The organism is Actinophytocola gossypii (assembly GCF_025165815.1).
GTDB classification, from domain to species: Bacteria; Actinomycetota; Actinomycetes; order Mycobacteriales; family Pseudonocardiaceae; genus Actinophytocola; species Actinophytocola gossypii.
Genome location: NZ_JAFFZE010000023.1, coordinates 169907 through 224653, shown reverse-complemented (window position 1 = coordinate 224653; position 54747 = coordinate 169907). Strand labels below are relative to the sequence as shown.

General features: G+C 71.4%; 61 protein-coding genes, 1 tRNA gene and 1 pseudogene (2 of these 63 only partly in view). 41 read left to right on the top strand and 22 right to left on the bottom strand.

Features of this window, described 5'->3' with window-relative positions:
• Positions 1–104, top strand: partial view of a hypothetical protein gene (locus tag JT362_RS29320; RefSeq protein ID WP_260195079.1) — the 3' end only. It extends 196 nt beyond the left edge of the window; only the last 104 of its 300 coding nucleotides appear in the window; its start codon lies beyond the left edge, outside the window; it ends in the stop codon at positions 102–104.
• Positions 105–110: 6 nt separating this feature from the next.
• Here the strand turns inward: JT362_RS29320 and JT362_RS29315 are convergent, their stop codons facing one another.
• The 3 genes from JT362_RS29315 to JT362_RS29305 are packed head-to-tail and all read right to left on the bottom strand — an operon-like array spanning position 111 to position 2361.
• On the bottom strand, positions 111–557 hold the full coding sequence (locus tag JT362_RS29315) for an SRPBCC family protein (protein WP_260195078.1): 447 nt from the start codon (positions 555–557) through the stop codon (positions 111–113).
• Complete coding sequence (locus JT362_RS29310) at positions 554–1699, bottom strand: sensor histidine kinase (RefSeq protein ID WP_260195077.1); 1146 nt, start codon at positions 1697–1699, stop codon at positions 554–556. Before JT362_RS29310 ends, JT362_RS29315 begins: the two co-directional genes overlap by 4 nt.
• The gene (locus JT362_RS29305) at positions 1693–2361 is read right to left on the bottom strand and encodes a response regulator transcription factor (protein WP_260195076.1); all 669 of its coding nucleotides are present in this window, start codon (positions 2359–2361) and stop codon (positions 1693–1695) included. Before JT362_RS29305 ends, JT362_RS29310 begins: the two co-directional genes overlap by 7 nt.
• Positions 2362–2479: 118 nt before the next feature.
• On the opposite strand from JT362_RS29305, the gene JT362_RS29300 reads away from it, so the two are divergent.
• Together JT362_RS29300 and JT362_RS29295 are read left to right on the top strand one after the other, a co-directional pair.
• Positions 2480–4189: an alpha/beta fold hydrolase gene (locus JT362_RS29300; RefSeq protein ID WP_260195075.1), complete on the top strand. Its 1710-nt coding sequence runs from the start codon at positions 2480–2482 to the stop codon at positions 4187–4189.
• A gap of 148 nt (positions 4190–4337) precedes the next feature.
• Positions 4338–4673: a hypothetical protein gene (locus JT362_RS29295; protein ID WP_260195074.1), complete on the top strand. Its 336-nt coding sequence runs from the start codon at positions 4338–4340 to the stop codon at positions 4671–4673.
• A gap of 58 nt (positions 4674–4731) precedes the next feature.
• Here JT362_RS29295 and JT362_RS29290 read toward each other — a convergent pair whose 3' ends face one another.
• Complete coding sequence (locus JT362_RS29290; protein ID WP_260195073.1) at positions 4732–5244, bottom strand: GNAT family N-acetyltransferase; 513 nt, start codon at positions 5242–5244, stop codon at positions 4732–4734.
• Between the two features lie 55 nt (positions 5245–5299).
• Here JT362_RS29290 and JT362_RS29285 point away from each other — a divergent pair, with 55 nt between their 5' ends.
• From JT362_RS29285 to JT362_RS29270, 4 genes are read left to right on the top strand one after another with little or no spacing between them, the layout of a single operon-like run.
• On the top strand, positions 5300–5548 hold the full coding sequence (locus JT362_RS29285; RefSeq protein ID WP_260195072.1) for a phosphopantetheine-binding protein: 249 nt from the start codon (positions 5300–5302) through the stop codon (positions 5546–5548).
• Complete coding sequence (locus JT362_RS29280; RefSeq protein WP_260195071.1) at positions 5545–6756, top strand: AMP-binding protein; 1212 nt, start codon at positions 5545–5547, stop codon at positions 6754–6756. The genes JT362_RS29285 and JT362_RS29280 overlap by 4 nt, the downstream gene beginning before the upstream one ends.
• Positions 6749–7498 carry an SDR family NAD(P)-dependent oxidoreductase gene (locus JT362_RS29275; RefSeq protein ID WP_260195070.1) on the top strand — a complete coding sequence of 250 codons (750 nt, stop codon included), beginning with the start codon at positions 6749–6751 and terminating at the stop codon, positions 7496–7498. The genes JT362_RS29280 and JT362_RS29275 overlap by 8 nt, the downstream gene beginning before the upstream one ends.
• Positions 7482–7835, top strand: coding sequence for a hypothetical protein (locus JT362_RS29270; protein WP_260195069.1), 354 nt, complete (start codon positions 7482–7484; stop codon positions 7833–7835). The genes JT362_RS29275 and JT362_RS29270 overlap by 17 nt, the downstream gene beginning before the upstream one ends.
• Before the next feature lie 10 nt (positions 7836–7845).
• Here JT362_RS29270 and JT362_RS29265 read toward each other — a convergent pair whose 3' ends face one another.
• Entirely contained in the window at positions 7846–8622 is a 777-nt protein-coding gene (locus JT362_RS29265) for a TetR/AcrR family transcriptional regulator (protein WP_260195068.1), read from the bottom strand.
• 89 nt (positions 8623–8711) lie between these two features.
• Here JT362_RS29265 and JT362_RS29260 point away from each other — a divergent pair, with 89 nt between their 5' ends.
• From JT362_RS29260 to JT362_RS29250, 3 genes and pseudogenes are all read left to right on the top strand, one after another.
• Complete coding sequence (locus tag JT362_RS29260) at positions 8712–9674, top strand: ATP-binding cassette domain-containing protein (RefSeq protein WP_260195067.1); 963 nt, start codon at positions 8712–8714, stop codon at positions 9672–9674.
• Between the two features lie 141 nt (positions 9675–9815).
• Positions 9816–10514, top strand: a pseudogene (locus JT362_RS29255) (ABC transporter permease); the annotation flags it as partial.
• 71 nt (positions 10515–10585) lie between these two features.
• A complete protein-coding gene (locus JT362_RS29250; RefSeq protein WP_260195066.1) occupies positions 10586–12469 on the top strand; it encodes a chondroitinase-B domain-containing protein in 1884 nt (627 codons plus the stop codon).
• On the opposite strand, the gene JT362_RS29245 is transcribed toward JT362_RS29250, so the two are convergent.
• Together JT362_RS29245 and JT362_RS29240 are read right to left on the bottom strand one after the other, a co-directional pair.
• Complete coding sequence (locus JT362_RS29245) at positions 12448–13452, bottom strand: 1-aminocyclopropane-1-carboxylate deaminase (RefSeq protein ID WP_260195065.1); 1005 nt, start codon at positions 13450–13452, stop codon at positions 12448–12450. The two genes, JT362_RS29250 and JT362_RS29245, sit on opposite strands and share 22 nt — an antisense overlap.
• Positions 13449–14096 carry a GntR family transcriptional regulator gene (locus tag JT362_RS29240; RefSeq protein WP_375546575.1) on the bottom strand — a complete coding sequence of 216 codons (648 nt, stop codon included), beginning with the start codon at positions 14094–14096 and terminating at the stop codon, positions 13449–13451. The genes JT362_RS29245 and JT362_RS29240 overlap by 4 nt, the downstream gene beginning before the upstream one ends.
• Before the next feature lie 50 nt (positions 14097–14146).
• Between JT362_RS29240 and JT362_RS29235 the strand changes: the two genes are divergently transcribed.
• The gene (locus JT362_RS29235) at positions 14147–14539 is read left to right on the top strand and encodes a contact-dependent growth inhibition system immunity protein (protein WP_260195063.1); all 393 of its coding nucleotides are present in this window, start codon (positions 14147–14149) and stop codon (positions 14537–14539) included.
• On the opposite strand, the gene JT362_RS29230 is transcribed toward JT362_RS29235, so the two are convergent.
• The gene (locus JT362_RS29230) at positions 14504–15343 is read right to left on the bottom strand and encodes a helix-turn-helix transcriptional regulator (RefSeq protein WP_260195062.1); all 840 of its coding nucleotides are present in this window, start codon (positions 15341–15343) and stop codon (positions 14504–14506) included. The genes JT362_RS29235 and JT362_RS29230 overlap by 36 nt on opposite strands.
• 82 nt (positions 15344–15425) lie before the next feature.
• On the opposite strand from JT362_RS29230, the gene JT362_RS29225 reads away from it, so the two are divergent.
• Entirely contained in the window at positions 15426–16451 is a 1026-nt protein-coding gene (locus tag JT362_RS29225) for an SDR family oxidoreductase (protein WP_260195061.1), read from the top strand.
• Positions 16452–16492: 41 nt separating this feature from the next.
• On the opposite strand, the gene JT362_RS29220 is transcribed toward JT362_RS29225, so the two are convergent.
• Positions 16493–17167, bottom strand: coding sequence for a TetR/AcrR family transcriptional regulator (locus tag JT362_RS29220; RefSeq protein ID WP_260195060.1), 675 nt, complete (start codon positions 17165–17167; stop codon positions 16493–16495).
• A gap of 87 nt (positions 17168–17254) precedes the next feature.
• Here JT362_RS29220 and JT362_RS29215 point away from each other — a divergent pair, with 87 nt between their 5' ends.
• The 3 genes from JT362_RS29215 to JT362_RS29205 all read left to right on the top strand — a co-directional run bounded on the left by JT362_RS29215 (position 17255) and on the right by JT362_RS29205 (position 19864).
• On the top strand, positions 17255–17710 hold the full coding sequence (locus JT362_RS29215; protein ID WP_260195059.1) for a hemerythrin domain-containing protein: 456 nt from the start codon (positions 17255–17257) through the stop codon (positions 17708–17710).
• A gap of 50 nt (positions 17711–17760) precedes the next feature.
• On the top strand, positions 17761–19371 hold the full coding sequence (locus JT362_RS29210; RefSeq protein ID WP_260195058.1) for a peptide chain release factor 3: 1611 nt from the start codon (positions 17761–17763) through the stop codon (positions 19369–19371).
• 91 nt (positions 19372–19462) lie between these two features.
• The gene (locus tag JT362_RS29205; protein ID WP_260195057.1) at positions 19463–19864 is read left to right on the top strand and encodes a MerR family transcriptional regulator; all 402 of its coding nucleotides are present in this window, start codon (positions 19463–19465) and stop codon (positions 19862–19864) included.
• 10 nt (positions 19865–19874) lie between these two features.
• On the opposite strand, the gene JT362_RS29200 is transcribed toward JT362_RS29205, so the two are convergent.
• Genes JT362_RS29200 through hemG form a run of 4 tightly spaced genes read right to left on the bottom strand, consistent with a single transcriptional unit; the run spans position 19875 to position 24149 of the window.
• A complete protein-coding gene (locus JT362_RS29200) occupies positions 19875–21026 on the bottom strand; it encodes an MFS transporter (RefSeq protein WP_260195056.1) in 1152 nt (383 codons plus the stop codon).
• A gap of 59 nt (positions 21027–21085) precedes the next feature.
• Positions 21086–21835, bottom strand: coding sequence for an ABC transporter permease (locus JT362_RS29195; RefSeq protein ID WP_260195055.1), 750 nt, complete (start codon positions 21833–21835; stop codon positions 21086–21088).
• On the bottom strand, positions 21832–22737 hold the full coding sequence (locus JT362_RS29190) for an ABC transporter ATP-binding protein (protein ID WP_260195054.1): 906 nt from the start codon (positions 22735–22737) through the stop codon (positions 21832–21834). Before JT362_RS29190 ends, JT362_RS29195 begins: the two co-directional genes overlap by 4 nt.
• Positions 22734–24149, bottom strand: coding sequence for a protoporphyrinogen oxidase (gene hemG / locus JT362_RS29185; RefSeq protein WP_260195053.1), 1416 nt, complete (start codon positions 24147–24149; stop codon positions 22734–22736). The genes JT362_RS29190 and hemG overlap by 4 nt, the downstream gene beginning before the upstream one ends.
• Positions 24150–24297: 148 nt before the next feature.
• On the opposite strand from hemG, the gene hemA reads away from it, so the two are divergent.
• From hemA to ccsB, 17 genes are all read left to right on the top strand, one after another.
• Positions 24298–25611, top strand: a complete 1314-nt coding sequence (hemA, locus tag JT362_RS29180; protein ID WP_260195052.1) for a glutamyl-tRNA reductase — start codon at positions 24298–24300, stop codon at positions 25609–25611.
• Positions 25608–26558 (top strand): hydroxymethylbilane synthase, encoded by a 951-nt coding sequence (hemC, locus tag JT362_RS29175; protein ID WP_260195051.1) that lies wholly within the window; start codon positions 25608–25610, stop codon positions 26556–26558. The genes hemA and hemC overlap by 4 nt, the downstream gene beginning before the upstream one ends.
• Before the next feature lie 26 nt (positions 26559–26584).
• Positions 26585–27568, top strand: a complete 984-nt coding sequence (hemB, locus tag JT362_RS29170; protein ID WP_260195050.1) for a porphobilinogen synthase — start codon at positions 26585–26587, stop codon at positions 27566–27568.
• Positions 27565–28596, top strand: a complete 1032-nt coding sequence (gene hemE, locus JT362_RS29165; protein ID WP_260195049.1) for a uroporphyrinogen decarboxylase — start codon at positions 27565–27567, stop codon at positions 28594–28596. Before hemB ends, hemE begins: the two co-directional genes overlap by 4 nt.
• A complete protein-coding gene (hemF, locus tag JT362_RS29160; protein WP_260195048.1) occupies positions 28593–29495 on the top strand; it encodes an oxygen-dependent coproporphyrinogen oxidase in 903 nt (300 codons plus the stop codon). The genes hemE and hemF overlap by 4 nt, the downstream gene beginning before the upstream one ends.
• Positions 29492–30814 (top strand): glutamate-1-semialdehyde 2,1-aminomutase, encoded by a 1323-nt coding sequence (gene hemL, locus JT362_RS29155; protein WP_260195047.1) that lies wholly within the window; start codon positions 29492–29494, stop codon positions 30812–30814. Before hemF ends, hemL begins: the two co-directional genes overlap by 4 nt.
• Complete coding sequence (locus tag JT362_RS29150; RefSeq protein WP_260195046.1) at positions 30811–31788, top strand: metal ABC transporter substrate-binding protein; 978 nt, start codon at positions 30811–30813, stop codon at positions 31786–31788. The genes hemL and JT362_RS29150 overlap by 4 nt, the downstream gene beginning before the upstream one ends.
• Positions 31769–32542: a metal ABC transporter ATP-binding protein gene (locus JT362_RS29145; protein WP_260195045.1), complete on the top strand. Its 774-nt coding sequence runs from the start codon at positions 31769–31771 to the stop codon at positions 32540–32542. Before JT362_RS29150 ends, JT362_RS29145 begins: the two co-directional genes overlap by 20 nt.
• Positions 32539–33369: a metal ABC transporter permease gene (locus JT362_RS29140; RefSeq protein ID WP_260195044.1), complete on the top strand. Its 831-nt coding sequence runs from the start codon at positions 32539–32541 to the stop codon at positions 33367–33369. Before JT362_RS29145 ends, JT362_RS29140 begins: the two co-directional genes overlap by 4 nt.
• A 120-nt stretch (positions 33370–33489) precedes the next feature.
• Positions 33490–34857 carry an IS701 family transposase gene (locus JT362_RS29135; RefSeq protein ID WP_311202762.1) on the top strand — a complete coding sequence of 456 codons (1368 nt, stop codon included), beginning with the start codon at positions 33490–33492 and terminating at the stop codon, positions 34855–34857.
• Positions 34752–35171, top strand: coding sequence for a hypothetical protein (locus JT362_RS29130; protein WP_260195042.1), 420 nt, complete (start codon positions 34752–34754; stop codon positions 35169–35171). Before JT362_RS29135 ends, JT362_RS29130 begins: the two co-directional genes overlap by 106 nt.
• Positions 35168–35716, top strand: a complete 549-nt coding sequence (locus JT362_RS29125) for a hypothetical protein (protein ID WP_260195041.1) — start codon at positions 35168–35170, stop codon at positions 35714–35716. The genes JT362_RS29130 and JT362_RS29125 overlap by 4 nt, the downstream gene beginning before the upstream one ends.
• Before the next feature lie 93 nt (positions 35717–35809).
• Entirely contained in the window at positions 35810–36181 is a 372-nt protein-coding gene (locus tag JT362_RS29120) for a BlaI/MecI/CopY family transcriptional regulator (protein ID WP_260195040.1), read from the top strand.
• The gene (locus tag JT362_RS29115; RefSeq protein ID WP_260195039.1) at positions 36178–37074 is read left to right on the top strand and encodes a M56 family metallopeptidase; all 897 of its coding nucleotides are present in this window, start codon (positions 36178–36180) and stop codon (positions 37072–37074) included. Before JT362_RS29120 ends, JT362_RS29115 begins: the two co-directional genes overlap by 4 nt.
• Before the next feature lie 86 nt (positions 37075–37160).
• Complete coding sequence (locus tag JT362_RS29110; RefSeq protein ID WP_260195038.1) at positions 37161–38075, top strand: ABC transporter ATP-binding protein; 915 nt, start codon at positions 37161–37163, stop codon at positions 38073–38075.
• Complete coding sequence (locus tag JT362_RS29105) at positions 38065–38823, top strand: ABC transporter permease (protein ID WP_260195037.1); 759 nt, start codon at positions 38065–38067, stop codon at positions 38821–38823. The genes JT362_RS29110 and JT362_RS29105 overlap by 11 nt, the downstream gene beginning before the upstream one ends.
• 63 nt (positions 38824–38886) lie before the next feature.
• On the top strand, positions 38887–39906 hold the full coding sequence (gene ccsB / locus JT362_RS29100; protein ID WP_260195036.1) for a c-type cytochrome biogenesis protein CcsB: 1020 nt from the start codon (positions 38887–38889) through the stop codon (positions 39904–39906).
• Here ccsB and JT362_RS29095 read toward each other — a convergent pair.
• Genes JT362_RS29095 through JT362_RS29080 form a run of 4 tightly spaced genes read right to left on the bottom strand, consistent with a single transcriptional unit; the run spans position 39891 to position 42225 of the window.
• Positions 39891–40304, bottom strand: coding sequence for a hypothetical protein (locus JT362_RS29095; protein ID WP_260195035.1), 414 nt, complete (start codon positions 40302–40304; stop codon positions 39891–39893). The two genes, ccsB and JT362_RS29095, sit on opposite strands and share 16 nt — an antisense overlap.
• Positions 40297–40677, bottom strand: coding sequence for a hypothetical protein (locus JT362_RS29090; RefSeq protein ID WP_260195034.1), 381 nt, complete (start codon positions 40675–40677; stop codon positions 40297–40299). Before JT362_RS29090 ends, JT362_RS29095 begins: the two co-directional genes overlap by 8 nt.
• Positions 40678–40714: 37 nt before the next feature.
• Positions 40715–41539, bottom strand: coding sequence for a sensor histidine kinase (locus JT362_RS29085; RefSeq protein WP_260195033.1), 825 nt, complete (start codon positions 41537–41539; stop codon positions 40715–40717).
• Positions 41536–42225: a response regulator transcription factor gene (locus JT362_RS29080; protein ID WP_260195032.1), complete on the bottom strand. Its 690-nt coding sequence runs from the start codon at positions 42223–42225 to the stop codon at positions 41536–41538. Before JT362_RS29080 ends, JT362_RS29085 begins: the two co-directional genes overlap by 4 nt.
• Before the next feature lie 166 nt (positions 42226–42391).
• On the opposite strand from JT362_RS29080, the gene JT362_RS29075 reads away from it, so the two are divergent.
• Positions 42392–43996 (top strand): FAD-binding oxidoreductase, encoded by a 1605-nt coding sequence (locus tag JT362_RS29075; protein WP_260195031.1) that lies wholly within the window; start codon positions 42392–42394, stop codon positions 43994–43996.
• A gap of 20 nt (positions 43997–44016) precedes the next feature.
• Here JT362_RS29075 and JT362_RS29070 read toward each other — a convergent pair whose 3' ends face one another.
• The gene (locus JT362_RS29070) at positions 44017–44601 is read right to left on the bottom strand and encodes a CGNR zinc finger domain-containing protein (protein WP_260195030.1); all 585 of its coding nucleotides are present in this window, start codon (positions 44599–44601) and stop codon (positions 44017–44019) included.
• Between the two features lie 99 nt (positions 44602–44700).
• Here JT362_RS29070 and JT362_RS29065 point away from each other — a divergent pair, with 99 nt between their 5' ends.
• Positions 44701–45816 carry an MFS transporter gene (locus tag JT362_RS29065; RefSeq protein WP_260195029.1) on the top strand — a complete coding sequence of 372 codons (1116 nt, stop codon included), beginning with the start codon at positions 44701–44703 and terminating at the stop codon, positions 45814–45816.
• A gap of 44 nt (positions 45817–45860) precedes the next feature.
• Here JT362_RS29065 and JT362_RS29060 read toward each other — a convergent pair.
• A tRNA-Leu gene (locus JT362_RS29060) sits at positions 45861–45934 on the bottom strand.
• Positions 45935–46119: 185 nt separating this feature from the next.
• Here JT362_RS29060 and JT362_RS29055 point away from each other — a divergent pair.
• The 7 genes from JT362_RS29055 (at position 46120) to JT362_RS29025 (ending at position 53101) form a co-directional block, all read left to right on the top strand.
• Complete coding sequence (locus tag JT362_RS29055) at positions 46120–46728, top strand: ANTAR domain-containing response regulator (RefSeq protein WP_260195028.1); 609 nt, start codon at positions 46120–46122, stop codon at positions 46726–46728.
• Between the two features lie 257 nt (positions 46729–46985).
• Complete coding sequence (locus JT362_RS29050) at positions 46986–48176, top strand: branched-chain amino acid ABC transporter substrate-binding protein (protein ID WP_260195027.1); 1191 nt, start codon at positions 46986–46988, stop codon at positions 48174–48176.
• Positions 48177–48283: 107 nt separating this feature from the next.
• Positions 48284–49246 (top strand): branched-chain amino acid ABC transporter permease, encoded by a 963-nt coding sequence (locus JT362_RS29045; RefSeq protein ID WP_260195026.1) that lies wholly within the window; start codon positions 48284–48286, stop codon positions 49244–49246.
• Positions 49243–50391, top strand: coding sequence for a branched-chain amino acid ABC transporter permease (locus JT362_RS29040; RefSeq protein ID WP_260195025.1), 1149 nt, complete (start codon positions 49243–49245; stop codon positions 50389–50391). Before JT362_RS29045 ends, JT362_RS29040 begins: the two co-directional genes overlap by 4 nt.
• A gap of 47 nt (positions 50392–50438) precedes the next feature.
• Positions 50439–51179: an ABC transporter ATP-binding protein gene (locus JT362_RS29035; RefSeq protein ID WP_260195096.1), complete on the top strand. Its 741-nt coding sequence runs from the start codon at positions 50439–50441 to the stop codon at positions 51177–51179.
• Positions 51169–51885, top strand: a complete 717-nt coding sequence (locus JT362_RS29030; protein WP_260195024.1) for an ABC transporter ATP-binding protein — start codon at positions 51169–51171, stop codon at positions 51883–51885. The genes JT362_RS29035 and JT362_RS29030 overlap by 11 nt, the downstream gene beginning before the upstream one ends.
• Positions 51878–53101, top strand: a complete 1224-nt coding sequence (locus JT362_RS29025) for a branched-chain amino acid ABC transporter substrate-binding protein (RefSeq protein WP_260195023.1) — start codon at positions 51878–51880, stop codon at positions 53099–53101. Before JT362_RS29030 ends, JT362_RS29025 begins: the two co-directional genes overlap by 8 nt.
• 7 nt (positions 53102–53108) lie before the next feature.
• Here JT362_RS29025 and JT362_RS29020 read toward each other — a convergent pair whose 3' ends face one another.
• The 3 genes in view from JT362_RS29020 to JT362_RS29010 are tightly spaced (at most 18 nt apart) and all read right to left on the bottom strand, a layout consistent with a single transcriptional unit that may run on beyond the window.
• On the bottom strand, positions 53109–53666 hold the full coding sequence (locus JT362_RS29020; RefSeq protein WP_260195022.1) for a DUF4352 domain-containing protein: 558 nt from the start codon (positions 53664–53666) through the stop codon (positions 53109–53111).
• Positions 53667–53684: 18 nt separating this feature from the next.
• Positions 53685–54557: an LLM class flavin-dependent oxidoreductase gene (locus JT362_RS29015; RefSeq protein WP_260195021.1), complete on the bottom strand. Its 873-nt coding sequence runs from the start codon at positions 54555–54557 to the stop codon at positions 53685–53687.
• Positions 54554–54747: the 3' portion of a PaaI family thioesterase gene (locus JT362_RS29010; RefSeq protein ID WP_375546577.1), read on the bottom strand. It continues 163 nt past the right edge of the window; only the last 194 of its 357 coding nucleotides appear in the window; its start codon lies off the right edge, out of view — the gene reads right to left on this strand; its stop codon occupies positions 54554–54556. Before JT362_RS29010 ends, JT362_RS29015 begins: the two co-directional genes overlap by 4 nt.

Here is a 54747-nt window from a genome sequence, read left to right as displayed (position 1 = left end):
CGGAGGCGATCGAGCTGCTCACGCCCGGCAGCCCCCGCTACGTCCTCGACGACCCCGGCTACTACCTCGTGCACCCGACGATCCTCGCCACCGGCCGCCGCTGACGCCGCTCAGCGCTCCTCGCTCCGCACGACCCGGCCGAGCCGCTCCAGAGTCGCCTCGATGCCCTTCCGGTTGCGCTCCGGGAAGCCCAGCAGCTCGATACCACGCGGGAACCGGGCGGTCGACCAGTCGAACGTCTCGGTCACCTCGGTACGGCCGTCGCCGAGGTCACGCAGCCGCCAGCGCCACCGGTGCCCGGAGAAGTGCCGCCAGGCGATCAGCCTGCCCTCCTCGAACTCGACCACCGTGTTGAGGATCCTGTACGGCAGCCCGATCCGCATGTCCATGCCGAACCGGGAGCCGAGCTCCAGCCGTCTCGGCCCGGTGCTCCGCGACCCGCGCACCGTGCCGGAGCCGTCGATCAGCGGGTGTTTCGCCGGATCGGCGAGGAGGTCGAAGATCCGTTCGGCCGGCGCGTCGACCACGCGCGTCGCCGAAATCCGCCGCTCGCTCATGCGTCCACAGTAGATACCGGCTCCGCCGGCCCGCGCGTCCACTCCGGTGTGTCACCCGGCGGGATCCACACCTCGACGACGAGACCGCCGCCGGGCCGCGGCCGCGCGTCCACCGCACCGCCGTGCGCGAGCGCGATCGCGCGCACGATCGACAGCCCGAGTCCCGCCCCGGTCCGGCCCGTCCGCACCACACCCCGGTGGAACGGCTCGAACAGCCGGTCCACCTCGCCCACCTCCGGCCCGGTGTTGGCGACCGTCAGGTTCCCCACGGTGTCCAGCTCCACGAGCACCTCACCGCCGGGCACGTTGTAGCGCGTCGCGTTGTCGACGAGGTTGCCCACCAGTTGGGCGAGCAGTACCGGATCGCCGAGCACCCGGCACGTGGCGGGCGCGTCGACGCGCAGGCGCGGGTCCCCGTCCGGCTCCGCCGTTAGGCCGCGAAGCACGTCGGCGAGGTCCACGGGCTCCCGCCGGTGCGCGCCCTGTTCCCCTCTGGCCAGCGTGAGCAGGCCGTCGATCAACGCGACACAGCGATCGTTGTTGCGCAACAGTTCCGCCCGCACCCGGGCGACCCGCTCCGGGTCACCGCCGGCCAGCCCGACCTGCAGTGTCGTGCGCGCCACCGCGAGCGGGGTGCGCAGCTCGTGCGAGGCGTTGGCGATGAACCGGGACTGCGCGTCGAACGCGTTCTCGAGCCGGGTGAGCAGGTCGTCGAACGTGTCGGCCAGCTCCTTGAGCTCGTCGCCCGGGCCCCGCAGCGCGATCCGCTCGTGCAGGTTCGCGGTGGAGATGCCTCTGGCCTGGTTCGTCATCCGCCGGACCCGGGTCAGCACCCGGCCGGTGACCCACCAGGCCAGCAGCCCGGCGAGCACGGTCACCGCGGCCAGCGCGACGATCCACTGCGTCAGCAGGCTCCCCAACGCCTCGTTCCGCTGGATGGCGATCGCCTCGGTCGGCTCCCCCTCCCGCCCGGTCGCCCGGCCGGTGGACCCCATCGGGCCCGCCTCGCCGGACACGTCGATGTTCATGATGATCACCCGGTTCTGCAGGTAGACCAGCACGACCACGACGGCGGCCGCGACCACGAACACGGCGGTGTGCAGCAGCGTGAGCCGCCAGCGCAGCGTGAGCCGGCTCAGCACCCCGGGCCGCCCATCCGGTAGCCGACCCCGGGCAGGGTGTCGATCACCCCTGGCTCGCCGAGCTTCGCGCGCAGCCGGCACATCGTCACCCGTACCGCGTTGGTGAACGGGTCGGCGTGCTCGTCCCACACGACGCGCAGCAGCTCCTCCGCGCTGACGATCGCCCCGGACGCTGCCATCAGAGTGGACAGCACGCCGAACTCCTTGTTGGACAGGGCGATCGGCCGCCCGTCGCGGCGCACCTCGCGGTGTGCCGAGTCGAGCGTGACGCCGTGCCGGCGTAGCACCGGCGGCACCGCCGGGCGGGTCCGGCGACCGAGCGCGTCGAGCCGGGCGACGAGCTCGTCGAAGTCGAACGGCTTGCCCAGGTAGTCGTCGGCACCCAGGCGCAGGCCGGCGACCCGGTCGGCGACGTCGGCGAGCGCGGTGAGCATCAGCACCCGGGTGTGTCCGCCGCGGTCGACCAGGTGCCGGCAGATCTCGTCGCCCGGGACGCCGGGCAGGTCCCGGTCCAGCACCACCACGTCGTAGCTCTCGGTGCCGAGCTTGTCCAACGCGCTGGTGCCGTCGTGCGCGACGTCGACCGCCATCGACCGGTCCCGCAGGCCCTCCGCGATGTACCCGGCGAGCGTCTCCTCGTCCTCCGCGACCAGCACCCGCATGCCGGCACGCTAACGACGCCGGTGTTTCACCGGCATAACGCCCGGCGGCGAAATGGCCGTGAAACACCACCGTCCATACCGTCCGGTCACCGAGATCGAGCAGGGAGGAGCACGAACGGTGAACAGAGCACGGCGCAAGGCCCTCGCGGGGGCCGTACTCGTGGCCGGGGTGACGGCGGGGTTGGTGACCGTGGTGACCCCGACCGGCGCCGCCGCGGACGGGCTGGCGGAGTTCTACGACCAGCCGGTCGAGTGGCAGCGGTGTCCGGAACCGCCACCGCCGGATCCCTCGGAGGAATGGGAGGACGGCATCATCATCGATCCGTGGAAGGGCCAGTGGGGCCTCATGGAGTGCGCGATGGTGACCGTGCCGCTGGACTACCGGGCACCCGAGGACGGCAGCCTGGAGATCCAGATCAGCCGGATCAGGGCCGGTGAGCAAGAGGACCGCAAGGGGGTGCTGCTGCTGAACCCCGGTGGTCCCGGCGGCGGCGGCCTGTCCATGCCGCTGGGCGCCAGGGATTTCGGAATCGCCGAGCACTTCGACCTGATCGGCTTCGACCCGAGGGGCGTCGGCCGTTCCTCGCGGCTGTACTGCGAACACGTCCCGGACCCCAGGCCCCGCGACACCCGGCCGAGCGACGACGAGTTCGCCGCCTACGCCGCCTACGCCAGGGCGCGTGAGGACGCCTGCCGGCGCGCGGGCGGCGGCATGCGGCCGCACGTCAACACGGCCAACACCGCCAGGGACATGGACGTCATCCGCGCCGTCCTCGGCGAGCGGAAGATCAACTACCTGGGCTACTCCTACGGCACCTACCTGGGCGCGGTCTACGGCAGCCTGTTCCCCGAAGGCCTGAACCGCAGCGTCCTCGACTCGTCGATCCACCCCGACTGGCTCTGGCGCGAACAGGCCCTCCAGCAGTCCGTGGGGGTCCGGTTCAACGTCGAGCAGTGGGCCGCGTGGGTCGCCGAACGCGAGGACACCTACCACCTGGGCACCACCCGCGACGAGGTGCTCGCCACCGCCGAGGCCCTGGCCGCCGAACTCGCCGACCGGGCGGTCCCGCTGGACCGCGAGCGGCCCGACGACTGGCCCGGCTTCTGGCCGAAGGAGTTCGACCGCGGCGCACTGGACCGGTTCCTGGCCATGGCCACCCAGTCCCGGCCGGTCTGGGACGTCACCGCCGAGGTGGTGGCGGAGGTCCGGCGGGCGGCGTCGGAGGGCACCGCGCTGTCCGAGGACACCAGCACCGCGATCGGGATGCTGTACGAGGACGGAATCCGCGAGGTCGACCCCGGCGTGTACGACACGGTCACCTGCGAGGCGGACTGGCCGACCGACCTGGAGACCTACTACGAGGACATGCGCCGGTACCGCGACCGCTACCCGTACGCGGACAACAACGGCAGCGGCGTGATCGGTGCCGCGCCGACCAACTGCACGTTCCGGTCCTTCACCCCGCCGGAGCCGCTGGTGTCGCTGGAGCGCGACGGCTACCCGACCGGCGTCGTGATCCAGGGCGACGGCGACCCGGCCACCCAGTACGACGGCGGCCCCGCGATGGCTGCGGAGCTGGGGAACCAGCTGATCTCCGTCCGCGACAGCGGCATGCACGGCCACTACGGCGCCAACACCTGCGTGACCGACAAGATCGACAAGTACCTGATCGACGGCGTGCTCCCGCCGTCCAGGTCGGAGTGCGCCGCCGCCCCGCCGCCCCCGGTGCCGCCCGACGACGCGCCCACGCACGCCGGGAACTCCCCGTCGGACAGCAAGGAGGCCCGCCTCACCGACGCCTTCGCGCACCGCTCCCTCTGGCACTGACCGGGGCGCGGCCACCGCGGTGCTGTCCGGTGTTCGCCTGACAGCACCGCGGTCGTCCCGTTCCTACGCTGACCACGAGGCCGGGGGGGGACCGTCACTTGTGGTCGCCCCGGGGGAGATCGTTCCGACGAACCAAGGGGGTTGGCGAATGAAAGCACGCATCGGGGCCGTGTTGGCCGTGACCGTGACCATGCTCGGTCTGATGGCCGTCCCGGCGCATGCCTACGGCGTGGAGATCACCCGCGTCTGCGACGGGAAGAAGACCACCTACATGGCGTACACCGCGAACAACGGGGACTACGCCTACACCCGCAAGAGCGGTAGCTCCTGTGCGGGCCACGCCTGGCTCCGGGTGAAGTCCGGCGGGAAGTGGGGCTCCTGGCAACACGACCCGTCCAAGATCACGATCGACCCCGCCAAGGGCATCGAGGTGGCCCACCACAAGGGCTGCGCCGACTGCACCGTGTGGATCACCTCGCCGTAGGTTCGGGCGGCCACGGGCGACGCGGGACCCCGCTGAGCCCTCGGGCCGGAGCGCGGCATCACCGCCGCCGGCGGTCCTCGCGACGCAGGCTGATCGGGATGACCGTGATGGTCCGCCCGTCCGCCTCGCGCGCCTCGGGATCACCTTCGGTGAACCGGAACCGGCGGTTCATCACCCGCACCGCCTCGTTGTCGGCAAGCACCTCGCCGCGCAGCACGTCGACCCCGAGCTCGGTGAACGCGTAGTCCGTGGCCTCCCGCATCACCGCCATCCAGGCCAGCATCGCGGTGCCCTCGGCGGTGGTGGTCTCGTTGTCCAGGAAGAAACCCCAGTGCGCGGAGCCGGCGTCGATGTCGATGTCGATGTCGAAGAAGTTCACCACGCCCAGCGGGCGGCCGTCGTACTCGAAGACGAGAACCCGCCGGGTCCGGTCCGACCGCACCCGCTCCCACCACGCCCGGTGCTCGGCCGCGCCGATCACGTGCGAGTTGATGCTGACCTCGCGGTTGGCATCCTGGTTGCGCCACGCACGCATGGCCTCCACGTCGCGCTCCTCGGCGGGACGCAGCATGCCTGCCTCCTGGTGGGTCGGATGACCGTTCCGCCGCAACGCTAGTCTGCGGGCCATGCACGTGTCCCGAGATCGCGTCCGGACGCTGATGGGCGAGGTCCTCGGCGCCCAGGGGAAGTCCCTACCCGACGACGACACCGTCGCGCTGGCCGACCTCGGGTTCCGGTCGCTTGACTTCTCCGAGCTGGTCCTGCGGGTCGAGGACGAGGTCGACGACGAGCTGAACTTCGACGCCGCCGGACTGCGCCAGATCAGGACCGTGGGCGACGTGCTGAACCTGATGACGGAGATCGCGGACCAGTGAACCCGGCCGGAGCGGGCAACCTCCTCGTCGACGTCCGGACCGGCACCCGGACGACCTGGGCGGACCTCCCGCACGTCGACCTCCCCGCACCGGCCGTGGTCGCCGTGCACTCCTCCTTCGACGCGCTCGCGCCCGTGCTGGCACACGCCCGGACCGGGGCCGAGCTGCTGGTCGTCGCCGCCGGGCGGCTCGGGTCGGACCTGCTGGACGAACTCCGCGCGGACGGCTTCACCGTGGCCGGGACGAGCGGTGCCCCAGCACGGGCCCCGGAGGACGGGCGCCTGTGGCTCCTCACCTCCGGCTCGACCGGCAGGCCCAAGCGGATCGGCCACACCCTGTCGTCGCTGACCACGGTCTCCGGCCCGCTGCCGGCACGACGCTGGCTGTGCCCGTACTCGCCAGGGACCTACGCCTGGTGGCAGGTGGTCACGCTGGCCCTGGGCACCCCCGGCCAGGACCTCGTCGTGGTCGACCCGGCCGACCTGGACGGCTGGGTCGACGCCGGCGTCGAGTACGGCGTCACCGCCGCCTCGGGCACGCCGACGTTCTGGCGGCGGACGATCATGGCCGACCGGGAACGGCTCGCCGAGGTGCCGCTCGAGCAGATCACCGTCGGCGGGGAGCCGGTCGACCAGGCCGTGCTGGACCAGCTCCGCGACGTCTTCCCCGAGGCGCGGATCTCCTGGATCTACGCGTCCTCCGAGGTGGGCGCCTCGATCGTGGTGCACGACGGCCGCGCCGGCTTCCCGGTCGAGTGGCTGGAGCGCCGCGTCGAGGGCAGGCCGGTCCTCGGCGTCGAGGACGGCGAGCTGGTCGTCTCCTCCCCGCACCACGGCGCGGGCCTCGCCGGCGCGGTGCGTACCGGCGACGCGGTCGTGATCGAGGACGGCCGGGTGCTCATCACCGGCCGCCTCGACTCGGACGAGATCAACGTCGGCGGCGCGAAGGTCTCGGCCGGCGTGGTCCGCGACGTCCTGCACAGCCACCCGAAGGTCGCCTGGGCGCACGTCCGCGGTCGCCGGTCCCCGCTGGTCGGCAGCCTCGTCGTGGCCGACGTGGTGCTCGACTCGGGCGCCGTCGACGACCCGGCGACGGAGGCCGAGCTCGGCCGGTGGTGCCGGGAGCGCCTGCCCGAACCCGGCGTTCCCCGCAGGATCAGGTTGCTGGCGGCCATCCCGGCGAAGGAGACCCTGAAGAGCGATGTCTGACGAGCTCACCCCGGTGCCGCCGGCGACCGTCGCGCTGGTCTCCGGTGCCTCGCGCGGCCTCGGCCTGGCCATGGTCGCCGATCTCCTCGAGCGCGGGGTGCGGGTGGCCGCGTTCGCCCGCACGGTCACCCCCGAGCTCGTCGACCTCTCCGCCCGCTTCCCCGAGACCTCCCACGTCGGTTCGGTGGACATCACCGACGCCGCCGCCGGCCAGGCCTTCGTCCGGGAGGTCGAGGCGAAGCTCGGCGTGGTGGACGCCCTGGTCAACAACGCCGCGATCGGCCAGGACTCGCTGCACGTGCACACCTCGGCTGACCGGATCGAGCGGATCGTCGAGACGAACCTGACCGCGCCGCTCCTGCTCACCCGGTTCTGGCTGCGCCGCCTGCTCGGCAAGGGCGGGCGCGGCCGGCTGGTCAACGTGACGTCGATCTGCGGACAGCGCGGGTACCCCGGACTGGTGGCCTACTCCGCGACCAAGGGCGGCCTGGACGCCGCGACCCGGTCGCTCGCCAGGGAGTTCTCCGGCCGGGTCCTGGCGAACGCGGTGGCTCCTGGCTTCTTCGCCTCCGAGATGTCCGCGGTGCTCGGCCAGAACCAGCTCGACGCGATCCTGCGGCGGACCCCGTCCGGGCGGCTGACCACGCCGGAGGAGGTCGTGCCCGTCGTGCGCATGCTGTTGCTGGAGGACACCAACATCAACGGCCAGACGATCGTGATCGACGGTGCCGGCTCCGTCTGACGCGAAGCGCCACCTCCGCATCGGCGGCTCGCTGCCCGACGCCGTCACCCGCTCCCACCTCGCCGACGGCCGCGTGGTCGGCTGGTACGGCCCGCCCGGGGCGGTCATCGACGCCGAACTCGCCGACCAGCGCGTCCCGCCCGCACTGGCCGCCCGGTACGGCGCCTCCCCCGAGGAGTTCTGGCCCCGCTGGACCCGCACCGAGTGCGCCGCGAAGCTCGCCGACGTCCCGATCACCCTGTGGCTCGCCGAACACGGCCTCGACCCGGGACCACTCGACGTCGTCACGACGGTGATCGACGAGGTCGTGGTGTCGGTGGCGTTCCCCGGCACCTGAGGCCCGACGGTCAGCCGCCCCGGCGGGACTCGAGCTGGCGCTCGATCCCGTCCAACAGGGCGTTCACCCCGAACAGCATCGACTCCAGACCGTCCGCGGCGAACGCGTCCTCGTCGGTCAGCTCGGCGAGCCGCGGGAACATGCCGGTCGACAGCGCCTTCTCCAGGTAGGGCAGCTGGACGTGCCAGAACTCGTCCTCGGAGAGCCGGGTGTGCTGGGCGGACTGCTCGCGGAGGAGGTGTGCGTGCGCCACGCCGGTGACGTGGTGCTCGACCGCGCTGAAGATGGCGGTCTTCTCCCGGTCCGTCAGCTCGGTCCCGCTGAACGCGCCGAGCGCGAAGTCGAGGCCCGCCACCGTGTTGGGGCCGAGCACGGTGCGCGACCTGCCCACCTGGAGCAGCCACGGGTGCTCGCTGTAGAGCTGCCAGATGCTGCGCGCGGTGTACAGCATGATCGTGCGCCAGTCCTCGTCCCGGTGGGCCTTCAGCTCGTCGGCGGGGCCGTTGAGGTGGTCGATCATGAGGTCGATCAGCTCGGCCTTGCTCGGCACGTAGCGGTAGAGGCCCATCACACCGACGTTCAGCTCGGCGGCCACGTTGCGCATCGACAGCGCGTCGAGGCCGCCGGTGTCGGCGAGCCGCACGGCCGTCGTGACGATCCGCTCGATGCTCAGCCTGCGCTTCGGCCCCGGTTTGGTCGGCCCGCCGGTCTCCGGCTCGCCGACGCCGCTCCACAACAGCTCCAGGGTGCGGCCGACATCGCCCGCGCCCGCCCACTCCTTCGTCATGCCACGAGATCCCGCCTTGCTATCTGAGTACAAAGTACTCTAATATCCACGTACAGCGTACTCAGTCATCCTAGTTCACCTGGGGTCCCATGAGTTCCCGTGAGTACTCGATCCTCGCCGAGGGCCTGCACAAGCGGTACGGCAGGCGCGTCGCGCTGCACGGGCTCGACCTCGCGGTCCGGCCCGGCACCGTGCACGGCCTGCTCGGGCCGAACGGCGCGGGCAAGACCACCGCCGTGCGCATCCTGTGCACGCTGTTGGCCTTCGACGGCGGCGAAGCCCGGGTCTGCGGCCTCGACGTCCGCAGGCAGGCGCGGGCCGTGCGCGGGCGCATCGGCCTCACCGGGCAGAACACCGCGATCGACGACCGGATCAGCGCGCGCGGCAACCTGGTGCTGTTCGGCAGGTTGTTCCACCTCACGACCCGGCGGGCCAAGCGCCGCGCCGACGAGCTGCTGGAGCGGTTCGGCCTGTCCGACGTCGCCACCGTCGCGCCCAGGAGGTTCAGCGGCGGCATGCGCAGGCGGTTGGACCTCGCGGCCAGCATGATCCTGGCGCCCGACGTGCTGTTCCTCGACGAGCCGACCACGGGCCTCGACCCGCGCGGCCGGATGGAGGTGTGGGCCGCGGTGCGCGAGCTGACCGCCGGCGGCACCACCGTGCTGCTCACCACCCACTACCTGGACGAGGCCGACCGGCTCTCGGACCGGATCTCGGTCGTCGACCGGGGCCGCAAGGTCATCGACGACACCCCGGCCGGGATCAAGCGGACCCTGGGCGGCGACCGCATCGAGGTCGTCGCGATGCGGCCGGACGACCTCACCCGGACGGCCGAGACCGTGGCGCGCGTGACGTCCGAACAGCCGGTCGTCGACGCCGCCGCGCTGCGGGTGCACGCACCCGTGGACGACCGGGTCGCCGCGCTCACCGCGGTGGCGACCCTGTTGCAGGAGAGCGGCATCGAGGTCGAGGACATCGGGTTGCGCCGACCCACCCTCGACGAGGCGTTCGTGAAGCTGACCGGGCACGGCGCCGAGGAGGTGCCGGCGTGAGTGTCCCGGCCGGCTCGGTCGTGTCGACGGAGGACGAGCCGGAGCGCAGGCTCTACTGGGCCGTCGTCGACTGCTGGACGGTGGCCCGGCAGGAACTGCTGAACCTGGTCAGGGAGCCGGCGATCCTCGTGTGGGGCCGTCGTCTTCCCGGTCGTCATGGTGCTGATGTTCGTGTACGTCTTCGGCAGCGCCATGAACATCGACGGCACCGGCAGCCACGAGCAGTACGTGCGGTTCGCGATGCCGGGCCTGTTCACGATGGTCATGTCGTTCGGGTGCATGAGCACCGCGTGGGCGATGGCGTTCAACAAGGAACGCGGCTTCATCGACCGGTTCCGCTCGATGCCGATGGCCCCGTCCGCGGTGGTCACCGGGCGCGGCGTGTCCGACACCGTGCAGTCGCTGCTGGACCTCACGGTGATCGTGGTCGTCGCCCACGTCGTCGGCTGGCGCGCGGAGACCGTGCCGGCGGCGATCGGCGCGTTCGGGCTCTTGCTGTTGCTGCGCTTCGCCCTGATCTGGGTCGGCGTGTTCCTCGGCCTGCTGATGAAGAGCGCCGAGACCGCGATCCTGATGTTCGCGCTGGTATTCCCGTTCACGATGATCTCCAGCGTGTTCACCCCGCCGTCGCTGATGCCCGGTTGGCTGGGCGCGGTGGCCATGTGGAACCCGATCTCCTCCACCGCCAACGCGACCCGCGACCTGTTCGGCAACCCGCTCCCGGTTGGCGACGCGTGGATCGAGAACAACGCCCTCCTGATGTCCCTGCTGTGGCCGGCCGGCATCACCGTGGTGTTTCTGACCCTGTCGGTCTGGCGATACCAGCGCCTCGGCCGCTGACCGCCATCCCGACTGGCAGGAAGGTGACACGGGGTGACGACGAGACCGCGATCGGTACCACTGTGAGGTCCATGAAGCGGACCCTGTTCGGCCGGCTGGTTCCGGCGTGTGTCGCCGCGACCGTCCTGGCCACGTTCACCGTCTCCGGCAGCGCGGGCGCGGCCGCCGACGAGATCCGTGTCGGCGACTCCGACGAGCTGGCCGCGGCTCTGGCCGGCGCCGTGGCGGGCGACCGGATCGTGCTGGCCGACGGCGACTACGAGATCGGCGAGGTGAGCGACCGGCACGGCACCGAGTCCGCGCCGATCGTCGTCGTCGCCGAGAACCGGGGCGAGGCGGTCGTCTCCGACGGCCAGCTGGAGGTTCTCGACTCGTCGTACGTGACGTTCGAGGGTCTGCAGTGGACCAACAGCGACACGCTCAAGATCACCGGGTCGAACCACGTCCGCCTGACCAGGAACCACTTCCGGCTCACCGAGGAGGAGTCGCTGAAGTGGGTGATCATCCAGGGTGAGAACAGCCATCACAACCGGATCGACCACAACCTGTTCGAGGACAAGCACGAGCTCGGCAACTTCATCACGATCGACGGGTCCGAGACCGAGCAGTCCCAGTACGACCGGATCGACCACAACCACTTCCGCGACATCGGTCCGCGCGCGGAGAACGAGATGGAGGCGATCCGGGTCGGGCAGAGCGCCATCTCGGAGTCCGACGGGCACACGATCATCGAGTCGAACCTGTTCGAGAACTGCGACGGCGACCCGGAGATCGTCTCGGTCAAGAGCAACGACAACGTGGTGCGGTACAACACCTTCCTCACCTCGCAGGGCACGCTGACCCAGCGGCACGGCAACCGCGGCCGGTTCTACGGCAACTTCTTCCTCGGCGGCGGCAAGGAGGGAACCGGCGGCATCCGCCTGTACGGCCAGGACCACCTGGTCTACAACAACCACTTCGAGGGCCTGACCGGTTCCGGCTACGACGCCGCCCTCCAGGTCGACGGCGGCGACGTGGACACCGACGGCGCGCTGTCCGCGCACTTCCGCGTCTACCGGGCCACGATCGTGCACAACACGTTCGTGGACAACGTGTCGAACATCGAGATCGGCGCCAACTACGACCTCGCCCCGGTCGACTCGGTCATCGCGGACAACGTGGTGACCGGCGGCGAGGGGAAGCTGTTCAACGAGCTGATGACGCCGGAGAACATGACCTATGCCGGCAACATCGCCTGGCCCACCGGCTCGGCCACCGTCGGCGACGTACCGTCCGACGGCGTCGAGGTGGCCGATCCACTGCTCGTCCAGGACGACCCGGTACACCGGATCGGCGCCGACAGCCCGGCGGTCGACGCCGGCACCGGCGACCACGACGTCGTCACCGACGACATGGACGGCCAGGCCAGGACCGGCACCCCCGACACCGGCGCCGACGAGCACTCCACCGCCCCGGTCACCCGCGGCCCGCTCACCGCCGCCGACGTCGGCCCGGACGCGGGGGAGTCCGACGACCCCGAAGACCCCGACGAGCCCGACGACCCGGAGACCCCCGTCCTACCGGTGACGGACGTGACCGCCAGCGGTGACGACGGCAACGTCCCGGAGAACGCCGTCGACGGCGACCTGTCCACCCGCTGGTCCGACGAGGGCGACGGGGTGTGGATCCGGTTCGACCTCGGCTCGGTGCACACCGTCGACACCCTCGACGTGGCCTGGCACCAGGGCGACACCCGCGTCCAGACCTTCGACGTCGAACTCTCCTCGGACGGCACCGACTGGACGATCGCGCTGGCCGACCACCGCAGCGGCGGAACCACCAGTGCGATGGAGACCTACGACCTCGGCGGCGCCGCCGCCCGCTACGTGCGGATCGTCGGTTACGGCAACACGTACAACGACTGGACCAGCGTCAGCGAGGTCGCCCTGTACGGTCAGCCGAGCACGCTGGAGTAGGCGTTGATCGCGGGTTGCCCGCCGAGGTGGGCGTAGAGCACGTTCGAGCCGGCCGGGATCTCGCCGCGACGCACCAGGTCGATCAGCCCGGCCATCGACTTCCCCTCGTACACCGGATCGGTGATCATGCCCTCCAGCCGCGCGACCGTGCGGATAGCGTCCAGAGTGGACTCGTCCGGGATGCCGTAGACGCCGGCGTGGTAGCGCTCGTCCAGCAGCACCTCCGCGTCCTCGATCGCCCGCGCCCCGACCAACTCCGCCGTGGCCCTGGCGATCCGGGTGATCTGCTCCCGCGTCTCGGCCGGCTTTGCCGACGCGTCGATGCCCAGGATCCGGCGCGGCCGCCCGCTCGACGCGACCCCGGCGAGCATCCCGGCCTGGGTGCTTCCCGTGACCGAGCACACCACGACCGTGTCGAAGTGGACGCCGAGCTCCCGCTCCTGGCGCTCCACCTCGGCGACCCAGTTCGTGAACCCGAGCCCGCCGAGCGGGTGGTCGGAGGCGCCGGCGGGGATCGCGTACGGTGTGCCGCCGCGATCCTCGACCTGCCGCAGCGCCTGCTCCCAGCTCTCCTTGAAGCCGATGCCGAATCCCGCGTCGACCAGTCGCACGTCGGCGCCGAGGATCCGGGAGAGCTGGATGTTCCCGACCCGGTCGTGCAGCGGGTCCGACCAGTCCACCCAGCTCTCCTGCACCAGCACGGCCGCGAGCCCGGCCCGAGCCGCCGCCGCGGCGACCTGCCGGGTGTGGTTCGACTGCACCCCGCCGATCGACACGAGCGTGTCGCAGCCCCGCGCGAGCGCGTCCGCGACCAGGTACTCGAGCTTCCTGGTCTTGTTGCCCCCGTAAGCGAGCCCCGAGTTCAGGTCCTCGCGCTTGGCCCACACCGTCGCGCCCCCCAGGTACTCGGTGAGCCGATCGAGCCGATGGACCGGCGACGGCCCGATCAGCAGCGGGAAGCGAGCGAAGTCGGCAAGACTCATGGCGTCTCCAGAAGGGTTTCGAGGTCGGTCCAGATGGTCGACGTGACCCGGACGGCGGTGGCCGCGTCGCCCGCCGCGATCGCCTCGATCAGCTCCGCGTGCCGCCGCACCGACCGGTGCGCGGGCAGCGAACCGAACCGCGCGTGCTCGAGACGTCGCAGCAACGGCGTGTAGCGGTCGAGGGTCGCGGCGACCGCGCGGTTCCCGCAGGCGCGGACGGGAACGTCGTGCAGGTCGTCGTCCGCGGCGATCGCGCCGGTGACGTCTCCGGCGTCGACAGCGGTGGCGAAGCGTTCGTTGGCCGCGCGCATCTCGGCCACGTCCGGTGGCGCGAGGCGGGGGAGCGCCTCCCGCACCGCGAACTCGTGGAGCGTCCGGACCAGACGCACCGCGTCACGCACGTCGTCCGGCGCGAACCGGGCGACCCGCGTGTAGCTCTGCGGCTTGGACTCGACCAGCCCGTCCTCGGCCAGCCGCAGCAGGGCCTGTCGCACGGGTGCGCGGGAAAGGCCCAGCTCACCGGCCAGTTCGGCGTCCCGCAGCGGAGCCCCCGGCGCGAGGCTCCCGTCGATGATGGCGTGCCGGATCCGGTCGTACGCCTCGTCGCGCAACAGCGGACGAGCGATCTTCGGCAGCGGGCTCACATCTAACATGTTAGTTTACCTGGCCCACGTGCCTGCCATAGGGTCGGCGAGTGTCCACGATCGAACAGCTCGAGCGGGACGTCTGGCCCGAGCCGTCCCCGGACGCGACGTACCTCGTCCGGCGGTGCGCGGAGCTGCGGCGCAAAGCCGTCGTGGACTTCACGGTGGAGGACCTGCGCATCATGCTCGGACAGGCCATCGGAGTGGCCGCGCTGCTCCCGCGAGCCGTGCGGGTGTTGTGCGCGGATCCGTTGGCCCAGGGTGACTGCTACCCCGGGGACCTTCTCAACGCGGTGGTGCGGCTACCGGACACCGCGTGGCACGACCTGGAGCCGGAACGGCAGCGGCTCGCGTCGGTTCTCGCCGAGGCTTCTCCGAACACGGACGATGGTCGTCGGCTCCGGGCGCTAGGGGACCGTCTGCGTGCCGATGACGGACAATAGTCGCAGCTTCTCGTAGCTCTCGGTGCCCGGTGTCGCGGTGTAGACCAGCAGCTGGTGGGACTGGTGGGGGTCGAGCAGCGTCTGGCAGTGCAGTTCCAGGGGACCGAGCGTGGGGTGGACGAACCGCTTGACCTCGTTCGGGCGGATGCCGACCTCCTGCGCGCTCCACACGGTCCGGAACTCCTCGCTCCTGGCGATGAGCAGTTCGGCGTAGTGCGCCGCGCGTGAGCCGGGTCCGCGCCGGGCGAGGACCTCGCGCAGGCCGGAGGCGAACATCCGGCCCAGGAAGTCGTGGTCGCCCGGTTCGTACAGCGCCCGGGCGGCCGGATCGGTGAACCACCGGTAGCCGAGGCTCCGATCCGGCCCGCTGTACCGGGTCGCGTCACCGGTGAGCGCGACGCCCGGCGGGGTCTGCCGCAGGGTCTCCCCGAGCTCGGTGACGATCTCGGCCGGCGTGTCCCGCAGCCGGTCGAAGATCCGGGCGAGACCGGGAGTGACGTGCTCGCTGACCGATCCACGCGTGGGCGGGCTGTGCCCGGCAAGCCGGAACAGGTGGTCGCGCTCGTCCAGCGACAGGTGCATACCCTGCGCGATCGCCGCGATCATCTGCGGGGACGGGTGCGGCCCGCGTTCCTGTTCCAGCCGCGCGTAGTAGTCGGTGGACATGTTGCACAGCGCCGCGACCTCCTCGCGCCGCAGGCCGCTGGTCCTGCGCCGCGGCCCACGCCGGAGACCGACGTCCTCGGGCAGCAGCGCCTCCCTGCGATGCCGCAGGAACGCCGCCAGACCGGCGCGGTCGATCACCAGCTGCTCCCTTCCCCGGTGTCGCCTCCCTTTCTAACCTCCGCGCGAACCGGTAACCACGGACCGCCCATCCCACTTTCCGGTGACGCGGACCGACGAGTCCTGGATAGACACCGCGTACTGGACCACGGTGGAGGCACACCACGACGAGCAGGGAGTCCAGATGGCCCGGAAGAAGATCGACATCGCCGTACCGGACCTGACCGGCAAGCGCGCCGTCATCACCGGCGCGAGCGACGGCGTCGGCCTCGGCATCGCCGGCCGGCTGGCCGCGGCCGGGGCGGAGGTCGTCATGCCCGTCCGCAACCGGACCAAGGGCGAGACCGCGATCGCCGCGATCCGCCGGCAGACCCCCGACGCGAACGTGACGCTTCGCGCGCTCGACCTGTCGTCCCTGCGCTCGGTCGCTGCCCTCACCGAGACGCTGCGCGAGGAGGACCGGCCCATCCACATCCTCGTCAACAACGCGGGCGTCATGACCCCACCCGACCGCCAGACGACCGCGGACGGCTTCGAGCTGCAGTTCGGCACGAACCACCTCGGTCACGTCGCCCTCGTCACCCAGCTGCTGCCGCTGCTGCGGGCCGGCCGCGCCCGCGTCACGTCGCAGATCAGCATCGCCGCCAACCGTAACGCCATCAACTGGGACGACCTGAACTGGGAACGGTCCTACAACGGCGGCAAGGCCTACAGCCAGTCGAAGATCGCCCTCGGCCTCTTCGGCCTCGAACTCGCCAGGCGCAGCGCGAAGGGGGACTGGGGCATCACGAGCAACCTCGCCCATCCCGGGGTGGCGCCCACCAACCTGCTCGCCGCCCGTCCCGAGGTCGGTCGGACCAGGGACACCCTCGGCGTGCGCGTCATCCGAGCCCTGTCCGCGCGGGGCGTCCTCGTCGGCACCGTCGACACCGCCCAGCTCCCGGCCCTCTACGCCGCGACGTCCCCGGACGCCAAGCCCGGCACGCTCTACGGCCCGAGCGGCCTCGGCAACCTCGGCGGCTCACCCGCCGAGCAGCCCCTCTACACCCGCCTCCGCGGAACCGACGACGCCCGACGCGTCTGGCGAGTCTCCGAGGACCTCATCACCCGCCAGTTCTCCCGCGGCTGACCCGGTCGATCGGAACGGGTGGGGTGCGCACGTCGTGCCTGTCACCCGGCGGTGAGGGTGAGGCTGTCGGGGATGGCGTCGAACGCTTCCTCGACGCGGCGGATCAGCTCGGCGCTGCCGCCTGGCCCTTTCCACTGTCCGAGTTTCCGCATGGGTTCCCGTGGTCCTTGGTAGCCGCGGCCGGAGATCCAGTTCTTGGCCGCGCAGCGCCAGGCGGCGAGGGACAGCTCGCCCAGCAGCCGTAGCCGCACGTCCTCCCGGCTGTTGATCCCGAGTTTGATCTCCAGATCGGTGACGAGCCTGGACTGGACGGTGACCGACAGCAGCAGGCTGCGGTCCCACAGGGCCGGGGTGCGCGCGATGAGTCCTCGGGTGGCGAGGAACCGTCTGTCCCAGTCCGCACCGAGCCCCGTGACCGCGGCGATCAGGGTCTCCCGCAGGAAGTCGAGTACGGGGCCGTGGAGTTCTCGTGCCTCCGCCTCGGCGACGTGGGCGTCCCAGAGTTCGAGTTCCGCCGCCATCGCGACGTCCTCTTTGGACGGATACATCCGGAAGAAGGTGCGCTTGGAGACCTCCACGGCGTCGACCAGCTCGTCGAGGGTCGTCTCGTGGAAGCCCTTGTCCAGGAACAGCCGCAGCGCTGTGTCCGCAAGGGCTTGCCGGGTGCGCAGCTTCTTGCGCTCCCGCAGCGGCAGTGCCCGTTCCGCGTCGGTCATGGCCGCATTCTACGGCAAGTGCTACTGGACGGCTAACGCTCCTGAGGCTAATCTGCCACTGAGTGGCGCCAAGGGGAGGTGGTGGACATGTCCCAGCAGACGCCAGGGTGGGGCGACAGGTTGGTGGCGGCCCACGACGCGCTGCGCGGCTCCGTGGCCGCGGCGCGGGCGGCACCGTCGGCGAACGGAGCTGGTCTGGCCGAGCAGTTGCGCAACCACTGCGAGACGGTGTGTGTCTACCTGCACGGTCACCACACCACCGAGGACGGCGCGTTGTTCCCGCACCTCGCCGACGTGGACCCCGGGCTCGCTCCGGCGCTCGAGCGGCTGCGCCGCGAGCACGTGGTGGTCGACCGGATCCTGCGTGACGTGGACGCCCTGGTCGCCGCCGTCGAGCCCGAGCGCGTGCGGGAGGAGCTGGACCGGCTCGCCACCGAACTGGACGCGCACTTCGCCTACGAGGAGGAGTGGCTCGTCGCCACGCTCAACGCCCTCACCGGCCCGGTGCCCTGGGATCCCCACCGTCCAGAAAGGCTACCGTAACGTGAAGGTAGAGTTTGGGGTCTTCGGTCGATCGGGTGGGGAGACGTGGTGTGACTGCCGTCGGTCAGCGGTCCGTGGTGGACGTGGTGGGGGAGGCCGGCCGTCGGCGGACGTTCGCGGTGATCAGTCATCCGGACGCGGGCAAGTCGACGTTGACCGAGGCGTTGGCGTTGCACGCGCGGGTGATCTCCGAGGCCGGCGCGGTGCACGGCAAGGCGGGTCGGCGGGGTGTGGTGTCGGACTGGTTGGCGATGGAGCAGGCCCGCGGCATCTCGATCACGTCGGCGGCCCTGCAGTTCGGCTACGGCGACGCGGTGGTCAACCTGTTGGACACGCCGGGGCACGCGGACTTCTCCGAGGACACCTATCGGGTGCTGTCCGCGGTGGACTCGGCGGTGATGCTGCTGGACGCGGCCAAGGGCCTGGAGCCGCAGACGTTGAAGCTGTTCGACGTCTGCCGGGACCGGGACATCCCGGTGCTCACGTTCGTCAACAAGTGGGACCGCCCCGGCCTGGAGGCCCTGGAGCTGTGTGACGAACTCGTCGAGCGGATCGGGTTGCAGCCGATGCCGTTGACCTGGCCGGTCGGGGAAGCCGGCCGGTTCCGCGGGGTGCTGGACTGTCTCGACGGTTCGTTCGTGCGGTTCAGCCGAACGGCGGGCGGGGCCACCGCCGCGGGTGAGGAGCGCCTCGATCCGGCCTCCGCGCTGGCCGAGGAGGGCGAGGACTGGGTCCGGGCGACCGAGGAGACCGAGTTGCTCGCGGCGTCGGGCGGTCGGTTCGATCCGTCCCGGTTCTTCGCGGCCACGGCCACGCCGGTGTTGTTCGGTTCGGCGGTGCTCAACTTCGGGGTGCGGCGGCTGCTGGACGTGTTGGTCGAGCTGGCGCCGCCGCCGACGCCCCGGTCGGACGTCGAGGGCCGCGCCCGGCCGTTGGACGCACCGTTCTCGGCGTTCGTGTTCAAGGTGCAGACCGGGATGGATCCGGCGCACCGGGACCAGGTCGCGTTCGCGCGGGTGTGTTCCGGGGTGTTCGAGCGGGGCATGGTCGTCACGAACGCGACCACCGGCCGGCCGTTCGCCACCAAGTACGCCCAGCAGGTTCTCGGCCAGCAGCGGTCCACACTGGACACCGCCTATCCGGGGGACGTGATCGGCCTGGTGAACGCGAACGCGCTGCGCGTCGGCGACACGCTCCACGCGGGCAAGCCGGCCGTGCGCTACCCGGGCCTGCCCAGCTTCGCGCCCGCGCACTTCGCGGTGGCGCGGCCGGCGGACCTGGGGCGGGCCAAGCAGTTCCGCAAGGGCATCGACCAGTTGGGGTCCGAGGGCGTGGTGCAGGTGCTGCGCTCCGACCGGCGTGGTGACGCGGCTCCGGTGCTGGCCGCGGTCGGGCCGATGCAGTTCGAGGTCGCCGCGCACCGTCTGGAGACCGAGTTCAACGCTCCGGTAGCCCTGGAACGCCTGCCCTACAGCGTGGTGCGCCGGCTCGACGACCCGGCCCAGCGGGCGCTGGTGGAGTCCAGGCGCGGCAGCGAGGTCCTCACCCGGGCCGTCGACGGCACCGACCTCGCACTGTTCGTCGACCAGCACACCCTCGGCGTGCTGCGGCGGCTGCACCCCGAGCTGGCCGTGAGCGCACTGGTCGCCGGCGCCGAGTAGGCCCACCGACCGTCGACGCGACCTTACCGTTACGTGAGGGTAGAATGGCGTCACGAGCACGTCGGTGGGGTCGGGAAGTACAGGGTGCGGCATGGGTGAGCACATGCGGATCGGCGAGGTCGCCGAACGCACGGGGTTGTCGCTGCGCACCATCCGCTACTACGAAGAGGTCGGCCTGGTCGTGCCAAGCGCCCGCAGCCAGGGCGGCTTCCGCCTCTACGCCGAACCGGACATCGACCGCCTCGACCTCGTCAAGCGGATGAAACCGCTCGGCTTCCACCTCGAGGAAATGCGTGACCTGCTCGACGTCCTGGACCCGGCCACCCCCGGCGCGGAACCCTCGAACGAGCAACGCGCGCAGCTGCACCGGTACTGCGAGACCGCCGAGCAGCGCTGCGCCGAGCTACGCGCGAAACTGGAGACGGCCGAGGAGTTCGCCGCCATGCTGCGCAAGTCCCTCGAGCACCGCCCGGCCGGCGCGACCGCCCGCTGATTCCCCAGCTTCAGCGTTTCGCGGTGGGTTGGCGCTCGCGGGTGCCAGCGGACACGCACCAGGCGACACCGAGCGACAGCAGGGCTCCGAGCAGGTAGGGCACGATCATCGCCGCGTCGAACAGCGCGCCGGCGGTCAGCGGACCCGCCGCGCGCGCCGCGGCCGCCGCCGACTGGCCCTGCCCCATCCGGGCACCGATGTCCCGCGGCGGACCCGCGCCGGCGAGGAGGCTGGCCACCGTCGTGGTCAGCATCCCGTTGCCGGCCGACACGACGAGCACCGCGACCACGAACGGCACCTCGGCGAGCAGCGGCATGGCGAGCAGGCCGGCGGCCATCAACGCCGCCCCCGTGGTCGCCACCCTGGTCTCACCCCATCGGCGGGCCGCCGGCGCGACGAGGAATCCCTGCACCACCACCAGCGTGAGGCCCGCGAGCGCGAGCAGCACCCCGACCAGCGCCGGCCCGGCGTCGAACCGGGCGGCGGCGAGGTAGGCCACCGTGGTCTCCATGCCGACGAACGCGGCCATCGCGCCGAAGCCGGCCGCGAGCAGCCGCCACGGAGCGACCCGGCGACGCCCCGCCGCGGCCGGCCGGTGCGTCTCGGTTCGGCCAGGCGGCAGCAGCGCGGCGGCCACGACCAGGTTGAGCAGTGCGAGACCGGCGCCGACCAGTGCGATCACGGCGAACCCGAGCGGAGCGGCCAGCGCACCGAGCGCCGGGCCGATGGTGAACGCGAGACCGACCGCCGCGCCCACTCGTCCCATCACCCTGGTCCGCCCATCGGCACCGGCCAGTTGGGCGGCGAACGCGTTGGCCACGCCGATGCTGCCGCCGCAGATCCCGGCCGCGGCACGGGCCGCCAGGAGCAGCCACAACGACCCGGCCAGTCCCATCAACGCCAGCGAGACCGTCGAGCCGGCGAGGCTCAGCAGCAGCAGGCGCCGCCTCCCGTGCCGGTCGGCGAGTCGGCCGAGCACCGGCGCGGCGACCGCCTGGCACAGCGAGTACGAGGTCAGCACGACGCCGAGCCAGATCGCGTTCCCACCCAGGTCGGTCACCTGGAACGGCAGCGACGGCAGGACGAGCGTGAAGCCGAGCAGGTCGACGAACACCGTGCCGTACAGCGCCGCCGGCGCTCGCGTCTGTCGAATCGGTCCCAACTCCCTCCGCCCGGCGGCAGCAATACTACGGCGTGTAGTAAACCGGGCGGGAGGTCAGGTCACTCCCAGCGGAACCAGCGAGTGGCGGCCAGCGCCCCACCCACACCTACGATGAACAGACCCGTCCAATTCACCCATCCGGGCGGGACGCCCTCGGTCAGGGTGGCCCGCAGGCCCTCGGTCAGGGCGGCCAGGGGCAGCGCGCCGCCGATGCCGTCCGCCCCGGGCACCGGGAACATCACGCCGCCGGCGACGAGCAGAACGAGGTAGACGAGCGTGCCCGCACCGGCGGTCGCCTGGGCGGGCAGCGTGCCGGCCAGCAGCAACGCGTAGGACGAGAACAGCGCCGTCGCGAGGAGCAGCAGGACCAGCGCGAGTGCCAGGTGGTCGACGCGTGGGCGCCAGCCGAGGGCCACGCCGACGCCGACCAGCAACGCGACCTGCAGGACGATCACCACCAGTACGGCCGAGGTCTTCGCGACCAGCACGCCCGATCTGGTCAGAGCCGAGCCACCCAGCCGTTTGAGCACCCCGTACCCGCGTTCGTAGCCGGTGTTGATGGCCTGCCCGGTGAACGCCGTGGACATGACGGCGAGACCGATGACACCGGGCACCACGAAACCGAGGCGGTCACCGTCGGGGAGCCGGATGACGTCGGTCAGTCCGACACCGAGCAGTGCGGCCAGGGGGACGAGCACGTTGAGCACGAGTGTCTCGCCGCGACGCAGGATGAGCCGGACCTCCAGCGCGGTCTGGTGCCGCAGGATCGTGGTCGTCGGCGCGCGTCCGGGTGCCGGCGCGAACGTCATGACGGCTCCTTCGCGGTGAGTTCCAGGAAGACGTCCTCGAGCGTCCGGCTCTCGGTGCGCATGCCGGTGACGACCGCGCCGTGGGCGAGGCACCAGGCGAGCACCTCCGCGAGCGCCGTGGTGTCCAGCGCGCCGTCGATCTGGTAGTTGCCGGCCGGCTCCTCCACGGCGGTGAGGCCGCCGGGCAGGGCGGCCACCGGCAGGCCGGCGGTGGCGGCGAGCGTCAGCCGCCCGATCCCACCCATGCCGGTGAGGGCCTCGGGGGAGCCGGACGCGAGCACCCGCCCCCGGTCGATGATCAGCACGTCGTCGGCGAGCCGTTCGGCCTCGTCGAGCAGGTGGGTGGTGAGCAGTACCGCAACGCCGTCCGCGCGCAGCTCGCGGACGAGCTCCCAGGTGCGGTGCCGCGCCCGCAGGTCCATGCCGGCGGTCGGCTCGTCGAGGAACACCACCTCGGGCCGGCCGACGAGTGCCAGGGCCATCGCGAGCCGCTGCCGCTCGCCGCCGGAGAGGCGGATGTAGGGCGTGTGCAGGAACCCGGCGAGCTCGAGCCGGTCGACGAGCAGGTCGACCGGGAGCGGGTGCGCGGCGAACGAGGCGAACAGCCCGAGCATGTCCGCGGCCGACACCCTCGGGTAGACCCCGCCGGACTGCAGCATGATGCCGATCCGCGGGGTCAGCCGGTCGTGGTCGGCGTAGGGGTCGTGGCCGAGCACCCGGACGCGGCCCGCGCTCGCCCGTCGGTAGCCCTCGCACACCTCGACGATCGAGGTCTTGCCCGCGCCGTTCGGCCCGAGCAGCGCGAGCACCTCCCCGTGCCGCAGCTCGAACGTCGTCCCGTCGACGGCGAGCGTGTCGCCGTAGCGCACGGTCAGGTCCCGTACGTCGATGGCGGCGCTCACGACGACACGGTGACCGGGGTGCCGACGAGGTCGTCGGCGACCCGGCGGGCGTCGCGGACGCAGTCGTTGATACCGACGCCGTGGTAGGTGTTGCCGGCGAGGTGCACGCCGCCCAGCCGGGCGACCTCGGCGAGCCCGGCGTCGATCCGGTTCCGGTGGCCCACCTGGTACTCCGGGATCGCTCGGCGCCACAGGTGGTCGAAGGAGAACACCGGCCGGCCGCGGACGCCGAAGACGCGCCGCAGGTCCTGGTGCACCGTCTCCACGGCGTCGACCGAGGACAGTTCGGCGAACCCGCGGTCCTGGACCCCGCCGGCGAGGGTGCGGATGAGGACGGTGCCCGGCGGCGCCTGGTCGGGGAAGATCGTCGAGGTGTGGATCGTCCCGAGGATGTGGGTGTGCTCGGTGGGGATGGTGAGGAAGCCGATGCCGTCGGGCTGTCGGGCCAGGTCGGCTTCGCGGTAGCCGATGCCGACGACGCGCACGTCCGGATGGGGGATCTCGGTCAGGGTGGCGGCGAAGCGCGGCAGGTGCGGTCCGAGCAGCGCGGCCGCGGCGTACGCCGGCAGGGCGAGCACGACCTGGGCGGCGCGCACCGGCTCGCCGGAGGTCAGCGTCGCCCGCCAGCCGTCGCCGTCGCGGTCGAGCGCGCTCACCCGGGCGCCGAGGCGCACGTGCTCGGCCACCGACTTCTCCAGGGCGTCGACCAGCCGCTGCATGCCCTGGCCGCGGAAACTGAACAGCCGCATGCCGAACTCCTCGAACTTCGGCAATGTCAGAATTCGCTTCCCGGCGGCCCGCTGCTGCTGCCACGTAGTACGAAGGGCGCCGACAAGAATGCTCCGGTACTCCTTTTCCAGATATCTGATGAATGGGAACTTCGCGTCCACGCTGAGGTTCTTCGAATCGCCGCCGGTGACACCGAGCACGGCGGGCACGGCGAGCGCCCGAGCCACCTCGACGCCGAACCGGCGAGCGGTGAAGTGGAAGAACGGCTCCTCGGCGAGCCGGCGTGGCATGACGATCTCGGCCGCGGCGCGGAGCTTGCCCATCGGGCTCAGCAGCGCACTGCGCAGGAAACTCGTGACCGAGGTCGGCATGGGTTCGAGTACGTGGTCGTCGCGCAGCAGGAACAGGCGCTGCGCTGCCGGTTCGGCCGCCATCAGCTCGTCCGCCAGGCCAAGTTCGGTCGCCAGGTCGGACACGCCGCCCGGTCCGTAGACGACGAAGCCGTGCGGTCCGGTGTCCACGGTGAAGCCCTCGCGCCGATAGGAGCCGACGATCCCGCCGGTGCGGTCGCCGGCCTCGAGCACCGCGACCGAGGTGCGCGGTGACCGGGCGGTGAGTTGCTGGGCGACGGTCAGCCCGGTGATCCCACCACCCACCACGAGAACATCGAATTCGTTCGACACGTGTACTCACCTTCGTTTCCCGTCTCGGTTGGGGCGAAGTTAGCACCGGCGTCCGTTCAGCCCGGACACAAGTGCGGTTGTCGGGCCGAAGTGCGGTTGTCGGTCAATTCTGTTGAGTCGTCGAAGAATTCGCGCCTACCGTCGGGCCATGACGATTCTTGCGATCGGGGCCAGCTTCAAGACGGCTGCGACCGAGTTGCTGGAACGGCTGTCGGTGCCGGACGGGGAGCTGAACGCCGCCGTGGACCGGTTGCGCGGCAGTCCCGCGATCGGGGAGGTCGTCGTGCTGTCCACCTGCAACCGCACGGAGGTCTACGTCGCTCCGCGCGGGTCGGTGCACCAGGCGTCGCACGCGGTCGACCACTTCTTCGCCGCGCGCGCGGGGCTGTCCGTCGCCGAGGTGTGCGGGTTCCTCCGGGTCCGCCGCGGCGGCGAGGCGGTGACCCATCTGTGCGCGGTCGCGTGTGGACTGGACTCGATGGCCACCGGCGAGGAGCACATCGTGGCCCAGGTGCGGGGTGCGCTGCGCGCCGCGCGGACGGCCGGCGCGGTGGGCCCGGTCCTCGGCGACGCGTTCGACACCGCGTTCCGCACCAGCCGGCGGGCGCGGACCGAGACCGGGATCGGCCGCACCGCGCCGTCGCTGCTCAGTGCCGGCCTGGAGCTCGCCGGGACCGCACTCGGCGGTCTCGCCGGCAAACGCGCGGTGCTCGTCGGTTCCGGCACGATCGGCACGCTCGCCGCCCGCGGTCTGCGCGACGAGGGCGTCGCCGAGATCCGCGTCGCCAGCCGGACGCGGGCGAACGCCGAGCGGCTCGCCCGAGAGGTCGGCGGCTCGGTCGTGGCCCCCGGCACGCTGGTCGAGGCACTCGCCCGGGCCGACGTGCTGGTGTGCTCGACCGGTGCGCCCGAACAGGTGGTGACGGCCGGCGAGCTGCGGGCGGCGCGTCGGGGCAACGGGCACCGCCCGATGTTCGGACTGGACCTGGCCATGCCCCGCGACATCGACCCCGCCTGCCGGGACGTCGACGGCGTGACGCTGGTGGACCTCGACGTGCTCGGCGGGTTCCTTGCCGGTCGCGGCGAACTGTCCGAAGTAGACGCGGCGTGGCGGATCGTCGCCGAGGAGGCGGCCGCGCTCGCGGTCCGGGACCGTGCCGTGTCGGCCACGCCGTTGATCGCGGCGCTGCGCTCCCGGGCGGCCGAGCTGGTCGGCGCCGAGCTGACCCGGCTGCGCTCGCGGCTGCCCGCGCTGGACGACCACGAACAAGCCGAGACCGAGTCGGCGCTGCACCGCGTGGTGCAGAAGTTGTTGCACCGCCCGACGGTGCGGATCAGGGAACTGTCCGCGGCGGCCGACGGCGAACTCTACGTCGACGCGCTGTACCGGGTGTTCGGCGTACCCAGGGAAGCCGACAGGGACGTCAACAGGGAAAACGAGGACGAGGTGAGCCGAACATGACCGAACCGCTCCGACTCGGCACCAGGCGCAGCACGCTGGCCGTGATCCAGGCGCGCCTGGTGGCCGACGCGGTCACCCGTGCGTCCGGCCGCGCGGTCGAGCTCGTGCCCATGTCCTCCGCAGGCGACGAGAGCGCGGCGCCGATCGCCAGTTTCGGCAGCGTCGGGGTGTTCGTCGCCGCGCTGCGGGAAGCGCTGGCCCGCGGCGACGTGGACCTCGTCGTGCACTCCTACAAGGATCTGCCGACCGAGCCGGATCCTCGGTTGCGCGTCGCCGCCGTGCCGATCCGCGCCGACGAGCGCGACGCGCTGGTCACCCGCGACGGCGCGAGCCTCCCCGAGGGTGCCCGGGTGGGCACCGGGTCGCCACGGCGGGCGGCACAGCTGCTCGCCGCGCGTCCCGGGATCGAGGTGGTGCCGTTGCGCGGCAACGTGGACAGCCGCCTCGGGCGGGTGGGCGAGCTGGACGCCGTGGTGCTGGCGATGGCCGGGCTGACCCGCATGGGCCTGGTGGACCACCGGGTCACCCCGCTGCCGGTCGACGAGCTGGTGCCCGCCCCGGCGCAGGGCGCGCTGGCCGTCGAGTGCCGGGTGGACGACGCGCCGACCCACACCGTCCTGGCTGCGGTGGAGCACGAGCCGAGCAGGCGGGCGGTCACGGCGGAACGAGCTGTCCTGGCCGAGCTGAACGCCGGCTGCACGGCCCCGGTCGGCGCGCACGCGGCGCTCGTCGCCGGCGAACTGCGGGTGACCGGTCTGGCCGCCGCCGAGGACGGGAGCGCGGTGCTGCGCGCCACCGAGTGCGGTCCGCCCGACAGCGCGGCCGCGCTCGGCCGCGCGGTGGCGACCCGACTGCGTGCCGACGGCGCCGCGGACCTGCTGGCCGCCGCGGCGGTCGCCGACATCGCCGATCCACGCGGTGTCCCGGTGACCGGCGGCTCCGCGTGATCCCGACCTCTCCGGAAAGGCAGACCATGACCATCACATCGCCGCCCACCGTGCGGCCACGCCGGCTCCGCCGCAACGCCGCCCTGCGCCGACTGGTCGCCGAGACCGACGTGCGGCCGCGGCACCTGGTCCTTCCCCTGTTCGTCAAGGAGGGCCTCGCCGAGCCGGCGCCCGTGCCGTCGCTTCCCGGTGTCGTCCAGCACACCCGTGACTCGCTCCGCAAGGCCGCGCACGACGCGGTCGCCGCCGGGGTCGGCGGGCTCATGCTCTTCGCCGTTCCCGCCACCCGGGACGCCGTCGGCTCGGCCGCCACCGATCCGGACGGCATCCTCAACCAGGCCGTCGACGACGTCACCGCCGAGGTCGGGAACGACAGCGTGGTGATGGCCGACCTGTGCCTCGACGAGTTCACCGACCACGGCCACTGCGGTGTGCTCACGCCGGACGGCGACGTCGACAACGACGCCACCCTCGCCCGGTACGCCGACATGGCGGTCGCGCTCGCCGACGCGGGCTGCCAGGTGGTCGGCCCCAGCGGGATGATGGACGGGCAGGTGGCGGTCGTCCGCGCCGCCCTCGACCGCGCCGGCCACCCGAACGTCGCCGTGCTGGCCTACGCCGCCAAGTACGCCTCCGGCTTCTACGGGCCGTTCCGCGACGCCGTCGACTCCCAGCTGACCGGTGACCGCAAGACCTACCAGATGGACCCGGCCAACGCCGTCGAGGCGGTCCGCGAGCTCGCGCTCGACCTCACCGAGGGCGCGGACATCGTGCTGGTCAAGCCCGCGATGTCCTACCTGGACATCGTCCGCCGGGCCGCCGAGCAGGCGACCGTGCCGGTCGCGGCCTACCAGGTCTCCGGCGAGTACGCGATGGTCGAGGCGGCCGCGGCGCGTGGCTGGCTCGACCGCGACCGGGTGGTCGTCGAGTCACTCACCTCGATCCGGCGGGCCGGGGCGTCGCTCGTCCTGACCTACTGGGCGACCGAGGCCGCGGAGCGTCTGCTGTGAGCGAGCCCGCGAGCTTCCTGGACGCCGCGTGGGGCAAGTCCACCCCGCACGCGCCCGTCTGGCTGATGCGCCAGGCCGGTCGTTACCTCCCCGAGTACCGCGAGCTCAAGGAGCGGCACGGGTTCTGGCGGATGGTCCGCACTCCGGAGCTCGCCGTCGAGGTGACCCTCCAACCGATCCGCCGGTTCCCGCTGGACGCCGCGATCCTGTTCAGCGACATCATGACCCCGCTGCCCCCGATGGGCGTCGACATCGACTTCGCGCCCGGCCCGGTGCTCGCCGAGCCGGTGCGTACGCGGTCGGACGTCGATCGGCTGCGGGTGCCGGACGCGGGCGAACTGGCGCCGTTCGTCGCGGACGCCGTGCGCCTGCTGCGATCCGAGTCCCCGGTCCCGCTGATCGGGTTCGCCGGTGCGCCGCTCACCCTCGCGACCTACCTCGTACAGGGCACCGGGACGACGGAGCACGCCGACCTGCGGGCGTGGCTCGCCCGCGAGCCGGAGACCGCGCACGCGCTGCTGGACAAGCTGACCGAGGTCACCATCCGGTACCTGCGCACGCAGGTCGAGGCCGGCGCGCAGGCCGTGCAGCTGTTCGACAGCTGGGCTGGCGTGCACGACGTGGCCGGCTACGCCCGGTTCGGCCTGCCCTACGCCCACCGCGTGCTCGACGCCCTGGCCGGCACCGTGCCGCGGATCTACCTCGCGGTCGGCTCCTCGCACCTGTACGGGCGGATCGCGACGTTGCCGGCCGAGGTCGTCAGCGTGGACTGGCGCCGCCCCCTGCGCGACTGCCGCGCGGAACTGCCCGGGCTGGCCCTGCAGGGAAACCTCGACCCCGGCCTGCTGCTGACCACGCCGGAACTCGCGGTCGCCGGCGCGCACGAGGTGCTGCGCGCTGGCCTCGGCGGGGCGCACATCTTCAACCTGGGCCACGGCGTGCTGCCGGGGACCGACCCGGACACGGTCGCCCGGCTGGTCGACGCGGTGCACGAGTTCCCCCGCACGGAAGGAGACCAGCAGCCGTGACCTTCACCGACGCCATCGCCGAGCTGTTGTTCGGCGAGCAGGCCCGCCTCGTGGCCGCGTTCGAGGACCACGACGGCGGGGCCACGTTTCGCCGGGACCCCTGGCAACGAGACGGGTTCGGCCGAGGACGGGTCTGCGTCCTCGAAGGCGGACGGGTCTTCGAACGCGCCGGGGTGAACGTGTCGTCCATCGGCGGGGCCGAGGTGCCGCCGTCGATCGCCGGCACGATGCCGGACCTGGCCGGCAGGCCGTACCGGGCCACGGGCATCTCGATGGTGCTGCACCCGCTCAACCCGTACGCGCCGTCGTTCCACGCGAACCTGCGGTACTTCGAAGCGGGGGAGCGGTGGTGGTTCGGCGGCGGCATGGACCTCACCCCGATGTACGGCTTCGACGAGGACGCCACGCACTTCCACCGGGTGCTGCGCGACTGGTGCGACCGGCACGACTGGACCGACCACGCGGCGTGGAAGGCCGCCTGCGACGACTACTTCACCATCCCGCACCGGGGTGAGATGCGCGGCGTCGGCGGGGTGTTCTTCGACAACCTCACCGGCGGCGAGTTCGAGCGCTACCGGGCGTTCGTGGTCGACGGCCTCGCCACGATCCTGCCGGCGTACCTGCCGATCGTCGACCGGCGCCGGGAGATGGCCTACGGCGAGCGGGAACGCCGGTGGCAGCGGGTGCGGCGCGGCCGGTACGTCGAGTTCAACCTCGTCCACGACCGAGGGACGCTGTTCGGCCTGCAGACCGGCGGGAACATCGAGGCGATCCTGATCTCCATGCCACCGGTCGCCGGCTGGGGCTACGACGTGCGACCGGAGGCCGGGTCACCCGAGGCCGACGTGGCGCGGTTCCTGCGGCCGCGGGACTGGGCCGGCAGCGAGGTGGTCGTGTGACCAGCACCCCGACCGCGACCGTCTTTCCTCGCGAGGCGCCGAGATCGGCGGCGTTGTTCGATCGTGCGCGGGCGGTGACCCCCGGAGGCGTCAACTCGCCGGTGCGCGCCTTCCGGGCGGTGGGCGGCACGCCGAGGTTCCTCACCCGCGGCGCCGGCCCGCTGGTCACCGACGCGGACGGCCGCGAGTACGTCGACCTCGTCAACTCCTGGGGTGCCCTGCTGCACGGCCACGCCGAACCGACCGTCGTGGCCGCGGTCCGGGAGGCCGCCTCGCGGGGCACGACGTTCGGCGCGCCGACGACGGGCGAGCTCCGCCTGGCCGAGGCGATCACCGGCCGGGTGCCCGCCGTGGAACGGGTGCGGCTGGTCGGTTCGGGCACCGAGGCCACCATGTCCGCGATCCGGCTCGCCCGCGGCGCCACCGGCCGGCCGGTCGTGGTCAAGTTCGCCGGCTGCTACCACGGGCACGTCGACGCGCTGCTGGCGTCGGCCGGCTCCGGCGCGCTGACCCTGGGGCTGCCCGAGCAGGCGACCGAGGACACGATCGTCCTGCCGTACAACGATCTCGACGCCGTTCGGAGCACGTTCGAGCGCCACGGCGACCGGATCGCCTGCCTGATCACCGAGGCCGTGCCGGCCAACATGGGCGTGGTGCCGCCCCGCCCCGGGTTCAACGCGGACCTGGCCGCGCTGTGCCGCGAGCACGGTGCCCTGTTCGTGGTCGACGAGGTGATCACCGGGTTCCGCAGCGGGCCGGGCGGCTGGTGCGAGCTCGAGGACGTCTCGCCCGACCTGCTGACCTTCGGCAAGGCCATGGGCGGTGGGCTGCCCGCCGCTGCGTTCGGCGGCCGCGCGGAGCTGATGGACCGGCTCGCACCGGACGGCCCGGTGTACCAGGCGGGCACCCTGTCCGGGAACCCGCTGGCCACGGCCGCGGGCCTCGCGGCGCTGCGGCTGGCCGACGCGGACTTCTACGCGCGGTTGGACCGCGTCGCCGCGGAGGTGGCCGACGCGGCGGACGCCGCGCTGACCGCCGCCGGAGTCCCGCACCGGGTGCGGCGCGCCGGCAACCTGTTCTCGGTGTTCTTCACCGACGCCGACGTTCCCGACCACGCGGCGGCCACCGCCCAGGACACCGACGCCTACGCGGTGTTCTTCCACGCCATGTTGGCCCGCGGCGTCTACCTGCCGCCGTCGGCGTTCGAGGCGTGGTTCGTCTCCGGCGCGCTCGACGCCGAAGCCCTGGCGCGGGTCCGCGAGGCACTGCCCGCCGCCGCGGCCGCCGTCAGCACCCACCACCGAGGAGGACAGCAATGAAGCGCTCGGCACTCGCCGTGCTCGCGGTCGCCGCGCTGGCCGGCTGCACCACCCAGGGCGCGGCCGACGACGACGGCCAGCTGCGGGTGGTCACCACGGTCGCCCCGCTCACCAGCATCATCGCCGACGTCGTCGGCGACCGTGGCCGGGTGACCGGCCTGGTGCCCGAGGGCACCAACAGCCACACCTTCGACCCGCCACCCAGCGCGGGCGAGGCCCTGGCCGAGGCGGACGTCATCTTCGTCAACGGGCTCAAGCTGGAGGAACCGACCAAGGAACTCGCCGAGCGGACCAGACGACCCGACACCGAGGTCGTCGAGCTCGGCTCGGTGCTGCCGGAGTCGGACTACCTCTACGACTTCTCCTTCCCCCGGGAGGAGGGCAAGCCGAACCCGCACCTGTGGACCGACCCGACGTTCGCGGTGAAGTACGCGGAGAAGACGCGCGACACGCTGAGCGACCTGGATCCGGACGGTGCCGACACGTACCGCGCCAACACCGAGGCCTTCACCAGGAAGGCCGACAGCCTGGCCGACGCGCTGCGCGCCGACCAGGAGTCGTTGCCGCGCGACCAGCGCGAGCTGCTGACCTACCACGACGCGTACGCCTACTTCGCCCGCACGTTCGGCTGGACGGTGATCGGCGCCATCCAGCCGAAGGACTTCGCCGAACCGACACCGCGAGAGGTCGCCGCGCTCATCGACCAGGTCCGGCGGGAGAACGTCAAGGCCGTGTTCGGCTCGGAGGTGTTCCCGTCGAAGGTGCTGGAGCAGATCGGCGACGCCACCGGAGTGCGCTACGTCGACGTCCTCCGGGACGACGACCTTCCCGGCGGGCCGGGAGATCCGGAACACTCGTGGCTGGGGCTGATGCGGTTCGACTACGTGACCATGATCGAGGCGCTGGGCGGCGAGGCACCCCGGCTGCGCGCACTGGACACCGGGGGTTCGGTCGATGCCGACTACCCCCAGTAGACCGCTGCTCCGGCTGTCCGGTGTGGACCTGGACTACGGAGGCGTGCCGGCGGTCCGTTCGGTCGACCTCACCGTCACCGGCGACACGTTCGCCGGCGTGGTCGGCCCGTCCGGGTCGGGCAAGACCACCCTGTTGCGGCTCCTTCTCGGCACCCTCCGCCCGACCAGGGGCATCGTCCACCGCGCGGCCGGCCTGACCGTCGGCTACGTGCCCCAGCTGGAGACGATCAACTGGGACTTCCCGGTCACCGTGCGGGAGTGCGTCCTGGTCGCCCGGCGGCAGACCCGCCTGCGCCCCTGGCCGACCCGCGCGGAACGGACCGAGGTCGGCGAGGTCCTGGAGCGCCTCGGGATCGGCGCGGTCGCCGACCGGCGGATCCGGGACCTGTCCGGCGGCCAGCAGCAGCGGATGTTCCTGGCCAGGGCGCTGCTGCGCCGGCCGTCCCTGCTCCTGCTGGACGAACCGACCAGTGGGCTGGACCTGGCCACCAGGCACGAGATCCTGCACATGCTGGGCGAACTGAACCGCCAGGGCGTGTCGATCGTGCTGACCACGCACGACCTCAACGGGATCGCCACGCACCTCCCGCACATCGTGTGCCTGCGGCAGCGGGTGGTCGCCGAGGGCGCGCCGGAGGTCGTGATCCGGCCGGACGTGCTGGAGCGGACCTTCGGCGCGCGCCTGGACGTCCTGGAGCACTACGGCCTCCGCGTGGTGGTCGACCGGGGCGCCGGGCTGGAGGTGGCCGGGTGAGCTGGTGGTCGGCCCTGTGGGACCCGTTCCGGTTCGGGTTCTTCGTCAACGGGCTGCTCGTGGCCACCTTCGCCGGTGCCCTGTGCGGACTCACCGGCGTGTACATCACCCTGCGGGGGATGTCGTACCTGGGCCACGGCCTGTCCCACTCGGTGTTCGGCGGGTTCGCCGCGGCGTCGTTGATCGGGGTCGACTACTACCTCGGCGCCGGCCTGTGGGGAGTGGCGAGCGCACTGATGATCAACCGGGTCGCCCGGTCACGCGGGATCGGTTCGGACGCGGCCATCGGCGTCGTCACCACGGCGTCGTTCGCGCTCGGCGTCGCGCTCCTGACGCTGTTCGGCAGCCGAGGGCCGTCCTTCGACGCGGCACTCTTCGGGTCGATCGTGGGCGTGCGACCCGTCGACGTCGTGATCGTGGCGGCCGTGCTCGGGTGCACGCTCGTGGTGGTCTGCGCCAGGTACCGGGCGTTGCTGTTCACCACCTTCGACCCGGAGGTCGCGCGGGCCTCGGGGGTCGCCGTGGGGCGCGTCGACGTCCTGCTGATGTGCGTGTTGTCGCTCGCCGTCCTGGCGACCCTCACCGTCATCGGGGTCACGCTGGTGGCCGCGGCACTCGTCGTCCCGGCGGTCATCGCGCGCATGGTGGCGCGCACGTTCGCCTTCCTGCTCGTCGTGGCCGCACTGGTCGGCGCGGGCACCGGGTTCGTCGGCATGAACCTCAGCTACCACGTCGACGTGCCGAGTGGGACGACGATCGTTCTCGTCGGGGCGGCGGTGTTCGCGGTGGTGTACGCGGCCACCACTGGTGCAAAAAGGTGGCAATAGCCAATGTGCTGCGTTGAGGGGAAACCGCACTTATGGCCACATCGACATAAGTGTCGGGCTAGGTTCGTCAATGGACGATGGACTGATGAGTCGGATTCATAAACGTGGGGGAATCTTTCGATGTCCTTGGCGGCGGAATCACCGAGCCCAATGGATTACGCGGAGGAATTGCATGGACACATAAGTCACCGCTTCGTTCGAGCCGAGCCGCGAGAACGCGCACGCACCTACCTCCGCGGCATTCTGGATCCGGTCGGACGCCGCAACGGCTGGCAGCTCGCCGCGCGAGTGGGCGAGGAGCACCCCGATGGCATGCAGCGCCTGCTGAGTACGGCTCGCTGGAACGCCGACCGGGTGCGGGACGACGTCCGGGACTTCGTGCTCGGCTATGCCGGCGACCGGAACGCGGTACTCGTCGTCGACGAGTGGCGGTTCGCCAAGAAGGGCCGGCGCTCGGTGGGCGTGCACCTCGCTCGGTCGAGTGGCAGCCGACGAACGGAAAACGTGCAGACCGGCCTGTTCTGCACATATGTCGCGCAGCGGGGAAGTTATCTGATAGACCGGGAGTTGTTTCTCCCGGCCACCTGGATCGGCGACACCGGTCTGCGGCGGTCGGCGCGAATTCCGGACGGGCTGCCCTACCGTACGGTCGCCGAGTTGGCCGGCGGGATGGTCACCAGGGCGATCGCCGCCCAGGTGCCGGCCAGGTGGGTCGCCGCCGACGTGTCGGTGATCGACCTCCCGCTGCGCCGGTTCCTCGAGCGGAACCCCATGTGGTTCCTCATCGGCGTGCGCACCGACGAACGCCTGCCGATGGTCGTCGGCGACCACCGTGGCCGGCACTCGGCCGAGACCGTGGCCGCGCTGCTCGACGGCGACGCCTGGGCGACCCGGGGCGCATCGCAGGTGCGGCAGTGGAGCGCACACGAGTGGGCCAGGGTCCGGTTGCCGGTCGCCCGTCCGGGGAGCGGGGTGCGCTGGCTGCTGCTGCGGCGTGACCCCGGCACGGGCGAGAACCTGCACGCCTACCTGTGCCAGGCGGGTCCGGCGACCACCCTGCCCGACCTGGTCGAGATCGCGCTTCTGTTGCAGCGCAACCGCTACGTGCTCGCATCCGCCTGCACGGGTGCGGGCCTCGACGAGTACGAGGTGCGGCACTGGGTCGGCTGGTACCGGTACACCACCCTCGCGCTCGCCGCGCACAACTGCCTCGCGCTCGCCGGCAGCCGCAACGACACCGCCGAGACCGTGTCGATCCCCGCCGCGCGCGACCCCCAAGCCCGGTCACGACTTCCGCGACCGGAGCCCAGAACCGACACCGAGGAGGAGCCATGCCCGACCCCGGTCCGGCCGAGCACGCGAAGCGTGCCATGTGCGACCAGGTGCGCCAGTACCTCGAACTCCGCGAGAAGCACGGTGCCAGCGAGGCGCGGGAGATCGCCCTGGTTGGTCTTCCCGAGCGGCAGGTCGCGCGGCTGGGCCCGCTGATCGAGTCGAAGGGACTCGCCGACGGGTTGTCGGCCGCGGTGCCCGGACTCGCCGCGATCGGCATCACCACCGATTTCGTCGACGTCTCGACCGACACCGAGGACGCCGCCCTGGAGATCATGCTGACCTGCACCTGCCAGGTCGCCGCCGACGAACTGGGGCTCACCGAGGCCGAGCCGGTGGTCTGCGACCTGGACCTCGCCGCCACCGACCGCGCCTTCCCCGAGCTCGACGTACGGGTACTCGCCCGGCAGACCGACCGGCGCAACGTCTGCGTCTTCCGTTTCGCCCGACCTCGAATGGAGAACCGATGAACCGGCTGCTCGCCAACCTGATGCTCACCGCCGGCCTGCTCCTGCACATCCCGGTCGTGCTGACCCGGGCCAACTCCAGCCGGGGCAAGGCCCCGACGCTGCCCGACGGCAACATCTCCTTCGCCTTCTACGGCGCGATCGACGCGCCGGGGGAGATCCGCACCGTCCGGGCCGAACTGCGCGCCGACCAGCAGCTGTTCGTCGAGCTGCTGATCCCGAAGCTGTCCCCGGAACAGGATCTGCCCGAGTCCGACCTGCCGTTCCTCACCATCACCGCGCCGTCCGGAGCGGAGCGGGTGCTCACCGCCTCCCGCCGGGAGACCTTCGACGAGCCCTACACCGACACGTCCTACCTGAGCTACCTGACCGGCCGCTTCCCCGCCGAGGAGGGCACCTACACGCTGTCGGTGTCGGGTCCGACGGCGGCGCGGTTCGCGCTCGCGGTCGGCGACGACGAGCGGCCCGGTGAGGTGCTCGACGTGCCGATCGGCTCGGTGGCCGACGTGCACCACTGGTACCAGGCGGAGCCCGCCGCGATCGGCTGACCGGCCTCCGGTGGGGCGCGTGGTCGAGGCCACGCGCCCCACCTGGCGTTACCATCGGCGACGTCAGCGGCGGGGAGGACCACGGTGGGCAGGATGGGCGAGCTGGAGCGAGCGGTCATGGAGGTGCTCTGGGACCGCGGCGAGCCCTGCGTCGTGCGTGATGTCGTGAGCGTGCTCGCCGAACGGAACCTGGCGTACACCACGGTGATGACCGTGCTCGACCGGCTGACGAAGAAGGGCCTGGTGCGCCGGCAGCTCGACGGCCGCGCGTGGCGGTACGAGCCGGTCAACACCCGCGCGGACTACGTCGCGCGGTTGATGCTCGACGCGCTCGACCTCACCGGGGACCGGCCCGCCGCGCTGACCCGGTTCGCCCAGTCGGTGAGCTCGCCGGAGGTCGAGGTGCTGAGCGAGGCCCTGGAACGCGCCGTGCGCCACCGCACCGACGACCAGGGCCGTTCGTGAACGCGACCCTGCACCTGCTGGTGACCCTCGTGCTGTGCACCGTGGTGGTGCGGCCACTCGCGCGGGCGCGGTGGGTGTGGCGCTCCCCGCGGACCGGGATCCTGCTCTGGCAGATGCTCATGCTCACCTGGGTGCTCTGCGCGGTCGGTGTCGCGGTCGCCATCGGCCTGTCGCCGTACGGACGGGACATTCCGACCGCCCTGAGCAGCTGGCTCGGCGGTGCTCCGCGCCCGGCCGGCTTCACCGCGTTGCACGTGGTCGTGTTGGTCACCGGATTCGCCATGGCCGCCGGGCTGGTCGCCGCGCTCGCGTGGTCCTGGATCCGGGTTGTCCGCATCCGACGCCGGCACCGCGACATCCTGGCCCTGGTGGCGCGCGAGGACGAGGAGCTGCCCGGGGTGCTGATCCTCGACCATCCGCTGACCGTGGCCTACTGCCTGCCCGGGCTGCGGGCACAGGTCGTGGTGAGTTCGGGCGCGCTGGCCGCGCTGTCCCCGGCGGAGGTCGCGGCGGTGCTGGCCCACGAGCAGACGCACGCGCGGGAGCGGCACGACCTGGTGCTGCTGCCGTTCGCCGCGCTGCGCCGGCTGCTGCCGAGGATCCGCCTGGTCGGCGTGATGGCCGAGGCCGTGGCGCTGCTGGTGGAGATGCGTGCCGACGAGTGCGCCTGCCGGGACCAGAGCCCCGGACTGCTGGCCACGGCGCTGCGGCGGGTGAGCCAGAGCGCGGTCGTCCCGCCCCCGGGGGCCATCGGCATCACCGACGGGGCCGTGGCGGCGCGGTTGGCCCGGATCGACCGGGCCTCGTCGCCACTGCCGCTGCTGGCGCGGCTGCTGCTGCTGCTGGGCGGCGTCGTGCTGGTGTCGACACCGCTGAGCTTCCTCGTCGTCTGACGGCACGGCCCGAGCCGGCTTGACACGTCCGAAAGCCGTCCGATCTACTACGGTTCGTAGTCCTACAACTCGTAGTAGAAGGATCGATGGGCGAGATGAACGCCGTCGAGGTGGCCGACCTCGTTGTGCGGTACGGCCAACGGACCGCGGTCGACGGCGTGTCCTTCGAGGTGGCGTCCGGCAGCGTGCTCGCGCTGCTCGGCCCCAACGGGGCGGGCAAGACCTCCACGGTCGAGGTGTGTGCGGGGTTCCGGCCGCCGTCGGCTGGGCGGGTGTACGTCCTGGGCCGCGATCCGTGGTTCGACCACGACGTGGTGATCCCGCACGTCGGCGTGATGCCGCAGTCCGGAGGTGTGTACCCGGCGGTCCGTGCGGGGGCGATGCTGTCGCTGCTGGCGTCGTTCGCCGCCGATCCGCTCGACGTCGACGAACTCGGTGCCCGTCTCGGCCTCGACCCGCGTGCCCGCTACCGCACGATGTCCGGGGGCGAGAAGCAGCGGCTGCACCTCGCGATGGCGCTCGTCGGCCGCCCGGCCGTGGCGTTCCTCGACGAGCCGACCGCCGGGATGGACGTAGGCGCCCGCCACACCACCTGGGACCTGATCGACCAGCTCCGCACCAGTGGCGTGGCCGTCCTGCTCACCACCCACCTGCTCGACGAGGCCGAACGCCTCGCGGACGAGGTGGTGATCATGCGGCACGGCCAGGTCGCCGTCGCCGGACCGCCCGCCGCGTTGACCTCCGCCGCCGGCATCGACCGCGTGCTCGTCCGGGCCGGGGCCGGCCTGCCGGTCGCCGACCTCGGCCTGCCGGACGTCACCGTGCGCGAGCTGGCGCCGGGCGAGTACGAGATCGCGGGCGTGGATCAGGACGATCTCGGCGGCGTGCTGAACGCCGCCGTGTCGTGGAGTCACCGGCACGGCGCGGTGCTCACCGACGTGCGCACCGTCCGGCCCAGCCTCGAGGACGTGTTCCTGGCGGTGACCTCCCGTGACGCTTGACCTGAGTCCCGGCCGTGGCCGCCTGCCGCTGCCGGTGATCATCGCCAGGCAGACCGCGATGGAGCTGCGACTGGCCGTCAGCCGCGTCGACGCGGTGGTGGTCATGGTCGTGCCGTCCGTGCTCGCGTTGCTCGGTGTCGGGCTCACCGACGTGATCCGCCTGCCCACCGACGACCGCCTCGGCTTCGCGGTCCCCGGGGCCATCGCGCTCGCGGTGATGGCGACGGCGTTCGTCGGGCTCGCGACCGCGACCGGCTGGGAACGTGCGCAGGGGGTGCTCAAGCGGCTCGGGGCGTCGCCGTTGCCGTCCTGGGGACTGCTGCTGGCCAAGATCGGCGCGGTCGTCGTGCTCATCGAGGTGCAGGTCGTCCTGCTCGTGGGCGCGGGGATGCTGTTCGGCTGGCGTCCGCACGCGGGCGGCGTCCTCGGCGCCCTCGGTCTCGTCGCGCTGGCGACCGCCGCGTTCGCCGGGGTTGCGCTGACCATGGCCGGGCGCCTGCGACCCGACACCACCGCCGGCGCGGCCCAGCTGATCCACCTGCTGATGATCGTGTTCGGTCACGTCGTGTTCCCACTGCCGGCGGGGCTCGTCCAGGCCACGCAACTGCTGCCGGTGACCGCGCTGGCCGAAGGGCTGCGGTCCACCCTCACCGCGGGTGCCGGCGTACCCGCTGGTTACTGGAGTCTGCTCGGCCTGTGGACGGTTCTCGGCGTCGTGTCCGTCGTGCTGTGGTTCCGCTGGGAGTGACCGCGGCACTTTCCTACGTGACGTAGTACTACTATTCGTCGAAGCCCGATCCGAGGAGTGGTGATGCCCGACCCAACCGGACTGGCCGTGCTGAGCGACTGGCTGTTCACGAGTGCTGTCGGTGTCTACATGCTGGCCTCTCTGTTCGGCGCGTTCGAGTACGTGCTCGCCCGTTACCGACCGCGGCGAGCCGAGGCGCGGCCGGAGCCGGTCGCCGTCGGTGCCGGTGCTGGGGGTGTGGCACCGACAGCCAGGGTGGACGGGTCCTCGGAGCGGCCGCCGGTCCGGCCCGTCGCCCTGCCCCCGCGGCTGGGCCGGATGGGGGTTGCGCTCACCGTTCTCGGTGCGGTGCTGCACCTGTCGTCGGTGGTGCTGCGCGGAATCGCGACCGAACGGGTGCCGTGGGCGAACATGTACGAGTACATCTCCGCGGTCGGTCTGGTCGCGGTCGGCACGTGGTTGTACGTGCTGCGCCGGCACCCGGTCCGCCGGGTCGCGGTGTTCGTGCTGCTCCCGATCTCGCTGCTGCTGTTCCTCGCCGGCAACCTGCTCTACGCCGAGGCCGCCGCGGTGCAGCCCGCCCTGCGGTCGTACTGGATCGTCATCCACGTGGCGGCGGCGATCATGGCGAGCGGCGTCTTCCTGGTGTCCGGCGTGACCAGCGCGCTGCACCTGGTCAGCACGGGCCGGCTCGCTGACCTCACGGACTCGACGGACTCGGCGGAGCCCGCGAAGGCCACCCGCGCCAGGCCGGTCGCCGACCGGCTGCCACCGCCGGAGTTCCTCGACCGGCTGGCCTACCGCAGCGGCGTGTTCGGCTTCCTCACGATCACGGTCGCGATCGTCACCGGGGCGATCTGGGCCGAGGCGGCGTGGGGCCGCTACTGGGACTGGGATCCCAAGGAGACGGCCGCGTTCGTCACCTGGGTCTGCTATGCCGCGTACCTGCACGCCCGCGCGACCTCCGGCTGGCGGGCACGGCGGGCGGCCTGGCTCAACATCATCGGCCTGGTGGTCGTGCTGTTCAACCTGTTCTTCATCAACCTGGTGATCGCCGGCCTGCACTCCTATGCGGGGGTGTGAGCGGTGGTGCGCAGCCACCACAGGCCGAGCAGCGGAAGCACCACGGGCACGAACAGGTAACCGGCGCCGAAGTCCGACCACACGGTGGCGTCGGGGAACGCCCGCGGTGCGACCAGACTGGCGGTCCCCACGACCAGCACCCCGACCAGCTCGACCGACACCGCCGCCAAGGCCACCCGCCTCGACGCGCGGCTCCCCATGGCCAGACAAGCGGTCGCGAGCACGTACACCACCGCGGCGAACGCCGACAACACGTACGCCAGCGGAGCCTCCTCGAACCGCGTGCCGAGCTGCACCGCCGACCGCGAACTCGCGGCGATGGCGAACACCGCGTAGACCGCGATCAGCAGCCGACCGGGCCCGGACCGGGTGCGTCGAGCCAGCGTCGCCTCAGACATGCGCTTCCCAGACCTGGCGGAGCCGAACGATCAGCACCGGGACGGTGAGACAGCCGATGACGAGCACACCCGGCCCCCAGCGGGTGCGCTCGGCCAACGACCAGAACGCGGCCAGCGGAAGGATCAGCACCGGCCCGACCAGGTACCCGAGGAACGAGAAGGTGTCCACCTCCCGGTCCGTGCCGATGAGTTCGACCACCCCGACGACCGCCTGTGCGAGCAACCCGAGCTCGAGCAGGGCCACCACTCCCAGCAGCCCGAGCCCGTGCCACCGGTCGATCAGCAGCGGCCGCCCGACGACCACCAGAACGACCCCCCACAGCGCGGCCCCCAACGCGACGAACGTCAGCGTCGTCGCCAGCCCGTCGATCATCGTCGAACCTCCCGCTTACTACGACCTGTAGTAGACACTATGGGGTGGGCCGTGCGGTCGGGTCGGAGGGGTCCGGGGAGTCGACGGGGAAGGTGACCCGGACGGTCGTGCCCTTCCCGGGCGTCGAGGTGACGCCGACCGTGCCGCCGTGCGCGGTCACGATCGCCTCGACGATGGCCAGGCCGAGACCCGACGAGCCGCCGCCGTCGCGGCTGCGGCTGGGGTCGGCGCGGTAGAAGCGCTCGAAGACGTGCGGCAGGTGCTCCGGTGCGATCCCGGCACCCTCGTCGCGCACCTCGACCACCACGTGCCCGTCCGCCGAGCCCACGGTGACCGTGACCAGTGTGCCGGCCCGGGTGTGCTGCACCGCGTTGCCGACGAGGTTGCGCAGTACCTGCTGGATGCGCGGGCCGTCCCCCTCGACGACCGCGTCCGCCGGCCCGCGCAGGGTGATGGCTCGGTCGGCGCTGACGATCCCGGCGTCGTCCACCACCTCGCCGGCCAGTGCCACCACGTCCACCGACTCGCGGTTGAGCGGGCGGGCCGCGTCGAGGTCGGCCAGCAGCGCCAGTTCGTCGACCAGCAGCCGCATCCGGCCCACCTCGGCCTGCATCCGTTCCATGGCGTGCGCGAGTTCGTCGGGGTCGCGCAGGCCGCCCTGGACGTACAGGTCGATCCAGCCGTGCAGGGTCGCGAGCGGTGTGCGCAGTTCGTGACTGGCGTCGGCGACGAAGCTGCGCAGCCGGTCCTGGGCCCGCCGCTGGGCGTCGAACGCCTTCTGGACCTTGGCGGTGAGCACGGCGACCTCCGGGCCGGCGAGCAGCGCGACGAGGGCGGGCCGCAACCGGAAGAGCCGCTTCATCGCGACAGCGGCCGCAGGTTGTACCCGAACCCCCGTACGGTGCGGATCAGCGACGGCCCACCGAAGTCGATCTTGCGGCGCAGGTTGGAGACGAACCGCTCCACCACGCCCGCGTCGCCGCCGAAGTCGTACTGCCAGACGTGCTCGAGGATCTGTGCCTTGGAGACCACTCGCCCGGTGTTGGCCAGCAGGTAGCGCAGCAGCCGGAACTCGGTGGGGGACAGCTCGACCGGACGTCCGCCCCGGGTCACCACGTGCCCGACCTCGTCCAGCTCCAGGTCGTCGCAGCGCAGCACGCCCTCCGGCACCGCGGGCGGTACGCGGCGGGCGCGTCGCAGCAGCGCCGCAAGCCGCGCGGCGACCTCCGCGACGTCGAACGGCTTGGTGAGGTAGTCGTCGCCGCCGAGGCGCAGCCCGCGCACCCGGTCGTCCAGCTCGTCGCGGGCGGTCAGGAACATCACCGGCACGTCGACATCCCGCGAGCGCAGCAGGTGCAGCAGGTCGAACCCGTTCGTGCCGGGCAACATCACGTCCAGCACGATCGCGTCCGGCGCGTGCGCCTCGATCGCGGCCAGAGCGGCCGGCACGTCCCCGACCGCCTCGACCCCGAACCCCGCGAACCGCAGCGCGGACAACAGCAGCTCCCGCAGACCGGGGTCGTCGTCCACCACGAGAATGTTGTCCATTTCCTCATCACACCACGCTGCCGGGGCCCCGATCCTGACGACCCGGCGTCGGCGACCTGACGGTTCGCTGAGGGGTGCCTGACAGTTGATTCCCGAGGGTGGTCTCACCGGACCGTCGGGCCATAACGTTTTTCCCGAAACACCAACACACAGTTTGGGAAAAGAAATGTCTGGTCCTACCCGTCGTGGATTTCTTGCCGGCACCGCGGCATTGGGAGGTGCGGCACTGCTCGGAAACGCGGAGGCGCCGTCACCGAAGAGCGTGCCCGGTCCGGTCGCGATCACGCCGAACGACGCACGCTACGAAGACCTCGTGTTGCGCCGGACGAGTGAGCGGTTCTTCCCGCGTCCCGATTCCTTCCGGCTGCCCACCACGACCGAGCAGGTCGTGCGGACGGTGAACGACGCCACGCGTGCCGGCAAGCGCGTCACCGTCCGAAGTGGCGGGCACTGTTACGAGAACTTCGTCGGCGACGGCGCGGAGGTGATCATCGACCTGTCCGCGATGCGGGAGGTCACGTTCGACCGGCGGCGCGACGCGTTCATGATCGAGCCAGGCGCGACCCTGTGGGAGGTGTTCGAACGCCTCTACCTCGGCTGGGGCGTCACGATCCCCGGCGGCCAGTGCGGCGGCGTGGCCGCGGGCGGCCACGTCCAGGGTGGCGGCTACGGCCCGCTGTCCAGAAGGTTCGGCTCGGTGGTGGACTACCTGCACGCCGTGGAAGTCGTTGTGGTGGACCGATCCGGGCGGGCGCGGGTAGTGGTCGCGACCCGCGAGCGGGGCGACGAGAACCGGGACCTGTGGTGGGCGCACACCGGGGGCGGCGGCGGGAACTTCGGTGTGGTCATCCGGTACTGGATGCGCACCGCCGGCGCCACCGGCAACGATCCCACCAGCCTGCTGCCGAAGCCCCCCGCCTCGACCCTCAGCGCAACGGTCGGATGGAGTTGGCGGGACGTCACCGAGCAGTCGTTCTACCGTCTGCTACGCAACTACGGCGAATGGCACGAGCGCAACAGCGGGGTTGACTCCCCATACGCCAGCCTCTTCAGTCCGATGCTGATCACTCGACGCGACACCGGTGCCGACCCCGGCGCGTTCGCCATGGTTCCCGCACTGGACGGAACCCTGCCCAACGCCGACCAGTTACTGCGCGACCACATCGCCGAGGTCACCGACGGAGTCCCCGGCACGATCACGATCGAGCCGCCCCACCGCCTGCCATGGCTGGCCGGGGTGCGGGCCGGCTCACTGAGCCAGGCCGACGAATCCGGAATGTTCAAAGCAAAAGCGGCCTATTTGCGGAAACGCTTCACCGACGAGCAGATCAAAACCGCCTACACCTACCTGACCAGCACGGACCACGACAACGAGCGTGCACTGTTGTTGTTGGTGTCCTACGGCGGCAAGGTCAACACCGTGGCATCGGACGCGACCGCCCTGCCCCAGCGGGACAGCATCATGAAAGCGATCTACACGGTCACCTGGACCGATCCGAACTCCGAACAGGCGAACCTGGACTGGATCAGGCGCTGGTACCGCGCGATGTACCAGGACACCGGCGGTGTACCGGTCCCGAACGACGTCAACGACGGTTCCTACATCAACTACCCGGACGTCGACATCACAGATCCGAAGTGGAACAAGTCCGGAGTCCCGTGGCACGCGCTGTACTACAAGGAGAACTACCGGAAGCTACAGCAGGTCAAGGCCCGCTGGGACCCGCGCGACGTGTTCCACCACGCCATGTCGATCAAGCCGTCGCGCTAGGTCGACCGGGCCCGATCCGGTCACCGCCGCGGTTGGCGCCGCCGTGCTCGGTGCTCGCGGTGCCGGACGTTCTTGACGCGGTTCTGGCAGTTGACGCCGCAGAAGCTGCGCGTGCCGTTCTTCGAACGGTCGACATAGACCCGGTCGCACTCCGGTGCGACGCAGACGCCGAGCCGCCCGACTCGCGCGCTGCCCAGAGCCATCGTGAGGGCGGCCGTGCACCCGGCGGCCCACCCGTCGCCGAGCCGGTCGGTGGGCCCGTGGAAGTGCATGTCCCAACTGTCACCGTGCTGATCCAGCCGGGGTGTCGGCCGGGTCCAGGACAGGAGCTCGTTGGTCGCGATGGCGGCCGAGCCGAGGTCGTCGTCAGCCGCGGCTTCGAATATCGGCCGAGCGTCCAGCGCGAAACGTGTGAGCACAGGGACGTCGCGCTCATCGACGACTGGCTGCCGACCGTCGCGCGCGAGGATGCGCCCCAGTTCGTCGCGCAGCTCCTGGCCCGACGGGACACGAGCCGGTCGGCCACCGGCATGCCCGCAGGTCTGGGCGTTGACAAGATCAGCCGCAACCCGCAGTAGATCCGCAACGTGGCTATCAAAACGCATTTGAGCAGTGTATCGGACGACCCTAGTCTGGGTATCGTGACCAACAAACGAGTCTTCGCCAGTCTCGCAGGATCCTACGGTCGAGGTCTTCCACCAACCGTGACGGTGCTGTTGGTCGCCCGGTTCGTCAACCGGATCGGCGCCTTCTCGATGCCGTTCCTAGCCGTGCTCCTCGTGCGGGACCACGGCGCGTCCGTGCAGGTGGCAGGCCTCGTCGTCGGCGCGTTCGGAGCGGCGACCATCCCGTCGCGGCTACTCGGCGGCCGCCTCGTCACGGTGGTCGGGTCGAAGGCGGCCGTGGTGATCGGCCTGTGCGGCACGGCGGGCGCGCAGGCAGTCATCGCCGCCGCGCCCACCCTCGCCGTAGCCCTGGCCGGCGCGGTACTGCTCGGCCTGTGCTTCGAGATCTACGAACCAGCGAGCCAGGGCCTGATCGCCGATGTCACGCCCGACCAGCATCTTCCGGCCGCGTACGGGTTGCTGGGCGCCGCACTGGCCGCGGCGGGCCTCGCCGCGGGCTTGATCGCCGCCGCGGTAGGGCGCGCCGGCCTCTCGTGGCTGTTCGCCATCGACGCGGCCACCGCTCTCGCGTGTGCGCTGCTGGTCGCCGTGGTCATGCCGGCGACCCCGCGCCACACCCGTGACCGGCCGACAGGGGTCCGCCCCTGGACGGACCCGCGACTCCTGGCACTCATGGCCACCGGCACCGTGTTCGCCACGGTGTACCTGGCCGTCCCGATGGCCATGCCGATCGCCCTCCTGGCCGCGGGCCACGAGCCCGCCGACGCGGGCCTCCTGGCGGCGCTGGGCGCCCTGGTGATCATCTGCGCCCAGCCACTCCTCCGACCACACCGCGACCCGGACCGAGCCATGATCGTCGGCTACCTCATCCTCGCGGGCGGCCTCGCGATCGCCGGGATGTTCCCGACCCTCGCCGGCTACGCGGTCGCCTCGACCGTCATCGCACTAGGCGACGTCCTCCTGCTCGGTTACGCCCACACGCTGGTGGCGCGCCTGGCGCCAGCAGGGGCAAAAGCCACCTACTTCTCGATCTACGGCATCACCTGGGGCGTCGCCCTGACCGTCGGGCCACCGCTCATGGGCTCCGCGCTCGCCCACGGCCCCCGCCCCTTCTGGCTCGTCGCGGCAGCCACCATGCTCGCCACCGCCATGGCACATCGACTCGCCGCCCAACGTATCCACACGGGTAGCTGACGGGCGCCGGGCGCGTCGGAGGTCTGGGGACCGCCCAGAGTGAGTGCCCCCGGTGCGATTCGAACGCACACTGGACGGGTTTTGAATCCGTTGCCTCTGCCGATTGGGCTACGGGGGCTGGTGGGGAACGACTCTACGGGATCACCCGCGCTGGTCCGACCGGGGGAGCATGAGCTGGGTCACGGTCTATGTTGCCAGTTCGTTACGTTGTGGTGATCGCTGTCTCGGAGAGCGGCGGGGCGGCGTGCGGCGCCGGTAGGCTGAAGGCCCAGCGTTGCCGAACCGACACCCAGGAGGACCCCGGTGACCGAGCAGGCTGCCGAGGCCCAGTCCGGCCCGGCCGTGCAGCGTAGTGTCCTCGTCGCCGAGGATGAGGCGCTGATTCGGCTCGACCTCGTCGAGATGCTCAAAGAAGAGGGGTATCACGTCGCGGGCGAGGCGGCCGACGGCGAGCAGGCCGTCGCCATGGCCACCGAGTTGCGGCCCGACCTTGTGATCCTCGACGTCAAGATGCCCAAGATGGACGGGATCGACGCGGCCGCGGCCATCGCGGAGGAGCGGATCGCTCCGGTCGTCATTCTGACCGCCTTCAGTCAGCGGGACCTCGTCGAGCGGGCTCGTGCGGCCGGGGCCATGGCCTACCTCGTCAAGCCCTTCGCCAAGCACGATCTCGTGCCGGCCATCGAGCTCGCCGTCTCCCGCTTCGCCGAGCTCCAGGCCCTCGAGACCGAGGTCGCCACGCTCACCGAGCGCATGGAGACCCGCAAGCTCGTCGAACGCGCCAAGGGCCTCCTGATGACCAAGCAGGGCCTCTCCGAGCCCGAGGCCTTCCGCTGGATCCAGCGCACCGCCATGGACCGGCGCGCCACGATGAAGGCCGTCGCCCAGGCCGTCGTGGAGAACATCAACTGACGCCCCTCCGTGTCCGGTAGCTCCCCATTCGTCCGGGGAGCGGACACGGGTGTGCAATTTCGTTGCAGTCTGGTCACGAGCGCCACGGGAGGGTGACTCCCGCTCCGATCGTTACTACGTTCCGCCACAGCCCGTGCCACCGAGCAGGGCTGAAACACCGGTGGTACCGCTGGTCGTGGCGCTCGCGGTGACGTCGGGTAGCCTTCCCGGCCAAGCTGAGCCGTGCGTGAGCCACGGCACTATGAAAGGACGAAACGTTGGGCCCGAAGATGGTTCGCCGCGCTGGCTTCCTCGCCGCCGGCATGGCGCTCACTCTCACTCTTTCGGCGTGTGCCGGCTCGGGGGACGACAGCTCCGGCGGTGGCGGCGGTGGCGACGCCACCTCGGTCAAGATCGGCTTCATGGGTGACCTGACCGGTGAGAACTCCGCGATCGTCATCCCCCCGCGCAACGGCGCGAAGATGGCGTTCGACGAGTACAACGCCACCAACCCGGACGTCAAGATCGAAATGGTCGAGTACGACAGCCAGGGCAAGCCGGAGCAGGCCGCCGTCCTGGTCCCGCAGGCCGCCGGCACCGACAAGATCGTCGGCCTCATCGGCCCGGCGTTCTCCGGTGAGTCCAAGGCGGTGGGCGCCCAGCTCAACGAGGCGGGCATCCCGAGCGTCTCGGCCTCGGCCACCAACCCCGGCCTCGCCGAGAACGGCTGGGAGTTCTGGCACCGCGTCGTCGCCAACGACAACGACCAGGGCCCCGGCATCGCCAACTTCCTGGTCAACGAGCTGAGCCCGAAGAAGGCCTTCGTGGTCAGCGACGACCAGGAGTACAGCGTCGGCCTCGCCGAGACCGTCACCACCGCCTTCAAGGAGGCCGGTGTCACCACCGAGACCGACCGGTTCGCCGTGACCGCGTCGGACTACTCGTCCACCGTCTCCAAGATCCGTACCAGTAACGCCGACGTCATCTTCTTCGGCGGCTACTACGCCCAGGCCGGGCCGCTGCTCAAGCAGCTCCGGGACGCCGGCGTGGACGCCCCGTTCGTCTCCGGTGACGGCTCGCTGGACGCGCAGCTGGTGTCCACCGCGGGCGCCGAGGCCGCGGAGGGCGCGATCCTCGGCTGCCCGTGCAACATCCCGAGCGAGGACGTCACCGGTCCGCTGAAGGAGTTCTACGACAACTACCAGAGCGCCTTCGACGTCCCGCCCGCGATCTACGCCACCGAGGGCTACGACGCCGCGACCGCGTTCATCAAGGCGGTCGAGGCCGGCAACACCACCTCCGCCGACATCAACGAGTTCCTCAAGACCGTCGACTTCGAGGGTGTCTCCAAGCCGATCAAGTTCCAGGAGAACGGCGAGCCGGAGGCCAACGACATCTTCATCTACCAGGTGAAGGACGGGAAGATCAGCCTCCTCGGCGCGTCCGACGAGGCGAAGCTCGAGAGCTGAACCGGTCCCACACGAGTTGACGCTGGGGGCGGGAACGCCGCGCGACGGCGCTCCCGCCCCTGTCCCTGTGGCGACCCTTCGCCCCGACAGCAAGGCAGCAATCCAGCATGCTCGACGATCTGAGTAATCAGTTCCTGCCCAGCACCGTGGGCGGGCTGGCGGCCGGCGCCATCTTCGCGCTGCTCGCGCTCGGCTACACGATGGTCTACGGCGTCCTGCGCCTGATCAACTTCGCGCACTCCGAAATCTTCATGATCGGCACGTTCGCCTCGCTGTTCGTGCTGACGACGATGGGTGTCACCGGCCCGCTGACCGGCTTCGCGCTGATCGGCATGCTCCTGTTGATGCTCGTGGTGTCCATGGCGGCGGCCGGCGGCGCGGCCGTCCTGCTCGAGCAGGTCGCCTACCGGCCGCTGCGCAAGAAGGGCGCCTCCCGCCTGGCCGCGCTGATCTCGGCGATCGGCGCCTCCCTGTTCCTCCAGGAGTTCTTCGCCCTGGTGGTCATCCCGGCCGTCTTCGACAAGGCGGGCCGCAACACCACGGGCGTGCCGCGGCTCGTCGACCGGGACGTGGTGTTCACCATCGGCAACGCCAACGTCCGCACCGACCACATCATCGTCATCGTGGCGGCGATCGCCATGATGGTCCTGCTCGACCAGATCGTGAACCGCTCCCGGATGGGCCGGGGAATCCGCGCCACCGCGCAGGACCCCGAGGCCGCCGTCCTGATGGGCGTCAACATCGACAACGTCGTGCGGATGACGTTCCTGCTCGGCGGCGCCATGGCCGGCGTAGCGGGCATGCTGTACGTGATGGAGTACGAGGTCACCCAGTACAACGAAGGGTTCGTACTGGGCATCAAGGCGTTCACCGCGGCCGTCCTCGGCGGCATCGGCAACATCAGAGGCGCCCTGCTCGGCGGGTTCGCGCTCGGCCTGATCGAGAACTGGGGCGCGATCTTCCTCGGATCCGAGTGGAAGGACGTCATCGCGTTCATCGTCCTGGTGGTCGTGCTGATGTTCCGGCCGACCGGGATTCTGGGCGAGTCCTTGCAGCGAGCACGGGCATGAGGGGCGACGACGTGACCAACAACGGCAACACCGCGGCCAAGAGCGGCAACCCCTTCAAACTCGCGGGCTCCCAGCTCGACCGGGTCCGCGACTGGTGGGCCAAGGCCCCCGGCTGGCAGCGCTGGATCGTCTACATCGGTCTGATCGTCGGCGCGCTCATCCTGCCGGCGCCCTGGATCGGCGCGTTCATGTCGCCGTACTCCGACTGGACCACGGTGCTGTTCTTCCCGATCGGCATCTACATCCTGATGGCGATCGGGCTCAACATCGTGGTCGGCCTAGCCGGCCTGCTCGACCTCGGCTACGTGGCGTTCTTCGCCATCGGCTCGTACTCGCTGGCCTACTTCGGCACCCAGTACGGGTGGAACTTCTGGGCCACCCTGTCGATCGGCATCGGGGTCACCGCCATCTCCGGCGTGATCCTCGGCGCCCCGACCCTGCGGCTGCGCGGCGACTACCTGGCGATCGTCACGCTCGGCTTCCACGAGATCGTCCGCATCACCGCGAACAACACCGACGAGATCGGCGGCGCCCGCGGCATCACGAACATCCCGCACCCGCCGGACATGTTCGGCACCGAGTTCCTGTTCGACCCGGCGCCGTACTACTACCTGATCCTCGCCACGATCGTGCTGGTGATCATCTTCTCCCGCCGGCTGGAGATCAGCCGGGTCGGCCGCTCGTGGGCGGCGATCCGGGAGGACGAGGACGCGGCCGAGCTGATGGGCGTGCCGACGTTCCGCTTCAAGCTGCTCGCCTTCGCCATCGGCGCCATGATCGGCGGCCTGGCCGGAGCGGTGTGGGCCAGCCAGGCCAACTTCATCGCGCCGACCAGCTTCCCGTTCATCCTGTCCGCGACGATCCTCGTGGCCGTGGTGCTCGGTGGCTCCGGCAACCTGCCCGGCGTCATGCTCGGCGCGTTCCTCATCGCCTGGCTGCCCGAGCGGTTCCGCGGCCTGGCCGAGTACCGGATCCTCTTCTTCGGCGCGGCACTGGTGCTGTTGATGGCGCTGCGACCGGAGGGTCTGCTGCCGTCGCGGCGACGGCGGGCGGAGCTCGCCGAGGGAACGGGTGGCATGGGTTCGATGGGTGCCGAGGTGGCCGGTCCCACCTCGGATCCCGACGTGGAGGTGTCGTCCAAGTGACCGAACCGAACCAGGCGCCCGCGCTGCTCGAACTGGCCAACCTGACCATGGCCTTCGGCGGTGTCGTCGCGATGAACGAGGTCGACCTGACCGTCCGCGAGGGGGAGATCTACGCCCTGATCGGACCGAACGGCGCGGGCAAGACCACCACGTTCAACGTCGTCACCGGCGTGTACCGGCCGACCACCGGCGAGGTGCGCTTCGCCGGCCAACGGATCGACGGGATGAAGCGGTTCCGGGTCACCAAGACCGGGATCGCCAGGACGTTCCAGAACATCCGCCTGTTCCACAACATGTCCGCGCTGGAGAACGTGATGGTGGGCCTGGACGCCCACCACCGCACCGGCGCGCTCGGCGCCGTCTTCGGCATGCCCTGGCACTACCGCGAGGAGCGCCGGGGCCGCGAGCGGGCCCTTGAGCTGCTGGACTTCGTCGGGATCAGCGGCCGCGCGGACGAGACCGCGAAGAACCTGCCCTACGGCGACCAGCGCCGGCTCGAGATCGCCCGTGCGCTCGGCACCGACCCCCGGCTGCTCCTGCTCGACGAGCCGGCGGCCGGGATGAACCCCGCCGAGAAGCAGTCGCTCCAGGAGCTGATCCGCCGCATCCGTGACGACGGCCGCACCGTGCTGCTGATCGAGCACGACATGGGCCTGGTGATGCACATCAGCGACCGCGTCGCGGTGCTCGACTTCGGCCAGTTGATCGCCGAGGGCACGCCCCGCGAGGTGCAGAACAACCCGAAGGTCATCGAGGCGTACCTGGGAGCCGAAGCCGATGCTTCTTGAGGTCAACGACATCCACGTCTACTACGGGAAGGTCGCCGCGCTGCACGGGGTGACCCTCGAGGTCTCCGAGGGCGAGATCGTGGCCCTCATCGGCGCCAACGGTGCCGGCAAGACCACCACGCTGAAGACGATCTCCGGGCTGCGGCCGCTGGCCCGAGGGCGGGTCCGGTTCCAGGGCGAGGACATTTCGAAGGTGCCGGCGCACAAGCGGGTCGCCCTCGGCATCGGCCAGGCCCCGGAGGGCCGGGGGATCTTTCCCGGCATGACGGTGCAGGAGAACCTGCTGATGGGCGCCTACGGGCGCAAGGGCGACGTGAGCGGCGACCTGGCCCAGGTCTACGAGATCTTCCCCCGGCTCGCCGAGCGCAAGTCCCAGTACGGCGGCACGATGTCCGGTGGCGAGCAGCAGATGCTCACCATCGGGCGGGCGCTGATGACCAACCCGAAGGTGCTGCTGCTCGACGAGCCGTCCATGGGTCTGGCGCCCATGCTGGTCGCGCAGATCTTCGACATCGTCAAGGAGATCAACGAGCGCGGGACCACCGTGCTGCTGGTCGAGCAGAACGCCCACCAGGCGTTGCAGCTCGCGCACCGGGCGTACGTGCTGGAGACCGGTGCCGTCGTCAAGTCCGCGCCCGCGAGTGACCTCCTGCACGACCCGGAGGTGCGGGCCGCCTACCTCGGTGGTGATCTCGGCGTTGCCTGACCTCAGACGACTCGCGGCCGTCCTCGCGGCGGCCCTGCTGCTCGGTTCGTGCACGTCCGAGGGCGACGACGCCCCGGACGGGAACGACCGGGCGGCCTGCGACACCAGCAAGGGCACCCTGATCGTCGGCGTGATCGCCCCGCTCAGCGGCGAGCTGGGCGAGCAGGGCAAGGGCATCGCCAACGCGACGAGCCTCGCCGTCGACCAGGCCAACGAGAGCTGCGCGGTCGACGGCTACCGGCTCGTCGCCCAGCCGGAGGACGACGGGATGAACCCGGACCTCGGCGCCCAGGCCGCGACCAAGCTGGCCAGCACGGAGAACCTGGCCGGCGTGGTGTCCACGCTGAACTCGTCGGTGTCGGCGCGGGTCCAGCCGATCCTGGACAGCGCGGGGATCCTGCAGGTCTCCCCGGCGAACACGGCCGACTCGCTGAGCCGGGGCGAGAACTTCCGGACCGACCCGAAGCGGCGGTTCGAGACCTACTTCCGCACCTGCACGGTCGACTCGCTGCAGGGCCCGTTCGCGGCCAACTACCTGGTGGAGAAGCTGGAGGAGACCCGGATCGCGATCGTCACCGACGGGCTCAAGTACGGCGAGGGTCTCGCCGACTCGTTCACCGAGCGGGCCGAGGAGAAGGGCGCGACGATCGTCACCCGGCAGCGGATCGACGGGAACGCCACCGACTTCACCAAGGTGATCGACGCGCTGAAGCCGTTCGAGCCGGACGCGGTCTACTTCGGCGGGCAGTTCCCGCAGGCCGCCCCGCTGTCCGAGCAGCTGGCGGCGGCCGGCCTGACCGGCCCGGTGATGGGCGGCGACGGCATCTACCACGACGCCTACCTCAGCGCCGGCGGCAAGGAGGGCGACCTGGCCACCTCGGTCGGCGCGCCGACCGAGGACCTGGAGAGCGCGCAGGAGTTCGCCTCGGCCTACGAGGCCAAGGGCTACCCGGAGGGCATCGGCGCGTACGGGGCGTTCGCCTACGACGCGGCGAACGTGATCATCGACTCGCTGGCGACGACGATCGGCGACGGCGAGTGGTCCCCGTCGATGCGCGAGGACCTGGTCGCCACCGTCGGTGAGTACGAGGGCGACGGCGCCACCGGCAAGGTCGCCTTCGACGAGTACGGCGACAGCACCAACCACGTGCTCACCGTCTACGAGGTGCGCGACGGCAAGTGGGTCGCGGTCGAGACCGGCGAGTACATCGACTAGGTGCCGGTCAGGGCACCGGCTCCAGCGGGAGGTCGGTGCCCTCCTCGTCCTTCATGTCGGTGAGCGTCCCGCCGCCGAACGCCCGCAGCGCTACCGGCTCGGCGTCGACCGGGACGTCGTAGTACAGGTCGAACTCGACCCGCACGCCCGCGCCGAGGTCGAACGTGTCCGGCTGGCGCTTGGTGATCATCGTCGAGCGGTGCGGCGGGTGCGTTCCGCCGTCCGCGAGCACCAGCAGCTGCCGCTTCGTGTCGAACAGGACGCCGCTTCGGCCCACGTTCACCACGACCAGCCGGATCCGGACGAACTGCCCGTCCGCCTCGAACTCGGCGTGGCTGCCGATCAGCGCGGTCATGCCGGTGCTCAGCCCGATCAGCGAGAACGACGTGGACCCCTCGACGACCGGCTCGCCGCGCAGCGCCACCTCGTCCGGCCGGACCGTCCTCGGCGCCAGCTCGTAGGTCGTCGGCGCGGTGGTCGCCGGAACGGTCGGGGCCGGCTCGGCTGTCCCCGAGCACCCGCCGAGCACCGTGACCGCGAGCAGGACACCGACGGGTAAGCGCATGAGCGGAAGTCTGGCAGGTCAGCGCACCAGCGGCGCGACCTCCTCCGCCGCGAACCGCACGAAGCCCGCCAGGTCCGGCTCGTCGGCGGTGTGCACCAGGACCACCCGGTCCGCGCCGGCCTCGGCCAGCTCGCGCACGCCGGCGGCCACCGCGTCCGCGTTCCCGGCCGCGCCGAGGCCCGGCACCTCGTCGACGCCCCACTCCGCCAGCTCGCGGCGCAGGCGCTCGGTCGCGTCCGGCCCGGTCGCCGCCCACAGGTACACGACCAGCTCGTGCCGGTCGGTGCGCCCCGCGGCCGCGCGGCCCTCGTCGATCGCCGCCCGCGCCCGGCGCACCGCCGCCGGCGGCTGGTTCTGGTCGAGCACGGTGCCGTCGGCCAGCTCACCCGACAGCCGAAGCGATCGCTCCTTCGTGGCACCGACCAGGATCGGTGGCCGCCGCGCGGGCGGCCAGTCCAGGCCCACCCCGTCCAGCCGCACGTGCCGCCCGTCCTCGGTCACCGTCTCGCCGTCCAGCAGCGCGGTGAGCGCGGTCAGGTGCTCGCGCATCAGCGTCAGCGGCGACGCCGGCCGCACCCCGGTCTTGGCCATCCAGTCCTGCGCCCCGTGGCCGACGCCGAGCGTGAGCCGGTCCGGGAACAGGCGCGCCAGCGTCGCCGTCTCCATCGCGGTGGTGATCACCGGCCGCAGCGGCAGCGGCAGGATGCCGATGCCGACCCGCAGCCGCGAGGTCCACGCCAGGGTCGCCGCCAGCGTCGCGATCCCGCCGGTGAGCGGGCAGTCCTCCCACAGCCACAGCTCCGCGAGCCCGGACGTCTCCGCCGCCTCGACGACCCCACGCAGCCGCTCCGGCGGCAGCTGGGGCCGGAAGACGACGCCCAGCTCGGTCATGCGCCAGGCGCCCGGTCTCGGACGACGCAGGTCAGCCGGGCCGAGCAGGTCCGGCGGTCCTCGTCGTCGGTGATGACGATCTCGAACGTCGACGTGGTCCGGCCGACGTGCAGCGGCGTCGCGACCGCGGTGACCACCCCGGACCTGGCCGCCCGGTGGTGCGTGCAGGACAGCTCCAGGCCGAGCGCGA

Bases quoted from the DNA above. Each gene is read 5' to 3' on its own strand.
- JT362_RS29315 (WP_260195078.1), bottom strand. From the start codon at position 557: ATGAGCGAGCGGCGGATTTCGGCGACGCGCGTGGTCGACGCGCCGGCC.
- JT362_RS29305 (WP_260195076.1), bottom strand. From the start codon at position 2,361: ATGCGGGTGCTGGTCGCGGAGGACGAGGAGACGCTCGCCGGGTACATC.
- JT362_RS29295 (WP_260195074.1), top strand. From the start codon at position 4,338: ATGAAAGCACGCATCGGGGCCGTGTTGGCCGTGACCGTGACCATGCTC.
- JT362_RS29290 (WP_260195073.1), bottom strand. From the start codon at position 5,244: ATGCTGCGTCCCGCCGAGGAGCGCGACGTGGAGGCCATGCGTGCGTGG.
- JT362_RS29285 (WP_260195072.1), top strand. From the start codon at position 5,300: ATGCACGTGTCCCGAGATCGCGTCCGGACGCTGATGGGCGAGGTCCTC.
- JT362_RS29275 (WP_260195070.1), top strand. From the start codon at position 6,749: ATGTCTGACGAGCTCACCCCGGTGCCGCCGGCGACCGTCGCGCTGGTC.
- JT362_RS29265 (WP_260195068.1), bottom strand. From the start codon at position 8,622: ATGACGAAGGAGTGGGCGGGCGCGGGCGATGTCGGCCGCACCCTGGAG.
- JT362_RS29260 (WP_260195067.1), top strand. From the start codon at position 8,712: ATGAGTTCCCGTGAGTACTCGATCCTCGCCGAGGGCCTGCACAAGCGG.
- JT362_RS29250 (WP_260195066.1), top strand. From the start codon at position 10,586: ATGAAGCGGACCCTGTTCGGCCGGCTGGTTCCGGCGTGTGTCGCCGCG.
- JT362_RS29245 (WP_260195065.1), bottom strand. From the start codon at position 13,452: ATGAGTCTTGCCGACTTCGCTCGCTTCCCGCTGCTGATCGGGCCGTCG.
- JT362_RS29220 (WP_260195060.1), bottom strand. From the start codon at position 17,167: ATGACCGACGCGGAACGGGCACTGCCGCTGCGGGAGCGCAAGAAGCTG.
- JT362_RS29215 (WP_260195059.1), top strand. From the start codon at position 17,255: ATGTCCCAGCAGACGCCAGGGTGGGGCGACAGGTTGGTGGCGGCCCAC.
- JT362_RS29205 (WP_260195057.1), top strand. From the start codon at position 19,463: ATGGGTGAGCACATGCGGATCGGCGAGGTCGCCGAACGCACGGGGTTG.
- JT362_RS29195 (WP_260195055.1), bottom strand. From the start codon at position 21,835: ATGACGTTCGCGCCGGCACCCGGACGCGCGCCGACGACCACGATCCTG.
- hemA (WP_260195052.1), top strand. From the start codon at position 24,298: ATGACGATTCTTGCGATCGGGGCCAGCTTCAAGACGGCTGCGACCGAG.
- hemC (WP_260195051.1), top strand. From the start codon at position 25,608: ATGACCGAACCGCTCCGACTCGGCACCAGGCGCAGCACGCTGGCCGTG.
- hemB (WP_260195050.1), top strand. From the start codon at position 26,585: ATGACCATCACATCGCCGCCCACCGTGCGGCCACGCCGGCTCCGCCGC.
- JT362_RS29150 (WP_260195046.1), top strand. From the start codon at position 30,811: ATGAAGCGCTCGGCACTCGCCGTGCTCGCGGTCGCCGCGCTGGCCGGC.
- JT362_RS29145 (WP_260195045.1), top strand. From the start codon at position 31,769: ATGCCGACTACCCCCAGTAGACCGCTGCTCCGGCTGTCCGGTGTGGAC.
- JT362_RS29135 (WP_311202762.1), top strand. From the start codon at position 33,490: ATGTCCTTGGCGGCGGAATCACCGAGCCCAATGGATTACGCGGAGGAA.
- JT362_RS29125 (WP_260195041.1), top strand. From the start codon at position 35,168: ATGAACCGGCTGCTCGCCAACCTGATGCTCACCGCCGGCCTGCTCCTG.
- JT362_RS29120 (WP_260195040.1), top strand. From the start codon at position 35,810: ATGGGCGAGCTGGAGCGAGCGGTCATGGAGGTGCTCTGGGACCGCGGC.
- JT362_RS29110 (WP_260195038.1), top strand. From the start codon at position 37,161: ATGGGCGAGATGAACGCCGTCGAGGTGGCCGACCTCGTTGTGCGGTAC.
- ccsB (WP_260195036.1), top strand. From the start codon at position 38,887: ATGCCCGACCCAACCGGACTGGCCGTGCTGAGCGACTGGCTGTTCACG.
- JT362_RS29095 (WP_260195035.1), bottom strand. From the start codon at position 40,304: ATGTCTGAGGCGACGCTGGCTCGACGCACCCGGTCCGGGCCCGGTCGG.
- JT362_RS29090 (WP_260195034.1), bottom strand. From the start codon at position 40,677: ATGATCGACGGGCTGGCGACGACGCTGACGTTCGTCGCGTTGGGGGCC.
- JT362_RS29085 (WP_260195033.1), bottom strand. From the start codon at position 41,539: ATGAAGCGGCTCTTCCGGTTGCGGCCCGCCCTCGTCGCGCTGCTCGCC.
- JT362_RS29080 (WP_260195032.1), bottom strand. From the start codon at position 42,225: ATGGACAACATTCTCGTGGTGGACGACGACCCCGGTCTGCGGGAGCTG.
- JT362_RS29075 (WP_260195031.1), top strand. From the start codon at position 42,392: ATGTCTGGTCCTACCCGTCGTGGATTTCTTGCCGGCACCGCGGCATTG.
- JT362_RS29070 (WP_260195030.1), bottom strand. From the start codon at position 44,601: ATGCGTTTTGATAGCCACGTTGCGGATCTACTGCGGGTTGCGGCTGAT.
- JT362_RS29045 (WP_260195026.1), top strand. From the start codon at position 48,284: ATGCTCGACGATCTGAGTAATCAGTTCCTGCCCAGCACCGTGGGCGGG.
- JT362_RS29040 (WP_260195025.1), top strand. From the start codon at position 49,243: ATGAGGGGCGACGACGTGACCAACAACGGCAACACCGCGGCCAAGAGC.
- JT362_RS29035 (WP_260195096.1), top strand. From the start codon at position 50,439: ATGGCCTTCGGCGGTGTCGTCGCGATGAACGAGGTCGACCTGACCGTC.
- JT362_RS29030 (WP_260195024.1), top strand. From the start codon at position 51,169: ATGCTTCTTGAGGTCAACGACATCCACGTCTACTACGGGAAGGTCGCC.
- JT362_RS29020 (WP_260195022.1), bottom strand. From the start codon at position 53,666: ATGCGCTTACCCGTCGGTGTCCTGCTCGCGGTCACGGTGCTCGGCGGG.
- JT362_RS29015 (WP_260195021.1), bottom strand. From the start codon at position 54,557: ATGACCGAGCTGGGCGTCGTCTTCCGGCCCCAGCTGCCGCCGGAGCGG.